Below are 43,158 nucleotides of genomic sequence, written 5' to 3'. Positions count from 1 at the left end.
AAAGCGTCGCGGGTTCTGACAGTTAAAGCAGCAGTAAAAGCAGCGATCGCATTTTCTAAATTGTCAGCTTTATCTCCCCTAATCCTGTTAATGTAAGCAGTTCCCAAAGCATTTTGTGTAGCTGCCCATTCAATGGGAAAAGCGTCGCGGGTTCTGACAGTTAAAGCAGCAGTAAAAGCAGCGATCGCATTTTCTAAATTGTCAGCTTTATCTCCCCTAATCCTGTTAATGTACGCAATTCCTAGATTAATTTGTGTGCCTGCCCAATCTAGGGGAAAATCAGCGCGGGTAAGGATTTGGAGCGCAGCCAAACAAGATGCAATTGCCTGTTCTAAATTCTCCGCTTTATTTCCTAGAATTCTGCTAATGTAAGCTTCCCCCAAACAAATCTGTGCCAAAGCCCAATCTTGCGGATAATCAGTGCGGGTGAAGATTTGAAGTGCAGCTAAGAAAGATGCAATTGCCTGTTCTAAATTCTCCGCTTTATTTCCCAGAATTCTGTCTCTAAAAGCATTCCCTAAGAGTGCCTGTATGCCTGCCCAATTTTTAGAAAACACCTCGCGGGTAAAGACAGTCAGCACTATTTTATAACCCGTAATAGCAATTTCTATATTTCTGGCTCTAGAACCTAAAGGAAACCGAGTCAGTAATCTACTAAAATTACTGATATCTGTAGCTAGTAATTGCGCTTCACCTGGCTGCAATTCTGTCAATTTATTTGTTGCCCAAAGCCGCAATACTTCTGCTAAATGTTCATTCAGTTTTCCTACATTTTCTGCTAAAAATGGGTAAACTACTTGTTCATCAGCGTTACTTTCCGAAATAATTTGCAACAATCTTTGCAAGAAAGCTAATTCTACTTCAAATAGAGGAACTTCATCAGGAATCGACAAATTGACTCCAACAATATCAACTTGACGTTCTCGCCTTTGCAGTTTACTAAATTCTTCTGCCGCACCTTCTAAATCCCCAGTAGTGTAATTCAACATTCCACGAGCATAAGTAATCAATGGTGCTTCAAATTCCACCAAGGCTTCTGGAACAGCTTCTATAAATGACGCTAAACGAAACAGTTCTTTCCAATTTTTCTGTTTCAACCTTGACTCAATAGCTTTTGCTAATTCACGACTCAGATGTTTTGACTTAGTAGAAGCAAGTGCTATCCAATATTGAGGCTGGGTTAAATCTTCTACCTGTCCTTCTTCCCTGCCAAACTGCTGGTTTAAATAATGGGTATAAAATGCAGCTAATTTATCTATTTGCTGCTTGCCAAAACGTTCATCTTCTTTAAGTTCTGTTAGCAACAAATTTCGTACAGCAACATCCATTTCGTAAAGCTCATAACCCACCTCACGACACAAACGAGACAGAAGTATGTGAGCAACTGCTGTCCAGGGAGCTTGGGGTACAAAGCGCAGCCAAATTTGGTAAACTAAGTCTGGTGTGAGTGTCTGTGGAAATGCTGCATGACAAGCTAAATCAAAGTGCGCTTGATCAAATTTTTGGGCAAATCCTAAGATTCGCTCCATAGCTATGTCCAAATTTGTTGCTCTAGCTTCACTCATAGTAACTATCATTACATCCACTCGTAGGGATGCTCCCAGTAAACGTAGCGACCGCGTAAAGTATTAATAGCTGCACTAAGTCCCTCACGACTCATTTCAAACATTGGCACAAAACGAGCAATTTTATCAGCAGTGGTATACTGCCAAGTATGGTTGGGCATGGGATTGAGCCAAGCATAATAATTTACTGATTGGTGAAGTTGCTCAACAAACTTTTGCGTATACTCAACTCGTTCTGGATTATAGTTACCTCGCGCAGCACCAGCATCGCTAACAATTAGTACGGATGTTTTTTTATCAATAGATTCCAGAAAATTTGTAATTCGTTGAGCTTCCAGTCTAGTTGGGTCACTATAAAGATATTTTTCAGGATAGTTCTGGAAGTAATAAACACTGGTTTGCTTAATGTTTCCACCCCGTTTAGCTTTGTCTATTAATTGACGGGAGAGATGATGAAAAGGCACCATTGAGCCACCTTGATCAACCAGTAATACCAGTTTAACTTGATTGGTATAGCGTGGCATCATCACTGGTTCAGGTAAAATCCCGTAGCTACAATTTTTTTCTACCGTACCCGCTACATCTAAATCTTTCAATGTACCTTCACGCACGCGGCGACGTAAAAAACGCCAACCTTGCTTCATCTCTCTGCTAGTTACTGGTAGGTATTGTGCTGATAAATCTGTGGGGTAGTAACTTGTTTCAAAGCTACTAGGCTGATTGCTGCGAAGTGCTTGAATTACCTGTTCTGGTTCAATTTCTTGCACTATATCAGCAGTTGAACTTGCTTCAGTAACGGGTTTTTGAGGTTGAGTTAGTTGATTTTCAAGTGGTGGCTGATTAGGTTCTTCGGAAATAGGTGTTGATCTAGAAGAACCAACAGTTTCTTCTGGCTTTGTGAATGAATTTACAGGTTGAGGCGTTTCGGTTTTTTGATCCGTTTCGACCGCAGGTTTTACTGGTTCGGTAGTGGAAGATTGATTTATATGAGTTTGGGGTTGAGCTAGCACTTCATCAAAAAGCCGATTGAGTAAACGGGCTTCTTGCTCAGATTTTGTCCATAGTGTACAGCACAATCGCTCTAATTTTTGGCGATCGCCCATACCAAATCCTGCTTGCAACGCCTGTAGTGCCAACATATAATCTTCAACACCCAAGGGAAAACCGTATGACCGCAATTTATTAAATAAAATTAACAAAGCATTGAGTAAAGGAATTTCAACGGGATTCATTTTTCTCCTCCCGTGACGGAAGCAAGTAGTCCCGATAATCCTTCCAATACTTTAATAAAACTCCAGCAAATGGAAGTTCTCCTTGGAGTTTACTCAAAGCCTCATCTTCGGGATATTCTCGCAAGATTGTAAACCAGTCAATTAACTCACTGGTACTGACTTTTTTACCAGTTTTACCAATATTTTCTTCCATCTTGTTTCGCAGTAGTTGAAAGCGTCTAACAGCTGCTCCTATAACTGCTGGTTGTGAGTTCGGGAAGTGGGCGTTAATAATGTTGATTAGTTCAGATTCTTTAGGAAATTTAATATAGTGGAATAAGCAACGACGTAAGAAAGCATCAGGTAAATCTTTTTCATCATTGCTAGTAATAAATATAATTGGAGGCTGCTTTGGGTTTGCTTTGATTTCCTCTCCTGTTTCCTGAATAGGAAAACACGCCTCATCTAATGCTTGAAGTAAATCATTGGGAAAATCAATATCGGCTTTATCAATTTCATCGATAAGAACTACAGTCCGTTGCGATTTTAAGAGCGAATTTTCAAATTTACGTTGCGATTTTTCCAGGGAGTTTTCAAACGCACGACCTAAAGGGCCAAGCTTGATATAATTTTTAGGGTCATTCACTTTTGAGCGTTTCTGCTCATCATGCTGTGCTAATTGGGCATCCTGAAGACGAGCGATCGCATCGTAAGTGTAAAAACCATCTTTTGCCCTAGTTGTAGATTGGATATACCAAGACTCATAAGGTAATTTTAGTTCATCAGCCACAGCACGAGCCAAGCGAGTTTTACCACAACCTGGTTCTCCTTTGAGCAACAAAGGACGTTTTTGTAAAAAAATTGTCAGATTTACTGCTTCAATCAACTCAGGCGCGGGTATATAAGGCTCACGCCCATCAAATTCGGATTTACCTGTATAAATGCAGGGTATTACTGAATCAACCATTGTGTTAATTTTCCTTTTCAACTAGAACACCTGAATCAACTTATGTGCTAATTCTCTTTCCCAACTGGTATTACAGTACTGACAAATTCTTTCGTAAACAAGCTCAGGAACACCTTCTTGAGAATCTGTCAGTAATATATCAACACATAAACTTTCAGGTACTACCTTGTCTCTAACTGCTACTCGCAGCCAACTAGCTATCTTTGTACGGGGAAATTGTGTGCTGGGGGGTAAGCTTAAGGGAATTTTGGGGTATTGTGGGTGATTAACTTCCTCAGCCAAAGAAACCCCTGATTTACAGACTCCTCCTTTATTATCAATTAAAAACATTACCAAATATGTTTCTTTGTGATTAGCTTTTTCTACAATAGGTTGCCAAAAATCTTGAATTAATTCATCCAAAAAACTCAATCTATCACTTTGATAGACTTCATAAAATATAAAAATTAAATTTTGAGATTGCAACGCTTGAAAAATTTTCTCCTTTATTTGTTCTGGCGATAACCCAGTAGGCTGGTTGCCATGAACAAACCTTCGTGCAACTTCCTCCCAGACATCATAAATGTTCTTCTGATTGCTAAGTTTAACAAGAATTTCTCTGCGTTCACCATTTTTTAGTTCTTGTAATTGCAACAGTCGAGTAACCAAAGGGAATTGCCCAAATTGATGATTACCATGAACTAAAAAAGCTGCTGTTTTGTGAGGAAAATTTTGCCAGTCTAGAGCTGTTATTACTTTATCTTCCTGCTCGTCAAAGTCAATATCGAGAATCGAGTGAAAAAGTTTTTGCTTATCTAGAAAAAATTGTGTATCTAATGCTTGAGCTTGAACTATGATTTTTTCAATTTTGACACATAAATCATTAATGTCGCCCCATCTGGCATTATCTGGATGACAATTATCTCGTAAGGATTGCACAAACCTGGGAAATATCCAACCATACAGTGCATGTTTACTTTTGAGAAGTATAGATAGATTATTCATCACTAGATATAATCGACTTTTTTCTTCTACTAGCTCGTCTACTAAAAAACAGAATTCCTGCTGTGCTTCGCAAAATGCACAAAGACTTTCATAACTTTTAAATTGCGGACAGTTCTTAAAAACTGTTTGGCATTGCGAATACAGATCAGATGGTAGTTTCACCAATCAATCTCCCAACAGTTTATACTGCTCCAGCAATTGCTGGGATATCTCCAAGGCATCCTGATAATCTCTCACTAACTCTTGCAGTTCTCCTTCAGTCTCCACACCCAATATATCCTGCAAATCATCAGGTAATTCATCACCAAGACCAGCCGCTTCTGCTGTGCTACCTGGTTGTAATTTTGTTTCTACCTCTATTTGAGCAGCAGCAATAATTTCTTGTATTTCTGATAATAAAAACTCGTGCCGCTTGAGAGCTAATTCTTTTACACGTTTGAGAACGAAAAGCCATTCACCTATTTTTTGTCGGCGTTCTAGTTCAGTAGTAAGAACAGAGTCAAGTATATGTTCTTTGACTGTTTGCAATAGTAGCCACCAAGGTTCATCACGGAACTCTTCTTGACGTAATCTCTTAATTCCTAATACTTGAATGACGGCATAAGAAAGACGAGAAAGCAAACTTCCGCTACTTTTATCTCTTAAACGTTTATCTGCATCAATTTGCAGAAATTGAGGTGAAGGCCAATCTTCATCACTATGGGAACCGTAGACAAGATAGTAGCCAGTTTTTAAATCCGCTACGTTGAAATCCATGACTAAGGTAAATAGGTTTTGTTGGCTCCCTTCCTGCGCTAGATAACTCAATAATCTGCCAACAATATCAGTAACCTTGACAGCTACAGCCCAATCTGGTCGTAATGACAACTTCGCTACCAAATCGGCTTGTTTGATATGATCTACGAATTTTTGTATAGGTTTTCCCTGCAACACTGTGTATTTGATGTTAATTCGCAATGAATCACTAGAGCCAGCAGGCAGCCATTCAGTTAAATTAGTGCTAAGACCCAAACGACAAGGAGTGTTTCTTTGAATCGTAGATATTTGATGCAGGCTTTGGGTAGAAGAATTGGGTTGAAAAGAACTTGTCACAGAAGAACTAAATGTCACTAAATCAGCCTTACCTAAGAAATTCGCTTGAAAAAATGCCTGAGCATCGTGCAGCTTCACCAGGAAGTAACTGTCGTCTAATTTCAGGTCGAATCGAGGGGAAGGTTGGTCTTGTAGGTAAAAAGGTTGACTAGCACCCGTTGGCATGATTTACTCCTGATTTTAGCTTTGTGCGGCTATGATTTCATCGTACAGTTTAGGACGATTGTGCTGCAAATCACTCAAGATAGCTTTAATTTTGGTGGCTTCCCGCAATTTTTGAGCTTCATTTTCGCCGTTGTGCAGTGCCACTACCTGAAAGTTAGTTACATTCAACACAGGTGCGCCTGATGTTCCCTCTTCGGTAGGGGCACTATGGAGAATACGGTTGCTATCCAAATCAGAGTTGTAAAATCCACCAGAACGCTGCTGCGGTTGTCCTTTGGGATGCTGAATTACATAAAGCTGCGTCCCTAGTGTGAAAGGTATATCTGCATCCAATCTCAGAAATCTTCGGTGTTGTAGGGGAGAATCCTGGCGATCGTGCAACCGTACAACAGCATAATCTAATTCCAGATTGTCGTGTTCCATCTGCACCAAGCCATATTCAATGCCAACGCCTGCTTGGGTAAAGTCAAAAGTGAATAGGCTATTGGCTATTTGCTTTTGCAAATCAGATGCACTAATTCGTGGCTCCCTTTTGGGATCTCTAGCTTCCATAACATGCCAACAAGTTAATGCCAGTTCAGAAGTCACCAGCCACCCCGTACCTGTAGGTATTTTCTTCATGTTCCCATTGACAATTTTGGGGACACTCACACGAGCAACTGCACGAGCGCAATTCAGCAGTTTCTCATCTGCTGCAATGTAAGGCATCGGCTCGCCTTTGGGGTTGGCTTCTGCTTTACGTGAATCATTTATACTATGATTATTGTGTAAAACTACGAGAGTAGGCTTATTATTAGACTTAGGTGCAAGTATAGGCTCAAGTTCTTGTATTAGTTTAGACAAATCTTGGTACAAATAATTTACTGTTTTTATCTGATCATTTAATAAACGTAGCAGTATCAATAACACGTTCTCTCCGGTATCTCTGTGATATTCACCCACTAGATAACCAATTACTTTCTCCGCTTGTTCACCTCGGCTACTAGCCCTTTTCAGCTCATCAGACCAAGGTTTGAGTTCATAGTTACCATCAAAGAAATCAAGGAGTCGGTCATAATCCCTAAACTGAGGGCAATCCGACAGCGCTTCCTTGAGTCGGGGATAGATTTCACGCGGTATCCCAGGCATATCATTTGTTATAGCTACATATTCATGATAATGTGAGTTTTGGGAGAAACTAGTAACACCAGGTTGCTCCCATGAGTTACCGTTAAACCTGGATTGACTCTCAACTGGTGCAGTAGCAATACTCTCTTGGACAGTAACTTTGAGAAGTTGCAAGCGATCGCGTCCTCGTTCTAAAAATCTCAAGTCTGTTTGAATTTGTTGTTCCAATTTGTTCTGGCTGTAGCGTAAAAACTGATGCCATAAAGCTAAGTTAGTCTCCGGTAAAGACTCCAATTTTTCTAGCTTATTCCTGTAATTTTTTTCATTTATAGCTATAGTATTTTCGTGATCTGCCAGTTCCCCCAAGTAGCGAGCATACTCCAAGCCTATGTTCGATAAGTCTACCTGCAACTGCCTTAACTGCCATTGCGGATTTGCAACTTGAGTAATTTGATGAAAGCGTCGTTCGTACTCTGGCAATTTGCCGTAAAGTTTTTTGGTTTGGCGATCGCACCACCGCGATTGATAATAAACATACTGAATTTTATGACGACACCACAGCAGATATAGTAGAATTTCAGCTACTTTATCCATGTGGTTTTGGTTCATATCTTGGCATTTAAACCAAACTAAAATATGCAGTTTTTGAGCAGGATCTGTATGGGCGCTTTCATATTCAAAAATGGGATTTCCTAGCAGATAACCTGTACCAATTAACTCGGTTGAGTTTCTTTCTAAAAGTATTTTTTTAACACAAGCATCAGCTAAATTTTGATAATTTTCTTGTGGTGCTATTGGTTGACCAAAAAGCAATAATGTTTGTCCTAGAGAAGCTTGAATTTGTGGAGCTAGCAGCAGATTTTCGGAATTAAGATTACTTAATTGTGGTATACTGAAAGTCTCTTGAGAATACAGAGTTAAATCAATTGCATAAGAATCATGTAATCGAAAAGGGCAAAGTAAACCTTGAAGCTCTAACCCACCAGTTCGCGGAATTAACCGAAAATTTAAACTTTGTTCTTGATTACGCAGTAGATTGCTATATTCAAGCCCCAGACTATCTTCTGCTTGGGGAAAATATTGATTATCTTGGTAACAAATAAGTTTTTGTTTTAGAGTTTGTAGTTCTGGTATGTGGAGCTTATTACCCAAATCAATTAACTGTTCCCACAACTGTGGTGCTTCTACTACAGTCGGTTCTTCCCCCTGGTTGATACTGTTTCGCAGATGGTAAGCATAAAGAGTAATACTAGGACTACACAGTCCCAAACTTTGGGTAATTTCATTCATAATTTGGGCAAATTCTATCAATAATCTTAGGTGTATATTATCGGTATTTCGTCATTACTGACCAATCGCACAAAATGCCGCCCAGTGAAACGGTTGTTGAAATGGCTTTTGGTCATCTTGCAACTTGTATAGCCTTTTATTAAGATTCTGCCGCATTGTGGGATCAAGTGGCAGTGAATTAGCTGTTATCCAAGCTTTTAATTCAGCTTTTGTGATATCCCGCAACCAAAGTTGAGCTTGGTTGAGAGCAACTGCAACTGACTGCGTGGTTTGCAGATTTTGATAAAACTGAATCATTAAAAAAGCTGTAGATAAGTCATTAACTGTCCAAAGAGAACTAACGACACTAGAAGCACCTGCATAAAGAAAACCACTGGGTAAACCAATGTATTCATCGCTGATATTGCGGAAATCAATCAATCCCGTTTCGCAAGCAGATAGAGTGACTAGGGGAGATTGGTTTAAGTTGAGAGTGAATATTTTCTCCAAAGTTAGGCATTTATCCAAATCCAGCAGTTTTCCATCTGGCAAAGTGAGGTACTGTTCTGAGTTAGTTTCAGTGGATGCCGTGTCAAGATATGCATCTGTGAGGATAAGGCTAGATTGGCGAGGCTGGTTTGGATGAAAATAGCCATGACAGCTAAAGTGGGTGCAGTGGGCAGTAGTAAAGGAAATATCATCAATCGCTTCTCTGGTTGCCATCCCTTCTTTGAGAACATTGGTTGTACTAAAATAACGTTGAATTGTTTCTACTTCAAGATTGGTATAGCCGAGGTCTTTTGTAGGGTTTTGAACAGCAAAGAAGCTTGTGAAGTCAGGAAGTTTTCTCATCTGAGCAAGTTGGAGCATTTGGCAGCTAGGAGCATAATTCACCCCTTGAGGAAATAAATCAAGGAGACTAGATTTCTCTGTAACTGGCAACGCATGAAGGGGAAATAAATGTAAATACTGATGGGGAATTAAAATTAGCCTCTCACAACTATCGGGAATCAGCTTAATAATTTCCTCAAGGTGCAGAATCTTACCTAGTAAATGGAGACGGGTACTTAAGCGGCGCTGCCAATGGGATTTTTTCTCATAATAAGCTCCCATATATGCAGCTACCCAATACATCAATTTTTTTAGGTCTTTTGGCTCGGATTGCCAAACAATAGGCTGTTGGGTTTGACAGGTGAAAATAAAAACAAGAAACTTGTTTCTGGCAACATACAACTGGACAATAGCAGTACGCCGATCCAAACTTACCCTAAATTGGTCAAATTTAAACCCTGAACCAACGGGGAGGTATTGGTTTTGCAGTTTATTGCGTTGCAGCCTTAACTGTGAAAGATGTTGTGTCAGAGCAGTGCTTGCTTGAGCTATAGCATTTTGCAGTTGGTACTGACTGGTAGAGATTTCGTCTTGGAGTTCTTCTAATTGTCTAACGATTTCTCTGGGGAAAATCGCCTGGAGGTTGCGATTGAGGATAAGTTCTACCAAGTTACGAGTTTTGCTGCGCTCGACATATTCTATTGCTTTGGTAGGGTTATCCAACTCCAGGCAAACTTCTACCGCAAATTCATAGACCTTGTTCCATTTTTCAGCTAGTTTTTGTTTATCTTCTTCTTTTGCAGAACCAAAGACTATCTCCCCTCGCAAAGACTCTAAGGTATCAATAGCACCCGTAAAAGCATGGTCAGCATCACTAAACTGTTCAGCATCTTGATAGGCAAGACCTAGATTGAATTGAGTTTCTACATATAATATAGGAAAAGCTTCGCGAGTCCGTACCTCTAAGGCTGCCTTTAAATGTCGAATTGCGATTTCTAAGTTCTCTAGCTTTTCCCCATTAATGCGTTTGCGGTAGGTATCGCCCAGATTGTTCTGGGTTGTAGCCCATTCCTGTGAAAAAAGTCTACGGGTGCGTATTTCCAAGGCATCTGTGAAACAACGAATAGCTGTTTCTAGGTTCTCTGCCTTTTCCCCACAAATACGATTACTATAGGCATTGCCCAAATTGTTGTACAGCATAGCCCATTTCTGGGCTGATGCTTCACAAGTGTATACTTCCAAGGCAGCCTGAAAACAGCGAATAGCTGCTTCCAAATTCTCTGCCTTTTCTCCCTCGATACGTTCGTAGTAAGCAATTCCCAAATTGTTCTGAGTCATTGCCCACTCTTGGGAATTGATTTCGCGGGTACTTTCTTCCAAGGCAGTCTGAAAACAACGAATGGCTGCTTCTAAATTTTCCGATTTCTCCCCCCGAATGCGTCTACTGTAGGCAATTCCCAGATTTTGTTGGGTCATCGCCCAGTCTTGAGGAAAGGCTTGGCGAGTACGTACTTTTAATGCCGCTTCAAAGCAGTGAATTGCTGCTTCTATGTTTTCTGCTTGTTCTCCCCGAATGCGATTTTGATAGACAATACCTAAATTTTGTTGGGTCATACTCCAGTCATAGGGACACAGTTCACAAGTACATACCCTCAAGGCAGCCAAATAATAGCCAATCGCTTGTTCTAAATTCTCTGCTTTTTCTCCTCTGATACGGTTACGATAGGCAATCCCCAGATTGTTTTGTATTGAAGCCCATTCTTGAGGAAAAGCTTCCCTGGTAAATACCGTAGCAGCAACTTGATACCCTGCTATGGCAATTTCTATGTTACTGGCTTGATTCCCTAGGGGAAACTTACGTATGAGAATACTGAAATTGACTATATCTGCGGTCAACTTCTGGGCTTGTTCTGGTACTATACTTGGCAAGCTAGTAGTTGCCCAATTGTGCAAAACACTGGCAAAGTTATCATTAAGTAGGTCTAAGTTATCTTGTAACAGCGAGTACAAAACTTTCAAGTTGTTGTTGCTGTAGTGGATTGCTTGCAATGACTGTAAGAGTAAGTCAAGTTGAGAGTTAGGGTTTTGGAGTTGAGAAACAGTGGTGGTTGATGATAATCCCAATACTTCAGATAGTTGACAGACAACATCTTTTAAAAAATTAGCAGCATTTTCGTTACCTTTTTCTGCTAATTCCTCGCTTACCTGTTGCATAATCTGCAATAACTCAGCATTGAGCAAATGCTGACTGCTATTCAAAATCTCATTGATTTCCTGGCTACTACCACATTGGAGCAGTGCCTCAATTAATTTCCTATAAATTTCTTGATTTTGTTCGTTCATTATTGACCGATCGCACAAAATGCTGCCCAGTAAAAAGGCGATTTAAAGAGTTGAGCATCATCAGACATTTTCTTGAATCGACGATTTAAGCTCATTTTAACTGCTGGAGGTAAATTTAACTGGCTTTGAGCCATCCATGTTTTCAATTCCTTCTTGGTAAGATTTCTGAGCCAGAGTTGAGCTTGATTGAGGGCGATCGCTACACTGGGATACTGCTGGGAATCCTGCAAATTCTTATAGAACTGAATGGTTAAAAAAGCTGTAGATAGGTCGTCCACTGTCCAAAGACTGCTAACCACGCTGGGGCTGCCTGCATAGAGAAAGCCACTGGGCAGACCGATATATTCATCACCAAGGGAATTAAAATCCGTCAGACCCGTTTCACAGGCAGAGAGGGTGGTGAGACGGCATTGGCGCAGGTCTAAGGCAAAGATATCACCCAGAGTCAGGCATTTTTCTAAGTTAATCACCCCTCCATCCCGACTCTCCCAAAAGCGTGTTTGTTCAGCAGGTGTGATTGTCGTTGCATTTTTGCTTCCTGCTAATAGTAGGGCAGATTGGCTAGGGGTTTCAAAGTTGAAGTAACCGTGACAAGAGAAATGAGCCACATTGGTTTGAGCCAGACGTTCCTGGGTTAGAGCTGTAATGCTTGCAAATTGTTTTTCCAATACGTCATCGTGAGGATGAAAATAACGACGGATAGCGTTAACCTCTATATCGGCAAAACTGAGGTCTTCGGTGGGGTTCTTGACACTGAAAAAATGTTTGAGTGAGGGACGGCTCCAGGTTTTACTTAGTTGTAGCAGTTGGATACTGGGAGCATAGCTGAGACCTTGGGGAAAGCGCTCCATCAATAAATCTCCATTTGCTAAAGGCATAGCATGGAGGGGAAAAAGGTGTAGGAAACGATGGGGAATGAGGATGAGGCGATCGCATTTCTCTCCTTGCTGGTTAAAAATCTCGTTAATCTTGGTGAGGACGCGATCGATATTGAGTATCTCAGCTAACTTTTCAAGGTTAGAATCTAAATTTGCTTTCCATTGCTTCTTTTCCTTTTGCAAGTATGCCTGAAAATAATCATTACTCCAATTTCCGAAAGCCTCTAGTGTTTCAAAGGAAGCTTCTTCGACAAGAGGATGTAGGCTATTGGCAGTCAGAATAAAGGTAAGAATTTTATCTTCCGTAACATACCACTCAATGGCGGCAGTGCGATCGTCAAGAAGACTTTGGATCTCGCTAAAGGCAATCTGTTCCACTCTCTGAGTCAGGCTGAAACTGGAGTCTATGGGTTTGATGCGATCGAGTACCTCATCTAATTGCTGCCGCGAGGTTTGTAATTCTTGCTGTAATCGTTTCTTTGACTCTTCTAGGGAGTATCGCTGTGCTTGTTCTTGTTCGCTCGTAGTTTTAGATAGTTGTTCTATTAATACTTGTAACTGTCTTTCCAATGAGGGAATGCTGCGTCGCAATTGATCTAATTGGGAGATTATTTCTTGGGGAACATCACCTTTGGGATAGAGGTCGCGGTTGGCGAGCAGTTCGACTAGGTTGCGAGTTTTGCTGCGTTCGACTGTTTCGATTGCTTTATCCCATTGTTCTGTATTGATATAAGATTGCACCAGTTTTTGATAAACTTCAATTGCCTCTGCTAAGACTTTTTGGCGGCGATCATCGGTGATTGCCCAACTGCGACTGAGTTCAACTGCGGTTATGGATTTTTCGTAGGCATTGATAGCTGGTTGCCAGTTGCTTTGAGTAAAGTGGAGGTTGCCGAGGTTGCGGGAAGTGTTGAGAGAGTTAATCGGATCGGCTTCCGGAGTGTAAACTTGCAAGACCTCCTGTAATGCAGCGATCGCTGTATCCGTGTTTTTTGCCCTATTTCCTAGTATTCTGTTGCTATAAGCATTACCTAAGTTATTCTGAGTCATTGCCCAGTCAGTGGGAAATGCTTCTTTTGTGTAAACTTGCAACGCCTGTTCGTAGGCAGCGATAGCTAATTCCAGATTCTCTGTGGCGTTTTTTTCCTTGACTCTGTTTCTGTCGGCAGCATTTCTGTAGACAACACCCAAGTTATTCTGAATCATTGCCCAGTCGGTAGGAAATGTTTCTTTTGTGCGAACGGATAATGCTTGTTGAAAGGCAGCGATAGCTAATTCCAGATTTTCTACTTTATCCCCTAGTATTCTGTCTCTATAAGCAGCGCCCAAATTATTCTGAGTCATCGCCCAGTTAGTGGGAAATGCTTCTTTTGTGTAAATGGATAATGCCTGTTCAAAAGCAGCGATAGCCAATTCCATGTTTTCTGCTTTATCTCCTAGTATTTTGTCTCTATAAGCAGCGCCCAAGTTATTCTGAGTCATTGCCCAGTCGGTAGGAAATGTTTCTTTTGTGCGAACGGATAATGCTTGTTGAAAGGCAGCGATGGCTAATTCCATATTTTCTGCCTTGTCTCCTAGTATTCTGCTCCAGTAGACACCACCCAACCCATTCTGAGTCATGGCCCAGTCAGTGGGGAATGCTTCTTTTGTGTAAATGGATAATGCATGCTGATAGGCAGCGAGCGACATTTCCAGATTTTCTAAAGTGTTTCCTTGAACTCTGTAAAGGTAAACAGTACCCAAGTTATTCTGAGCCTCGGCCCAGTCGATGGGGAATGCTTCTTTTGTGTAAATGGATAATGCCTGCTGATAGGCAACGAGCGCCAATTCCAGATTTTCTACTTTATCCCCTAGTATTCTGTCTCTGTAAACAGTACCCAAGTTATTCTGAGCCTCGGCCCAGTCGATGGGGAATGCTTCTTTTGTGTAAATGGATAATGCCTGCTGATAGGCAACAAGCGCTTGCTCTAAATTATTGACCCTCTTTCCTAGTATTCTGTAAAGATAAGTATTGCCCAAGTTATTTTGAATAGCTGCCCAACTTTCCCCATTACTCTCACGGTTAAAGACTTTTAGCATCGCTTCGTAACCAATAATGGCAATTTCTATGTTACTTGCTTGATTGCCCAGGGTAAACTGTGCAATAAGATTACTGAAGTTGCCAATAACTGTAGCGATTTTTTCTGCTATTTCTGCTTCCGCTTCTGAGAATTGAATACTTACCCATCTTTCCAAGATATGGATAAAGTTATTATCGAGTTTGTCTAGATTTTTTTGCAGTAATGGATACAGTACTTTGGAATCGCTATTACTGTCGGCAGTTGCCTGCAATACTTTCTCTAAGAATTGCACATAATCTTGGCATGAGGGATTAACTGAATTAGGGATTTCGTCTCTGCCCAGAGCTTCTGTAAGCTGACTGCTGAGGTGGCGTAAAAAGCTAGCGGCATCTTGTTCTCCATCGGCTTCAAGTTCTTCTGCCACTTGTGCCATTACCTGCAATAACCCTGCATCTACTAACTCGCTATTGGCACTCAGGATTTCGGTTTCCTCCCCATCTGAGCAGTTTAACAGTTCCTCAATTAGTTTGATGTATTCTTGAAGTCTTTGTTTTTCATCCATCACTGACCAATCCCACAAAACGCCGCCCAGTAAAAAGGCGATGCAAAAGGTTTAGCACCATCCTCCAATTTATGAAGACGACGACGCAGATTCATCCTAACTGCTGGTTTCAATGGTAACGAATTTTCCTTAATCCATGTTTCCAAGTCCCCCTTCGTCAAATCCCTTAACCACAGTTGAGCTTGATTGAGCGCCAATGCCCCAGCTAAACCTTCTTTGAGATTTTGATAGAACCGAATCATCAAAAATGCCGTGGATAAGTCATTCACCGTCCACAGAGAACTAACCACAATCGCAGCACCTGCATACAGGAAACCACTAGGTAAACCAATATATTCGTCACTGGTATTCCGAAAATCAATCAATCCCGTTTCACAAGCAGATAAGGTAACGAGGCGACATTTATCTAAACTCAGAGTGAAAATCTTATCTAAGGTAAGACACTGATTGAGGTCAAGTACGCCACCATTGGCCAAACTGAGATAGTTTTCCGTATCTGGTTCTGTAGGTGCAGCACTTAACCGGGCATTGGCTAAGATGAGGGCAGATTGGCGAGGTTGGCTGGCGTTAAAGTAGCCGTGACAGCTAAAGTGGGCGCAGTGGACGGTATTGAGGGAAGTCTCATCAATCGCTTCTTTAGTTGCTAGTTGTTGTTTGAGCAGATTATTGGTGTTGAAATAGCTTTTGATAGTTTCCACTTCAATATCGGTATAAGAGAGGTCGCCTGTGGGATTCTGAACGGCAAATAGACGAGTAAATTCGGGGCGTTTTCGAGTTTGAGCCAGCTGGAGAAGTTGACAGCTAGGGGCATAGCTTACTCCTCCAGGAAATCTCTCAAAAAGACTGGAGTTCTCCGCCAGCGGTAAGGCATGAAGTGGCAGTAAATGTAGAAAGCGATGGGGAATTAGGGTTAACTGGTCGCATTCTGAGGGAATTTGCTCAATAATTTCATCAAAGTGCAGAAGTTTCGCCAGCAGATTTAAACGGGTAGTGAGGCGGCGCTGCCAGTGGTCTTTTTTACTGCTATAAGCCTTCAGATAGCTATTGGTCCAAGTCTCTAATTTTTTCAGGTCTACCAAATCGGGGGATAAAACAATCGGTTGTGGAGATTGCTGGGTAATAATGAAAACCAGTAGCTTATCCGTTATAACATAAAACTCAATAATTGCCCTGCGATCGCCCACTTTTGAACGGAATGGCTCAAACTGAAAACTCGAACCGATAGCGAGGTGCTGGTCTTGTAATTTGTTACGCTCTTGTCGAAGTTGTTGGAGATGTTGAGCTAAAGCTGTAGGGTCTTCTGCCGTAGCATTTTGGAGTTCGTATTGACCACTGGCGATTTCATCTCGGAGTCGATCTAGTTGAGCGACTACTTCTGCTGGGAAAATAGTGTGGCGATCGCGGGTGAGAATAAGCTCAACTAAGTTACGGGTTTTGCTGCGCTCGACATATTCTATAGCTTGGTTGCAATAGTCCAGATATAAGCAAACTTCAACTGCACCTTGATAAAGTTTATTCCATTCTTCAGCTAGTTTTTGTTTATCTGCTTCTATTCCAGAACCAGAAACTATCTCTGCACGCAGATAATTTTCTAGGGTATCAATAGCCGCAGCAAAAGCAGTGTAGGCATTGTGGAACTGCTGATAATCTTTGTAGGAAAGACCCAAGTTCCATTGGGTTTCAACATGGTACTGGGAAAAAGCTTCACGGGTGCGTACCTCTAAGGCTGCTGATAGACAAGCGATCGCTTTTTGTAAATTTTCAGTTTTTTTGCCAACAATTCGGTTGCGGTAGGTGTTACCAAGATTATTTTGCGTTCCTGCCCATCTTTCAGAGAAAGCTTCACGGGTGCGTACTTCTAAGGCTGCTTCATAACAACTAATTGCTAATTCCAAATTGTCTGCTCTTTTTCCCCTAATACGAGCGTCATAAGCGGTACCAAGATTGTTTTGGGTTTCTGCCCACTCTTCGGGGAGAGCTTCGCGAGTACGTACCTTCAAAGCATCTAAGTGATGCTTGATCGATATTTCCACATTTTCTGCCCTGTTCCCTCGCACTCGGTAAAGATACACTTCTCCCAAGTTATGTTTAGTCATAGACCAATCCAGAGGGCGAGTTTCACGAGTATATACTGCCAAGGCACAATCATAGTAATAAATTGCAGCTTCTAGATTTTCTTCTCTTTTTCCCCGAATGCGTTGAAGGTAGGTGACACCTAAATTATTTTTTGTTTCTGCCCATTGATCGGGTACAGTTTCACGGGTACGTACCTTCAAAGCGGCTTCATAATATTTAATTGCGTCTTCCAAATTTTCAGATCTCTCTCCGCGAAGGCGGTAAAGGAAAGCAGTACCTAGATTATGCTGAATTGCTGACCAAGTTTCGGAGGCAGTTTCGCAGTTAAGTATCTCCTGTGAAGCTAGTAAATGACGAATTGCTAGTTCTAAATTCTCAACCCTATCTTCACAAAGGCGGTTAAAGTAAGCAATGCCTAGATTAGACTTTGTTTCTGCCCATTTTTCAGGAAATACTTCGCGAGTGCGTATTTCTAGAGCTGATAAGTAGTACCTAATTGCTATTTCTATATTCTCTGCACGTTGTCCTCTGATGCGTTTGTCATAGGCAATGCCTAGATTATCTTGGATTGTTGCCCATTGTTGAGGAAAAGCATTGCGTGTAAAAACAGTAGCAGCAACGTTATAGCCTGTAATAGCAATTTCCACATTAATAGCTGAGTTCCCCAGAGAGAAATCAGAAACCAGGATACTGAAGTTCACAAGATCTGCGGCGATGAGCTGGGCTTGCTCTATCTCTATTTCCGGCAAACCCATTCCCCAGTTATGCAATAACTCAACTAAATTATCATTCAGCAAGTTTAAATTCGCATTCAAAAGCGAGTAGACAATTTCTGGGTTGTCCTTACTATCTGCTGTTAAATTTAATATTTCTTCTAAAAAGCTAGAATACTCTCCAAGGTTAGTTGTCAGCAGTAAATCAAGTTGGTTACTTGACCCCTCTACAGGATTTTCGGACATTAACAATGCTTGAGAGAGTTCATGAGCCATGCGATCTAGGAAATCAGCATTATTGTTGTCACCTCTGTGAGATAAAACCTTTACCACCTGTTTTATTATCTCCACCAAGTTTTCATCAATCAACTCTGGGTTAGCTTGTAAAATCTCTATTTCCTCGCCGCTGGCACAACTCAGCAGTTCATTTATTAAATTAAGATAAGCTTCTTTGCGTTGTTCATCCATAATCACTGCCCTATCGCACAAAATGCTGCCCAATAAAAAGGCTCTTGAAACGGCTGTCGATTCTGCCTGAACCGCCGTTGCAGCGACATCTTCAGCGTTGAGTTCAACGGCAACTGTTGTTCCTCCATCCACTGTTGTAACTCATCCCCAGTCGCATCTCGCAACCAACGTTGAGCCTGATTGAGTGCTACCGCGACAGATGACCCCTGTTGCAAATTCTGGTAAAACTTGGCTACCAAGAATGCCGTAGATATATCGCTAATCGTCCAGAGCGAACTGACGACGCTGGGGCTTCCTGCATATAGAAAACTGCTGGGCAAACCGATGTACTCATCGCTGAGGGAAGTTGGATCGGTCAAACCTGTCTCGCAAGCCGAAAGCGCCACCAAACGGCACTGACTCAGATTTAATCCAAAAATTTCCCCCAGCGTCAGACAACGTTCCAACTCAAGAGCCTTTAGATCGACACCTGCCAGCACCAGGGCAGAGCGTAGAGGAGATTCTAGATCGAAAATGCCATGACAGGCAAAGTGGACGCAATGAGCAGCTTGCAAACGCTGGTTGCCGATCGCCTCTTTGCGTGCCTCTGCTTTTACCAAAATCTCCGCGTGGGGATGAAAAGCCTGTCGGATAATTGCCATCTCGATATCGCTGTATGTCAAATCCAGGGTGGGGTTTTGCACCCCAAACAGATGGCTAAAGTTGGTTCGGTTCCAGCTTTGAGTTAACTGCAATAGCTGACAACTAGGAGCATAGCGCACGCCGCCGGAAAATTTATCCAGCAAGCAGAGAGCATCAGAAGGTTGCGTCTCACTTGGCAGTCGCGATCGCCCCTCGCCCACAGGCAAGACATGAAGCGGAAACAGGTGCAAAAATCGGTGGGGGATGAGAATGAGTTGAGAACAGTCCGAGGGGATAACAGAGAGGAGATAATCCAAGTGCAGGATGGTAGCAAGTTGCTGAAGTTGCTCATTTAGAGTGCTTTGCCACTGCTGCTTGTTATCGTAGTATGTCGTAAGATAGGTGCTAATCCACGCCATCAGTGCTTGGTAGTCTTGGGTGGATGACTGCCAGACGAAGGGTGTTTGACTGTGCGGCGCGACAATGAAAGCAAGAAATGTCTCCTCAGCGATATACCACTCAATCAGTGCAGTTTTGGAATTGGGGAGCAAATCTCGCATCTGCTCAAAGGTGACAAGTTCAACTCTTTGAGTCAGGCTGAAGGTGGAGTCGTAGGGTTGGATGTCCTGCCGAATCAATTCGTCCAGTTCTTGTTGGAGTTGGTTCAGGTAGGTGCGAGACTCCTGAAACGCAGCTAGAGCGGGTAACGTCTCCAGATTGGCTATCTCACCGACTCCCGATCGCATTTCAATCCGGCGTTGTTCCGTAACAATTTCTCGCCGCAGCCGATCCAATTCCTCGATGACTGTTTGCGGAACGTTACCTCTAGGGTAAAGGTCGCGTGCAGCTAGAAGTTCAACTAAATTGCGGGCTTTGCTGCGCTCGACATATTCCAAAGCCCGATCGGTCTGGTCGGTATTGATGCACGCTTGCACCATCTTGGCATAAACATCGATCGCCGCCGACAGAATTTCCTGCCTGCGTTTGTCGGTATTCGCCCAACTGCGACTTTGTTCTACAGCCTCAATAGCAGGACTATAACCTGCGATCGCTTCCTGCCATCGGTTCGCCCTAAACGCCAAATTGCCCAAATTACGCCCCGCTGTCAAACACTCAACAGGAAAATCACCAGGTTGATAAACTTCCAGAACTTGCCCAAAGCAGTGAATCGCCTCGTCAACCTTACCCAAATCTCGATAAGCAGCCCCCAGATTATTTTGAGTCATTGCCCAGTCTTTGAGAGATGCTTCTGGAGTGCGAATTCGGAGAGCTTGTTGAAAGCAATGGATGGCTCGCTCTAGGTTTTCGGTTAAATTCCCCTCGGAGTTACAGAGATAAGCGATGCCTAGATTGTTATAGGCAAGTGCCCAACCCAAAGGAAAATCCTCTTCCGTGTAAACAGTTAAAGCTTGCTCGTAGCACCGAATCGCTTTTGGCAAATCTTGCGTGTAGTGTTCGCGAACGCTGTAGAGGTAAGCATTTCCCAGATTATTTTGAACCATCGCCCAATCTTGAGGCGCGGTTTCTCGGGTAAACACCTGTAAGGCGTGCTGGAAGCATTGTATTGCTTGAGCGAGGTTTTCTTCCAGGTTGCCTAAGATGCGGTTGCGATAGGCATTTCCCAAATTATTTTGAGCGGTTGCCCAGTCCAGGGGAAATTCCTCTAAAGTAATGACTTGCAAGGCAGATTGAAAAGCCGCGATCGCCACTTCCAAGTTTTCTGCAGGATCGCCTAGAATACGATTGCGGTAAGCTTCGCCTAAATTGTTTTGAGTGATTGCCCACTCTTTGGGGAATGCCTCTCGAGTGCGGACTTGCAGCGCCCTGCGAAAATAAGCGATCGCCATCTCTAAGTTCTCAGCGTGATCGCCGTGGATACGGTAGAGGTAGGCGTTACCGAGATTGTTTTGAGCAATTCCCCAATCGTGGGGAAATTCCCTGCGGGTAAAGACATTACTCGCAATTTCGTGTCCAGTAATGATAATCTCTAGGTGGCTGGCTTTGTCACCTAGCGGAAACTGCCTGAGCAAAATACAAAAGCTGACGATTATTTCAGCAATGCCCCTAGCAACTTCTGGCTCTGCTTGAGGCAAAGTTGACAGTGCCCAAGCTTGCATAATGTGGGCTAAAAACTCATCCAACTTATCCAGGTTAGCCTGCAAAACGGAGTAGACAATTTGGAGGTTGTCCTTGCTCTGGGCAACAGTTTTAAGAATCAAATGGAGTAAGTCGAGGTAGGCTTTGGAATTATAGGGGAGTTGGAAGTTCATTACTGACCTACGGCAGAGAAACCTGCCCAGTGAAAAGGTGATTGAAAAGGTTTATCATCATCTAATAAATTGTGTAATCTCCTACGTAAACTCATACTCAGTGTGGCATCCAGTTGAATTTGGTTTTCTGCTATCCATATTTGCAGTTCTTTTTTGCTAATATTCCGCAGCCAGATTTGAGCTTGATTTAATGCGACTGCTACTGATAAAACAGTACGCAAGTTTTGATAAAACTTAATCATCAAGAAAGCTGTTGATACATCCTGGACTGTCCATAAACTGCTGACAACACTAGGACTACCTGCGTAGATAAAGCTACTCGGAATACCTATGTATTCATCACTTAGGATTTTATAGTTCGTTAAACCAGTTTCGCAAGCAGAAAGGGTGACAAGACAACATTGGGAGAGGTCAAGGTCAAAAATTTCGCCAAGCGTGATACGTTCTTTATTTGCTAATAATAATGCTGATTCTAAAGGAGATTCAAAATTAAATTCTGCATGACAAGAAAAGTGAACGCAGTTTGTCAAGCTAAGTTGCGAATTTTGTATAACTTCTCTCGTGCCATCATCTTGATTTTTGACTTCTATAAGTGCTGCTTTTGTGGCAGCATCTTCAATCAAAGTGTCAGCCTGTGCAAAGCAATTTTGAATGCTTTTCACCTCAACAGTAGAGTGACCCAAATTTTTTGTAGGGTTTTGAATTGCTAAGAGGCGATTAAAATCTGAACATAACTGTTTTCCAGTGAGTTGTAGTAACTGGCATGAAGGAGCATAACGCATACCTCGGCTGAAGTGGTCTAGAAGATGAGTATTTGGGGATAGAGGTAAAGCATGAAGGGGAATTAAGTGTAAGAAACGATGAGGAATTAAAATTAGCTGGTCACAGTTGTTTGGTAGGTAATTAATAATCTCATGAATATGCAGAATGCTTGTGAGGTTTTGCAGGTTATCTGTAAGTTTTTCAATCCACTGTTTGCGGTTTTGTTGGTAGTCTTGCAAATACTCATTTTGCCAATCCATCAAAGCTTGCATTTCTTCAGCAGAGGATGACCAAACTAGAGGAAGTTCTGATGAGTGGGTGATAATGAAAGTGTGGAAGTTATCATTGCAGATATACCACTCAACTATAGCAGTGCGGTCATCTATAAGAGTTTTAATTTCGCTGTAGGGAATAGGTTTAACTTGCTGAGTTGCCCTGAAGCTGGGGTCTATGGGGTCGATTTCGTTTTTAATTAGATGATCCAGTTGTTGAAATAATTCATTCAGGCGGGTGCGGTCTTTTAGCCAACTATCTGAATTTCCTATTAATTGACCCATGCTGCTTGAGCGATTTTGCTCAATAATATCTAAGCGACGCTGTTCTGCCACAATTTCTTGCCGCGATCGCTTCAGTTCATTGATAATAGTTTCTGAAATATTGCCTTTAGGGTATATGTCACGTGTGGAGAGCGTGTCAACCAAATTTCGGGCTTTGCTGCGTTCAACGTATTCAAGTGCTTGATCTGGGTGATTGGTTTTGATGTAAGCTTTTACTATGTTGGCGTAAACATCAATTGCTCCTGACAGAATCTCTTGACGCCTAGTATCAGTGATAGCCCAAGTGCGACTTTGTTCGACAGCTTCAATAGCAACGTGATAGCCTTCAATAGCATCTGCCCACTGCTGAGATGCTCTAGCAGTATTACCAAAGTTTTGTCCAGTGCCAAAGCACTCTAAGGGAAAAGCACTAGGTGTGTAAATTTCTAGGGCTGACCGGAAAGAGCTAATTGCTGCCGGAATTTGTTCTAGTTCCAAGTAAACTGCGCCCAGATTATTTTGAATCGTTGCCCAGTATTGGGGAAAAGCTGTTTGGGTATAAACTTGTAAAGCTGCCTGAAAATGCGCGATCGCTGCTTCTAAATTTACCCGTTGCTCACCCTGAATTCTATCCCGATAAGCCACGCCCAGGTTGTTTTGGGTTCTAGCCCAATCTTCAGGAAAGTCTTGTTGGGTGTAAACCTGTAGCGCCGCTTGAAAAGCTGCAATCGCTAACTCTAAGTTTTGTGCCCGTTCGCCCTCAATTCTATTCCAATAGGCAGCAGCTAAATTATTTTGGGTGGTAGCCCATTCGTAGGGAAATGCTTCTTGAGTGCGGACTTGCAAGGCTGCTAGGTAGCAGCGAATCGCTTGCTCTAAATTCTGAGTGCGATCGCTGCGTATGCGATCGCTGTAAGCATTACCCAAGTTGCTTTGGGTTCTAGCCCATTCACTAGGAAACTGGCTTTGAGTATAGACTTGCAAAGCTTCTTCGTGAGCTGCAATTGCCCGTTCTAAATTTTCTTCGCGATCACCCCGCACCCTTTTAGTATATGCGGCTGCCAGATTATTGCGGTTCGTTGCCCAATCCTTTGGGTAAACATCACGAGTAAAAACTGTGGCGGAAACTTCAGCACCAGCAATAGCAATCTCCAAATTACTAGCTCTGTCACCTTGGGGAAACTCACGCATCAGGTCGCTGAAATTTCCAATTACTGCTGCAATGCTTTGGGCTTGTTCTGGTTCCACTTGGGCTAGGGTGTCAATTATAACTTGACGTAACAGAACAGCAAAATCATCGTTCAGCTTCTCCAGATTCTCTGTAAGTAACGGGTACACCACTTGCGGGTTACTATTGCTTTGTGCAGTTGCCTGATATAACCGATCTAGAAAAATCAGGTATTCTTCATGTTTGGTTTTTGCTAACGACTCGCCCTGAGTCACTGCCCGATCAGTAACATTTCTGGACGAAGTAATTATTTCAGACAGTTGGCAAGCAACATCGATTAAAAAATCAGCAGCATTCTGATAGCCTTGCTCTGCCATTACAGATGCCACATGTTCCATTGTTTGCACCAGACCAGCATCAACTAATAGCTGGTTAGCATTCAAAATCGAATTTACTTGGTTGCTGGAAGAGTTGAGCAAGGAGTTAATTAAAGTTAAATAGGCTTTTTTTTTGGCGTTCTTCATCCATTACTGACCTATAGCGCAAAACCCTGCCCAGTGAAAAGGTTCCCGAAAAGACTGGGCATCATCCGGTAAATTATGAAAACGACGACGTAGATTTATATTAACAGTCGCACTCAGTGGTAACTGTGATTTCCGGTATCTTTATGATAATTGTTTCCAGTAGCTTACGGTTATGTCTCCACCACTCTTTCTTGGTTCTGCCCATCAATATTTAGATGCGTTGCCCCGGCTTCAGCAAATTTAGCTGGAAATTCCTGAGAAGAGTTGGAATGTTTTAGAGTATTGACCATTAGATACCCATGCGTAGCAAGTAATTGGTGCTGTAGCATCCAAGCGATGTCCCAGAAAAAGAGCGAGATGAGCAGGCCCAGCAAAAAATAAATGGATTTCTTTACCGCCTATGCACACTAAGTTATTGACAATTAATTTTTTAATGCCTCCAACGGCATTGTTGGCATGTTGTGGAGAAATAATAGGATGCTCTCCTCTAATGTGAAGCAGTGGCTCACCTGTGAGTCCATACTTCTCCAGATTGACTTCGACTTCAGGAATAATATCTCGAAGAATACCTATGCTAACAACCAAGCGGGTTCCTGTTCCGCCTATCATCTGATGAGCCAAAGGATAAACGGGGGTTTCTTGAGTGGGATGAGCATCTGTTGCCCATACCTCTTCACGGTATTCCATTTCAATTGCGTAGCCCCTAACAGCTGAGAAGACAGATCCTATTGCAAGACATGCTGCCAGACGACGATTGCCAGCAAGCCTGATTCGCTTAGTATTTCTATACTTTTCAATCCAGCTTCGAGTATCCTGTAGTTCAATGAGTAAGCGATTCCACTGTTGGGATGGGGCAATCGCACGAGTTTCACCACCAGAAAAAGGGGCCCAATCGAAACACAATCCATGATGCTCTGGGTTATTTTCAGAGGCAATGGCTGTGTAAATCAGGATGGGACTAAGGGCTGGTAGTTGACTGGGAGGAATTTTTTCCCGTAATTTTGTCTCTAACTCTTTGCGGGTAATATTTTGATTCTTGCGCTGTCGTATAAATGTACCTAAGTGATTATAAATATTATCAAAAGTTCTAAAAGATAAATCTTCATATTCACTCAGATTGTCAGCCAAAGACTGCTTAAAAAGAGCTTCGCCATGAGATTTTGCAGTGTTCCAATCTGCCTCTACTATCACCTTTTCAAAAATGAAAAAGGCGTCTTGTTCTGTACCGCCAATTTTTTTGACTAGGCGGGTATACTCTTTAAAAGAATTTTCTTTGACTGTAGAGTTTTCTTCATAAAAATCTTGAGGATTACGAACGCGGCGCAATCCATTTACCAAAGGCTCTAAGTCTCTGGAAACTCCTGCTGCTACAAGTATAAACTGCTGATAGGTGTTTGGACTACCAGCATCTACTTCTCGGAACCGTTGAATTTCATTTAAAAACTTAGATGGTTGGAGTGTATGGTCTTTAACTTCAAGAAATTCTATCGCAAACCCACGACCGGGTACAAAAAACTTTGCCTCTACATCTCCAATCCCTTCTCGGATCATAGCTGTGAAGCCATCTTGTGCTAGCCAAGCAGGGATGCGAGCAAGCATGACTTGTTCCTGAAAGGAAAAGCCACCTTCAGCAATATCACCACCACGAGACTGTGGTTCTAGGAGTGAGGGAGTCAAATGTTCGCTCTCTGTCATGCGGTTTGCTGCTCAGTCAGTTTTTCCAAAATAGAATTCCCTTCAACGGGATTGGAACTCCAACTTTGGAGTTTTGAATCTGAGGCGTGTGATGATGGTCCGAGCCATTTTCCAGTATCTAGCCACAGTTCATAGTAATATAACCATAATGCAGTCCACGGGATGATAGTCTTTGCAAGCAGCATATCTTTCTGCCACGGTTTTTCTTTGGGGTAGTAGAGGCATAAAGTTCCGTCTTTCCAAACATGGGGAGGTCGTGATGCCAGAGTGGGAGATATGACATTAACGGTTGGGTAAGAGCTGAGTTTGTAGCGGATTGCTACTCGATATTTTGGGGAAAACTGACGGGGTTGAAGCGTGCCTCGCCATACAGCTACCCCACACTCTCGCCTGTAAGCGAACCCAGGAAATCGGTGCAATATGTGCAGGTTTTGCAGCCCCAGGTTGATAGTGGGTTTCAGTTGAGAATATTCAGCCTAGGTCAATCCCATGAAACTTGGTTGCAATGGTTGAAGTGTATAAACCAGAAGCAGGTTGGCTGGGCAGAATTAAACCAGTAGAGCTGACGTAAGATTTGCCAGGTAAACCCGCTTTAGCCAATTGAGACGCAGCGGTTTCTACCTCTGATGGAAAATATTCTTCTCCAAAGATTTTTTGCCAGTATTTAATCGCCTTCTCTCGATCATCAGTCTCTAAAGCTTTGGCTGCCCAATTCCGTCCCTCATTAATCCGTCTCATGAAGGTTTCAAAGTGGGTGCGACTCCAGTTCCAAGAGATGTTATGACCAAGGATCGGATCGGGGAGGTTTGGGGTTGCAACATTGCTAGTATATAGCAGGTGATCGTATTGGCAGTAAATAGCATTCAAAAGCTCGTAAAATAGGACTGCCAATGGCTGTGTCATATCTAAAGTGTTCTGTTGGATGTGATAAACCAGCAGAGCACCAAGCCAATAACTCTTGGGTTTGCGGCTTTTCATTTGGCAGTCACGGAAGTGCTTCAGAAGCTTGCCAAGTGGTTTAACTTTGCGATCGTGTTTTTCCTGTAGCTCATTGAGTAAGTTGAGATACCCGATGGGGTGCGATGCAATCCACTTGTTGAATCCTCGATCTGGAACGTAAAGCACACTCTCGAATCCATCTGGTGCAATGCAAGGAACAAAGTCTAGGTGGAAGTCTTTGCCTTTGAAGTAGACATGGACGGATCGGCGTGCCCGCTCTACCTCTATTTCCGCTTCTGCATATCCCTCAAAGCCCAAAGCTTTTGGCAAGCCATCAAGCAACTTTTTCATGTCTTGAATTAATCGTTTAGCCTCTGGTTCATTTGCCTTTGGATCGCCAGGGACACGTATTAGGGTATCTACATCTTTAACATCACCTACTGCCATTTTTTGGGCGTATGAGCCTGCAAGTCGAGAGTGAGGGTAGACAGTGGGAAAATCTTTACTTTTGGCGATGTACTCACGCACTAAGGGTGGCAAATCGCGTGCTGCATCAAGGCGTTCTTGAGGAGGTTGAATGTTCTTGAGCAGTTCTTCAAAGTGTGTAATCAACGGAAACATCTATATTTTTTACCTTTACTGAATTGGGTTATTCATAGCGCAGTGCTATGGTAATTTCTTTTCATATGCCACCACCATCAATATCTGAATCAAAATCTATCTTCCAGAAAAAACTCACTGGTATTACCTATAGTTCGTAACCAAATTCATCTGAATTTAGCGGATATTGACTTACAATAGGTTATTATGTAGCACTTTATTACATTGTATTTTAATCATATTTGATTAAAAAGAACAATTGTACTTGTAGTAAAAACCGAACTAAAGTTAGTAGTAATTTTACGGTTTATCGTTCAGTCTGGTGATTAACTCAAAGTAAGGGGAGCGATCGCTCTCCTCTCAATTCATGTACACTTCGTCATAGAGTTGTTGCTCCGCAAATAATTCATGCAATGGGAATATTGCTTACCCAGGAGTAAGTAAGAAGTGGATTTTTCTGCTAAACGAGACTATAAGGTTTATTTCTGTCCTGAATCAGCGCACCATTCAACAACTCCCTGACGCACCCAAAAGTGGCAGTGGCATTCATTAAGCTGCCTAACAGAAGGATTAAGTGTTGGTCGTCCCAACGAATCAATGGCGATCGCCCAGCAAGGATGCCGCTTTTGATTCAAAGACAGCAAAATATTTTCACCACATCCTCCAGGGCAACGAAAACAAGCCCATTTCTGATATTCAGCATCACCAACGACTAAAATCTCCCCTGGTTTTATATTCTCAGGTGCAGGATGTGTTGGAACTATCCGTGCTGATAAGTCTGGCTGACGAATAAAACGCAGCCAGATTAATAACTGTCTAACTACACCGCGAAGAAACATCCCTTACTCCACCAGATTAAGGAAAGGCGTAACATCCCCTCTGCCCCACCACTGGGCACCGGCTGTCCCGCAAACTGGGCAATTGGGATTAGGGATTGCTGCTGGTTTACGGTCAGTCGTCAGATGGAATTTACGAACCCTGTGAGCTGCTGCACCATCCTCACCACGGAAACCCTGAAGGCGGTGGACAAGTTCCTGCATCGCCATAATTGCTACCTCCGTTGTAAATAAAACAACGGCAGGGCTGGGGTTTCCTTCTCCAATAACGTAGGCTTCTGCCTTGCGGCGTTCGTACTCATCAGGATTACTGCGTTTCAACGCTTCATCCCTTGCAGCAACAGGATTTATAACTTCACGACACAATAGACAAGTGTGTCCTGGTGCAGGTGCAAGCACCGTGACGCGACCATCCAAAGCCTGAAAATTGGGCGTTTCCCCTTGAGAAACCTCAATTGCTAAACCCATATCAAACACAGGTGTTGCATAGTAGTAGGCAAACCTATTCAGCATTAGGCGACCCGTGTGGTCATCAGTGCAACAAAAAATTACGTCGCACGCTTTCAGGGGATCGCGGCAGTCTGCTTCTCCAATCCAAGCTTGATATGTTCTCACTTGAACACCAAGTCCAAGCTCCACAAGTGACTTGGCAACAACTTCAACTTTGGAACTCATAGCATCAGCATCTGGCTGACGCGCACCATGTAGCCGATTTAAATTTGTGTCCTCAACAATGTCTTTATCGAAAAGTGCAATGTTGCGAAAACCCATCTTTGGCAGCAACATGGCGATTGCACTTCCTGTACCGCCGCAACCAATGACCCCAACACGCAACATCGATAAGTCTTGATTGAGGGCTTCCCCAAAAGCTAAAGCCTGTCGCTGGAATGCTGGAAGAGAAACCCCCAGCCCCCGGTTTGGATAATACAAACGGATTTTCTGCCCAATCACACGAATCATCCGCAAGGAGATAACTTCCTCCGAACTAACCCACAGGCGACCAATCAAATTTCCATCCGGCATTAGGATAACACTCAAAATCTGTGTATCTGAGCCGTTGCGGTTTTGTGCTAGTTGAATCAAGTCTGGTTCGTTAGTATCATCCTGAATAGAGAATTCTCTCAAGCCTTCTCGATGACTGTGGAAAATGGCTAGTGTCAGGTTTTTTGCTTGTGCCGCTTGCAATGCCCGAACAAAAGAATCCGTTTTCCAGGTAATGTGTTTGGCAGAGAAAGAAACAATTTCATCCTCTGGCACTGGTATTACTTCATAAGAAATGAATTTTTGGTGCGGCTGCCCATCCCAGGGATCGGCATTGATAACGGCCTGTCCACACAAGACATAGGCCGCTCGCTCTTTACCATCTATGGTTAATAGCAATTCGTGCAGGTAATTTGAGTGTTGCTCTTGCAATGTCAAGCTTACAGTATTCAAGCAGCCACCTCCAGAGCATTTTCAATCCGTTTGAGCATTGTCCATATGCCATCTGTACCAGGTCGCCACTCATTGTTATGTCTCGACCATCGCTGCCATTTCTGACCATTAAATTGGTGTGGTTGATCGGCTGCCTTTGGGTATTTTGCACCCTGTACCAGCTTTACCCACGGCAGCAGGTAAAACATATCGGGGGGTGCATCTGGGTATCCGCTCGGCAATAGAATTAGGATATCTGCCTGTTTAGTATCAAAACGGCCAAGTGGTAACTGAAATTCGCGTAAAATAACGCCCTTTTGACTGGCATCTACCACTTCTTCAAAAGGTAAACCCCTGTTTTCCAGGTATTGGCGATCGTTTGAGGGTAAAAAGCTCATTACTTAACCCTCCGTTGTAGTCTTTTTACCAGTGAAGAATCGCTCGACTCCTGGTGCTTGTAAATCGACAGATTCGTTATCGGCAATTGGGCGGTCTTCTGCACCACGTAGTTCAAGCCAAACTCCATAGGATGCAAGGTCAACGCCAGCAAGTTCCTTCAGCTTTAACCCTGTGATAATTGGCGCTCCCCATTCAAATCGCCGACCGTCGATGACAAAACGGAAGGAGCGATCGCTGCGCCAAGTAATGAATCGCTCGATACCAGGCTTTCTGAGTTCAACGGTTTCATCAAGGCGGATTTCTTCTAACTGACCGTTGTTTAGCACTTGGAAGATGAGGTACTCATCCACAGGTCTCTTGCTTGCTTCATCAAGCAGCTGCCCTCCCGTAATCACGGGGTCGTCTACTTTATAACTTCGGTCATCAATCCGCACTAAGTAGTGTTTTGCAAGCGGTGGTTGTACAGCCCCGTGCTGCTTGACCCACGCTTCCAGTTCAATCTGCTCAACCACGATATTGTTCGTCATATTGTTGTTGCATAAGTGACTTTTGATTTCACTTGTAAAATTTTATCCATTATATTGCACACATGATTTAAAATTGCAAGAGTGAAATTGGAGATGAAATGGCAAAAGGACAGTTTGATGTTGAAGCTTTTTATGCAGCATTGGACAGCCAACGGCTGTCTAAGCGTATGACATGGAAACAAGTTGCCGAAAAATCTGGTGTTAGTGCGTCCACCTTGACTCGGATCGCGCAAGGTAGACGACCAGATGTAGACAGTATGGCGGCTTTGTTAACATGGTCTGGGCTGAACGCAGACTCCTTCATCAAGCGCGAACAGGATACTCTAACCGAATCCGAACCACTCGCTAAAATTACGGCGTATTTGCGTGCAGATCCCCATTTAACGCCAGAAGCTGCATCTGCAATGGAAGCTGTCATCAAAGCTGCTTACGAGAAACTTCGCAAGGATCAATGAGATGACATTACGCTGTGGTTTTAGTCAGGAGGCAAATGCTTATGCCAGGTAAGGCGAAGTTCCGTCGTGGCTTTAAGAAGGAGGCAAGTGCTTATGCCAGGGAGTTTCGAGCAGAGCTTGGTCTAAAACCACACGCTCCCTTATGCCCTTGGCAGCTTGCTGAACATTTAGCAATTCCTATTGTTCCACTGTCGGAATTTCAAAATGAAATTTCTGAAGAGGTTCGCTATTTTACAGAAAAAGACATAAAAAGTTTTTCTGCGATAACAGTGTTTTATGGTACACAAAGAATAATTGTTCACAATGACGCTCACAGCCGTCTACGTCAGGCTTCTAATGTTTCTCACGAAATAAGTCATGGTATCCTTCAACACCAGCCAGATGAAGTTTTTAACGAATGCGGATGCCGGAATTTTAACCAAGAATATGAAGATGAAGCAAACTGGTTAGGTCCGGCACTTTTAATTTCAGAAGAAGCTGCCCTCCATATCGTTCAAACTGGAATGACAATAGATGAGGCTGTTGAATATTACCGCGCTAGCAAGGAAGTTATCAATATGCGTATTAATGTTACTGGAGCGCGAAAACGAATTTTATCTCGTTAGAGGGCTAATTGAATCAGTTTAACTGCAAAAATTAATAAAATCCTGGCAATCATCAATCAAAAATTTTATATGAAATCAAAAATTAATAATACTGTCATCTATATTCATAAACTTGGTCAAGTAAGTCTTTTTCGTTTTTAGCCTGCCATATTTGACAGGCTATAGTAGATTCAGATTATAGCTGATTTTAACTAGCAACAGACGCTATTTCTGGTGAGAATAATTTGTGATTTTCGATGGCATATTTATAACTAAATAGTCCATTGTTTGACAAGAAAAAATTTTCTTCACTACCCGATATCTTGAGTACTGTGATAACACATGGTGGTTGAATATTGTTATTACGAATGAATTTACTTGCAGTTGTACAGGTTTTTTATTGATGGTTATGTTGATAGCAACTAAAGCTTGTAACCTTTGATAACAAAACTTTTCCACGTAATCTACGTCTTAAATGGTATCTACCTAGTTTTTGTCGAATTCGTTTTGGCATTTTGCACTCTCCTTAATAATTGTGCGTGGTTTTTATATCGCTTAAGTTGAATTTCAAGCTGACGGGCTTCTTGTTTACTTGAGGTCTTCCATACGTAAACAATTTTGAATTCGATGCCGCGTTTTATCGCAGCACGAGTAAATGCTGCTCCAGATCCTTGTAGATGCTGCTGAAATCTTTTCTTGAGATTCGCGCATGAACCTAAGTAGTAACGAGCTTGATGTTTCTCATTTCCAAGCGGACGAGATAGCTCAATCATGTAGCAGCAAGGAATTGAAGGTATTTTTCCTGACAATCCCATTTATGCTTCTTTGAGATTATTTTTAAGACTGAAGCGTTAGCTGATTGTGGTAGTTTACTTCGTTACACAGTCGAGCTTTTCTTGCTCTTGTACCCAACTAATTACATTTTATTTACTAACGCTCACAGGCTTATCCTCACCTGCAATAAATACTTGAAAGCAGCCAGTTTATAACTCATAGTAGTCAATCATTAAACCTGATTCTCTGGCTGTTTTTAGAGATAATATTTCCTGGGGCAACAATCTTGAAATTCTTAACTGCTCTTCTGGAGAAAGCTGCTTCCAAGCTTCATTTTTAACAGCCAGATGCCTGTATATAGCAATTCTAATTTGATAGTAACTGGTAGCTGATTTGAGTTTTTCTGCCAGCATTAACACTTCTTCTCCAACTGGCTGCCGTTCTGTAGCGTTACTAGTGCTGGTTTGTTCATTTTGTTTTAGTCTGGAGTTAACTTCTATAGTTTTTTCGCTCTCTGTTGGGGATGTTTCTACTTGTGGAAGCATACTCGACTCAACCACAACCACTTCAGATTCAGCAGTCTCTTCTTGGGACTGCTCTTTTTCTTGGGATTTGATTTTGGTGTGATAGTCAGCGATCGCATCACAAAGAATTTTTGGGGGGGTAGCCCATATCCGTCAATCAATTCCTGTGTGAGTACGCCTGTTTGATGGTCTTCTTGCCCAGAGTGACGCACACAATTCGCGGTTAAAATAATCAATCATTTATTATCCGCCAGACCTAAAGGCAAGTAACCAAATTTTGCTTTCTTCCAGACGTGGAGGGGGTCGCTCTTTGCTGATTTTGCTTAACCCGCTTAAAGACAACATTTCATTGACAAAAACGAATAGATTCTTAAAATTGCAAGAAATTGGTAAAAATAGGCAGTTTTGCCAATTTTGGCACTTAATTTGATAAGTGGTATTGCATTCTAGATGTTCCCTAACTTGCATTCCCACAGCGTATGCAAGCAATGGAGGCACCGAATTTCCGATTTCTTTTTGGGCGTGGAGTATTGCCTCGCTGAAATTAAACCAATCGGGGTAGCTGTGCAAGCGAGCAGCTTCTCTTACAGATATAACCCGTGGCTGTTCTGGATGAAGGGGACGTAATGCAGTGCGGTTGCCACTCCCCGCTCTTAACGTCACGCAGAATCCATCCCATTGCAGCTTCTTTGATTTGGATTTAGCTTCCCTTGCACCTGGGGGAGTGTTGATGAATTGCTGAATTACTTCTGGTGCGTGTGTTGTCGCTGCGAATCCCGTCCAAATGTTGGTTACTATACCAAGATTTGGGAATATTTTTTCAAGATACTTAGCATATTCTCCCTTCACCCAATCTAGATGCCATTCTTGAGTGTTTTGCTTGGGGAGTAGGGGGACTGGCAACAAGTCCGCGATCGCATCTCTAACTGTATGTTGAGGTTGATGCTCCGGCGGTATAATTTCTCCAAACTTAGATGCAACAAAAAACACCCTTTTTCTAGCTTGCGGAACCCCGTAATCTGAAGCGTTCAGGTTCCACTTTGAGAGAAAATAATGTTCTTCTAGCACTGCTTGGAGGTTCGCAGTAATGCAGCCAAACTTCTGATTTTCAATCCCCGGCACATTCTCCATGATTGCTGCAAGAGGATTGAGTTCCAACACCAGCCGAACAAACTCCCCTACCAATGAGTTTCTCTCATCTTCAACATTTTGCAGTCCGGCAACACTAAATCCTTGGCATGGTGGCCCACCAAAAACTGTATGAATTTCCCCGTCCCAATTTATGTACTTCGCCTGAATACAGGCGCGTATTTCTTCCCCTGTCACCTCCCGAATGTCTTTGCATAAGACTGTGGCGTGCGGGAAATTATGTTGATATGTTGCTAGGGCGATGGGATTATTATCAATGGCGATCGCTATTTCAAATCCTGCTGCTTTAAATCCCAAATCAAATCCACCCACCCCGGAGAATAGGCTAACAGCTATTTTTTTGTTTGCTGCTGTTGAGTTCATTGAGATTCTAATTAATGTTAATTAATGTTAACTTCTTGCACTTGGCTATGAACTACCCAGACCTACTACGCCCTCGGTCTGGGTTTCTGAAACCAGACCAGTAGATTTGGATTTTTGACGCTTCTTTGCCCCTAGTTGCCGCATACTTCCCGCTTTTTTACGGGTGTTTGCGGTAGAGCTTGGCGACTCAGCGTCTACGAAGCTAGTTCCTAACTCCGTCAGATTACCTTTTGCCCAATAAAGCATAACTTCGGCAGCAGCAATATCACGGTCTTGGGTATACCCACAAACAGTACAGTTATGCACTCTAATATCAAGAGTTTTCTTGTGCTGATGACCACATCTAGGGCAAGTTTGACTAGGCTTTACTTTCTTGGTTGGGACTTCCACAAACACACCACCAATTTGCTCTACTTTGTATTTGATGGTACTGCGTAACATTCCAAAACCAACGTCTAGTATTGATTTGTTCAAACCCGCTTTTTGTTTTTTGCGCTTACCTTTTTTAGCCTTACTGGTCATGTTCTTGACTTCTAGTTTTTCGGTGGCAACGAGGCTATTACTGCTGACTATTTCTGCTGTCACCTGATGAACCCAATTTTGGCGTTGGTTAGCAACTTTACGAGTTATTTTACTAACTTCAGCCTGGGCTTTCTTCCATCTTCTAGAAGCTTTTATTTTCTTTTTTCTATTTGGTGCTTGTTTTCGTCTTTTATTCTTAGATGCTTTTTTGATTAGCTGTTCAGCATTTCTCAAAAAATTTGGAGCTTCAATCTGTTGGTGATTCTCCCCATCAGTAATTGATAGTGCTGAATTACAACCTAAATCTATACCAATAGCACCAGTTGGTAAAATATTTGGTTTAAGAACCTGTTCTAAAACATCTACAGTAATAGATGCGTACCATTTATTTTTTCTAAAAACAATGGTGCAAGTGGTTGGAGTTCCCCAATATTTAGCCTTGCCTCTCATCTGAACCCGCCCAATTTTAGACAGATTCAAATACCCATTTTCACCGTCAGATTCTACAGAATAACCAGATTTTGCTGGATATGTCCAACCAGAGTAGTGACGTATTGACTTATATTTAGGGCGTTTACCTAAACCTTTGAACCAACGTTCAAAAGCGTAATCAACACGCTTCAACGTGGCTTGCAGAGCTTGAGAATTGATTTTTTTATACTCTGTCCAAACTTCCTTGAATGCAGGTAAACAGTTCTGTTGCTCAAAATAGCTAACAGAATGATTGAATTTTTGATATTGAGTAAATCGGTTATTTATAGCAGCATTGTACAAGTCTTTGTGGAGCTTTCGGTGATACCGCAAGGACTGCTCTATTTGCTTATTTGGGTATAACCTGAAAGTCATCCGTCTTGTAGCCACTGATTTATTTGCCTCCTTTTAGATTTATTATATGACATTAAAGTTGATATCTAGGCTTGTCAAGTGGTTAGTAGAAAAGCTTCTCATTCTGTTTTTTCTGTTCACCTACATTTTGTATTTGTAACCAAGTACAGACGCAAAACAATAACCACGCAAATATTGGAACGGCTGCAAGAAATATTTGCTAATTTCTGCATAAGAACCAAATGTAGACTAATTGAGTTTTCTGGTGAAATAGACCATGTTCATTTGCTAATTGATTTTCACCAAGATAATAACTTATCTGTTCTTGTAGGTAGTCTAAAATCAGAATCTAGCCGAATTATTCAGAAAGAATTTTCAGAGCATTTATCTACTTTTTATGGGAAAACTGTCTTTTGGTCTAGTTCATATTATGTTGCTTCTACTGGTGGCGCACCAATTGAAAAAATCAAGCAATACATACAAGCTCAAGAAGTACCAAACGAATAATTGGAAATTGCTCAAATCCTCTCTGTACTGTTTGAACTAAGTACCTTACGGGAAGCAAGCTACAAAAATGTTTGAGAAGTTTTCGTAATTTCCCGCTATTAATCCCTACCAAGATCCGCTGAAGGTAGAGACTTTCGCGTTACGTTAAACACATATCAATTAGAATCGGAGTTCTGCCTAACTTTCAAGTCTGCCAACCATCTGTCTAACCGACTATTACTAACTGTTTCTTCTATTAGTGGGTAATCTGTAGTGAAGACTTTATATACTCCTCCTGACTCCATCTCATAAAAATTGACAATCAACCCTTCACGCTTGGCATTACTAAGCTTTTTGATTGCCTCTGGAAGCATCTGCCATACAGATTTCCTTTCCGAATCCGAGAGGATCTTCCAAGCTTCTTCTTTAGCTTGTTGATATTGCCATAGCCCCCGGCGCACTGAGGAATAATCTGAAGCTTTCCGCAATATGTCTGCGAGGACTTCTGCATCATTTACTGGGACTTCATTTGTACCGAACATCCCAGCCAATGTACTTTCTACTGCCTGAATCTCATCTTCTTCAAAGTCAATGTTTGACTCTTCAGGTTCTTCCAGGTATTCTTCGCAGTCATATTCTTCTGTATCCCTTTGCCACAAGGTTTCAAGTTCTCGCTGCATTACCTCAAGGTTTGTTGGGTTGACGACACTTTCATCGTTGGCAGGAATCAATTCTTCTATGGTGTCAGTGAGTTGTTCACAAGGGATTAGTTCTTCAAAGGAGCCGATTTCATTCTTGGCTATCTCAGCTTGATGCTTTTCATATAAGTCAGCGATCGCCTTTCTGACAATTCGCTGTGGTGACAGTCCCAATTCCTCTATTAACTTCTCAGTAAACACCCCTGTTTGGTGGTCATCCTCCATAATTTTGCCGAAGGTGTAATATCTATTTCCATCTGGTGTTGCTCGCCAGTTGCCATCTTTTTTTTCTTGATTCATGGCTCTGAGAAATAATCTTCTTTTCTCAATCAGTTCTAACACTAATCCACAAGTCAATCCACCAATAGGAATATCTTTAAATTCATCAATTAGGATTTTGTAGTTATGGGAACATAACCGAAGTAATACCGATATTGGTAAAACCGCCAAGTGTTCTGGGCAACTGATAAATGCTTGAAAATTCTCGGCAATTCGGAGCGATCGCCTTTCCTCAGAACTGCCTTTGTCCCAGCCGTACTCTTCTAACAGTGCGCGATATTCTTTTTTGGTGTAAGTCTGCTTGTACTCGTAGAGTAGGAAAGCCGTATGGAGGTACTCTAGGGTACTTTGCTCTATGTGGGTGGTAGGATTGGAGTCTACCTGATGCTGCTCGATGTATGAATTATTTGCAAAAGTTGTTGTAGTCATGATATTGCATACGCGGTCTTAATCTCTAAGACCAAGTTTCCTAATTCGACTAGTTAAATAAGTCAGGCGGCTTTTTCCCAATTTTTTGATGACGATTTGGAGATAGCAGCCAAGGCATAGCCCAAGGTGTGCTTGTGAATTTTGGGCATTTTGTGAAACGACATATCTTGACCCCAATCTTGGACTGACTTGGTGCCAATATGTAATACTTGCGTGAGAGTTTTGACACAAGTTGCGCGAAAATTGGCGTGAGAGACAGTTTGTAATACTTGTTGTTCGCTTAACCCTTGGAGGAGTATTTTTTCGAGAAACGTTTGAGCATTTACTTCCGGTGCGTTGTATTCTCCTCTCAAGATGCTCTTTAGCTGTTTTGGCACGATTTCGGCGGCATGAATGTAAGCAAGTGAAACTTTGCAGTAGTTGGGCATCCCGTCAAAGTTGAGGTCGCTTCCCCACTTGCGAACTGTTGGTCTTTGTACACCTAAGACTGCACATAGTACAGTGATACATTTTTTGCGGTATTGTGAGTCCGTTTCTTCTTCCAGCAGTTCTCTGGGAGTGAGTTCAGCGATATCAAAACAGTGGCGTAGAAATTGCCTTGGTTCTAGTCCTTGTTTTGGTAGTACTTCTAGTATTTTGTAGTTCTTTTGCATCTTTATTAGCTCTTGGATGATTTTTACCGAGTTAGCTCGATTTATCTCAAGCCCTTCTTTTGTGCTTTTTAGGTAAAGTTTACCGATTTGCCGAGTTAGTGATGCATTAAATTAATATTATTTAACATTTAGTGATGCGCTAAATGACATTAGTGCATCACTAAAATTACAAGGTTTATTGATGGTGAAGTGTTTATTTGTTCTAGCGATATAGGTTTTGATATAAAACTTAAGGTTTGTAACTAAAACCCCTGTTGTTTCTATAAACTGAAGAGAAATCTCGATAAACCAAGTTCAAAAAACGTGTGTCAAATCAGCGCGAACGCTTTTCTGGAGGGGATACTGACCGAGTATCTTTTACCCTTGCGCCCGGTGTGCGGCAAAAGGTAGATGATTTACTGCCGATATTGGGTGGCACTTTGGCGAAAGCTTTAAGGCGTTTAGTTGATTTGGGTTTAGATTTAGTTGACCTAGCTCAAAAAAGTGGTAAGCCGGTTCCTCAACCGGGTAGTTTGGAGCAGATGTTTTCTGGTTATACCTCTTTGGGCATAGAACTGATATTTGCGTGCGAATCCTTGGGTTTATCAGTACCAGAAGTAGGCCAGGTAGGGGTTTGGTTTGTAGATAATCTCTCCCTTGGCTTGGGTGATATTGAGGGTATTAAGAAAGACAATGATTTTCAGGCATCACGTATATTTCGCTTAAGTCGAGAAATTCAAAAGTTTTTTCAGCAGCAGCTTAATGTCTTATCGGAAGACGAGTATGCTGCATTTCTGAAAAATTTGCATAGGGAAGCTGTTATTGGACAAGAGTTTGTAGCTGCTTGTCAGACGCTGGGTTGGCAACTGCCAGAGACAGGAAAGCTACAGGAGTGGTTGCAGGATTTGGTGGAGCGATCGCACAGCGTCTCCGCAGTAGAATCACAATTATCAAACGAGTTATTAGAAGAATGCGATCGACTGGGGATAGAGCCGCCAAAACCTGGTGAGGTTGTAGCGTGGCTACAAAATACCCGCCCTGCGGTGTTTGAGCAGTCAATGCACGAACATAGATTACCTTTTACGGATGATGGTTTGCCTTTAGGGGGGTCGCAACCTTTTTTGGAGCATTTACTTACACTAAATGCACCGCCAACTGAAGATGAGGAGTATGACATTGCTCATAGGTTTGGTGTAGACCCAGCCCATCTTAAGGATTTGATATCCCGCATGAGGTTTGACAAAAACGGAAAGACCAATAATTGTCATTAATAAGCTTGGGGCATAAATGCATGGATGCCATTGAAGATTCTTCTGCGTTATGGGCTTTACTATGCAAGCCTGGATGGGAAATTAAACCCAATCCAGTAAAGCATCTACTCAAAATTAAAGCTCCTGACTATCAGGAAGCATTAATGCTTTATACCAACTATCGAAAATTTCTCGCAATGTGGGCGGCATCCCTCAATTGTACCTGTGCTTTGATTGGAATTCAGGGAATGCGAGGGTCTGCATTCAAAATTCTTGCAGCAACGCCAGCATCGCAGCAGAAGTTATATGAAGACTTGATTTTTGCAAGCTTACGAAAGTCAGTTAGTTGTGACTGCGAAAGACTAGTTGATCGGGAATTTGAGAATGATATCAGCAAGTATTCAGGGTTTTACATTGCCGAAACTTGTTTGCACCCTGAGCTTAGACCAATTGTTGATGAAATATTCTCAAACCCAGACAAGAAACTTGCTTTAACGCGAATGTCTGACAATTTGCAATTGATCGTGTCCGCATCAGCAGCACGGGCAATGAGTTCTGACTCACAAGATGTTGTGCGTCGCCGAACGACTGATTTTTGGCACGCTAGAGACTACGAATGTTTTTTGCGAATGTTCAAGGAAGATGGGGGAACGGGGTTTGAAATTACTTACCAAGCAACAACCAATCTCCCAAAAATTAATCCTTTGGCACCGTGGGCGCGGTTTACTACAAGCTATCGGTTTTTTGAAATTGATGTTGGCGATCGCACAGAAGTGTACCGTTTGGGCGAAGGTAAAGATATCACCCTAATCAGTCGTCCCAAGGTTGTTTCATAATATAGCGAGGTTTTATGGCAGTAAGATTCCTAGAAAACAAGGGCAGTGGCAATATCTTAGAAATTAGTCGAGCTAGGCTTTTAGAACTTACCCCCAATGTTTATCCCCTCACCTGGGAAGCGATTTTTTCAGGTAATGGTGATAGTGCAGCTATCTTGGGTGCAGGTTTTGCCGAGCGTGAAGTTTTTTTTGGTTTTGAGGGAGTTGACTTAACGCGCTACCAACTTCCGACAATCGACTGTTACGACCTTGCTACTGAGCCGCCAGAAAAGTTTTTAGCTTTACGCAGCCAATACCCAAACCTACAGTTAAATTATTTTTGCGATCGCAATCTAGCAGAACTAGAACTGACAAAACTTTACACTCCAAATAGCCTGCGGCTAGTTTCGGTTCATGGAGTATTAGATTACTTACAACCAGATGCAGTTACAACAACATTACTCGATATTGTGAAAGTACAGCCAGAGACAATATCGATAAGGCTATTTTTAATGGGCAACCCGTGGTCGCAGAATTTTGCGAGTATAGAGCAACTGGCGATGGAATTAGATTCAATAGAAATTACTACAAGTGGCTTAGTTGAGCCAATTGATTTTGATATATTTTGTCGTACAGGTGTTGTGCAATTAAATATTTTAGACCAGGATAAAATTGAACATAATTTGTTACCAAGTTACGGTGCATCTCATGTCATGCCTGATAAACTAGTTGGTTATTTCAATACTCAAGGATATCAGCTTGCTGCAACTGATGTGTACTCACTTTCAAGTCAAGATTTACAAGGGTATGAATCGGGAAATCACAATAGTAATAAAGAGATATCTTTAGAAAATTCACATGGGATGTTGTTATTTTTTAAACGATAAAATACTCATTTGAATGGAGCTAATCAACGAATCTGCGTTAGCCAAGCTCCTCCCAAAGGGAGGTTCGCATAAATTCCCGCCTTACGATTCAGATTTTCAAATCAGCATTCCATCACCAGAAGCTATATCTTTTACATAGCAGAGGATTTAAATATATCTGCAAAATTTTTGTAAATAATTCTACTTGCAGTTAACAAAATTAGGACTTACGCACTGTACAAATTGTCCATAGCATGAGTTACGGTTTTTGGTCGTTTCAGGCGCTTCGCATAACCCCGATTTATTCCCATATTTGCGTAGGCGTAGCCCGTCGTAGACATCGCTGAGTGCTAAACACGGCTGAAATACCCAAATTGCGTGTAGTACTTATGTACGATGCGTAAGTCCTAAAAATAAGAATAATTCATATGGACTATCTTGCGTATTATTACGCAGGGCATTCGAGACGCTTCAAGTTAATGTGTATTGAATAATTTAGTGGATATTACTTATTAATAAATTGAAAGTTTTTAGATATTTAACACTATTTTGACTTTAATATCAAGACTCTCAACAAATAATGTTGTCAAACTCGGTGAAGAAGCTTATGTCTAAATAGTCTCAAGCAAAACAGTAAAAATTTAAACTTTTATAATTCTAATGCTAGCTAATAAAGTTACTAAAGATACACTGGACAATATTTTGGCACTTCAAATAATAGTCGCTTGGGCTGGAGAAGGAGTTTGTGACCCTAAGCGTCTCGACTGGTGGCGTACAGACTTAATTGATGAAAATGGTGGTGGTGACTTATTTGGGCGGCTCTTTCCCAAGACGCATCAGTGGGCATCCTTGCAAGCGGTACGACAGGCTGCAATCCAGCAAGATCGGCGTAAGCGTTTAGATATGGCGAAGCCTGATGCTGTAAGAACGCTGTTTTTTTGGGGATTTACCGTTGATGAACAGTTGACAGAACGACTAGCTTTCCACAAGCAGAGCGGGGTCAAACCGGTAGATGTTTTACCTTTATCTCTGGATATCTATCAGCCTTTTTCTGCGGCTGACTTCGAGGAAGCCATCAGTATTCCGCACCAAAAGGTGGATTTTAAAGTGGTTCCTAGTGGACGGGAAATTTTTGGTGAAATGCTCAAGGCATTAGACGAATGTGCTAAGAAGCTAGCGTTTGCACTTTTGCCAATTGTAGAGAGCTACCCCATGCCGTTTTACCGTTTGGAGGAGCGCTAAATTCGATGGCTACTAAAGTAATTCAGCGGCAACTCCTCCATCCAGTAGCAGCCCAATCTATGTTGTTTCATGGCAAAGAAGTCAGTCAATTCCATACCAGATTGCTACGTACATCTTTAGCGCTAGAAGAAAGCCGCGCCTACTGGGAACACTTCAGGATAGATATACCTAGAGAACAACGGGCAGTTGTTGCTTTTGAAGAACGTTGGTTTGGTAGTAAAAGCATGGCACGTGTTCGCAGCCTGCTATTAGAATTCAGCCATCGCTTTGAAGCCTATCCAATGTCCTTAGCAGTTCTTAAACATTGGCGACCTAACGATCCCACAACTCGCCAAAATATCTGCCACTGGCATATGCAATTGAGCGATCCCATCTACCGGAATTTTACTGGTGTTTTTTTAGAACAGCGCCGTCTACAACCTAATTCTGGCATTGATCGGGACATAGTGGCACGTTGGGTAACTCAGCAGCTAGAAAGTGAGTGGTCTGCTGCAACAACCTTTCGTATGGCGACTGGCTTGATAGCCGCCTCTGCTGCTGCGGGACTTTGCTCGGAAAATTCAGGGATGCGTAGCCTCAAATATCCCAAGGTGACTGATGAAGCTCTAGCCTACTGGTTGTATTTTTTACGTGATTTATACTTTGAAGGTTCGCTCCTTAGTAATCCTTATTTCAACTCTGTTG

32 protein-coding genes and 2 pseudogenes (1 of these 34 cut by a window edge) are annotated in these 43,158 nt (G+C 42.2%); 8 read left to right on the top strand and 26 right to left on the bottom strand.

Annotation, left to right across the window (positions count from 1 at the left end; all coding sequences use genetic code 11):
- From V7K62_RS11235 to V7K62_RS11150, 18 genes and pseudogenes are all read right to left on the bottom strand, one after another.
- A pseudogene (locus V7K62_RS11235) lies at positions 1-1,565 on the bottom strand (hypothetical protein); the annotation flags it as partial.
- Positions 1,566-1,576: 11 nt separating this feature from the next.
- Positions 1,577-2,797 (bottom strand): hypothetical protein, encoded by a 1,221-nt coding sequence (locus V7K62_RS11230; protein ID WP_334863995.1) that lies wholly within the window; start codon positions 2,795-2,797, stop codon positions 1,577-1,579.
- The gene (locus tag V7K62_RS11225; RefSeq protein WP_334863994.1) at positions 2,784-3,743 is read right to left on the bottom strand and encodes an AAA family ATPase; all 960 of its coding nucleotides are present in this window, start codon (positions 3,741-3,743) and stop codon (positions 2,784-2,786) included. Before V7K62_RS11225 ends, V7K62_RS11230 begins: the two co-directional genes overlap by 14 nt.
- A 21-nt stretch (positions 3,744-3,764) precedes the next feature.
- Entirely contained in the window at positions 3,765-4,889 is a 1,125-nt protein-coding gene (locus V7K62_RS11220; RefSeq protein WP_334863993.1) for a hypothetical protein, read from the bottom strand.
- Positions 4,890-4,892: 3 nt separating this feature from the next.
- Positions 4,893-5,984, bottom strand: a complete 1,092-nt coding sequence (locus V7K62_RS11215; RefSeq protein WP_334863992.1) for a hypothetical protein — start codon at positions 5,982-5,984, stop codon at positions 4,893-4,895.
- A 15-nt stretch (positions 5,985-5,999) separates the two neighbouring features.
- Positions 6,000-8,381 (bottom strand): trypsin-like serine peptidase, encoded by a 2,382-nt coding sequence (locus tag V7K62_RS11210; RefSeq protein WP_334863991.1) that lies wholly within the window; start codon positions 8,379-8,381, stop codon positions 6,000-6,002.
- Between the two features lie 54 nt (positions 8,382-8,435).
- On the bottom strand, positions 8,436-11,534 hold the full coding sequence (locus tag V7K62_RS11205; protein WP_334863990.1) for a CHAT domain-containing protein: 3,099 nt from the start codon (positions 11,532-11,534) through the stop codon (positions 8,436-8,438).
- On the bottom strand, positions 11,534-15,034 hold the full coding sequence (locus V7K62_RS11200) for a CHAT domain-containing protein (protein ID WP_334863989.1): 3,501 nt from the start codon (positions 15,032-15,034) through the stop codon (positions 11,534-11,536). Before V7K62_RS11200 ends, V7K62_RS11205 begins: the two co-directional genes overlap by 1 nt.
- Positions 15,034-17,130 carry a CHAT domain-containing protein gene (locus tag V7K62_RS31515; RefSeq protein ID WP_442937256.1) on the bottom strand — a complete coding sequence of 699 codons (2,097 nt, stop codon included), beginning with the start codon at positions 17,128-17,130 and terminating at the stop codon, positions 15,034-15,036. The genes V7K62_RS11200 and V7K62_RS31515 overlap by 1 nt, the downstream gene beginning before the upstream one ends.
- Before the next feature lie 1,163 nt (positions 17,131-18,293).
- Positions 18,294-21,182, bottom strand: coding sequence for a CHAT domain-containing protein (locus V7K62_RS11190; RefSeq protein WP_334863988.1), 2,889 nt, complete (start codon positions 21,180-21,182; stop codon positions 18,294-18,296).
- Positions 21,182-24,172 carry a CHAT domain-containing protein gene (locus V7K62_RS11185; protein ID WP_334863987.1) on the bottom strand — a complete coding sequence of 997 codons (2,991 nt, stop codon included), beginning with the start codon at positions 24,170-24,172 and terminating at the stop codon, positions 21,182-21,184. Before V7K62_RS11185 ends, V7K62_RS11190 begins: the two co-directional genes overlap by 1 nt.
- A gap of 240 nt (positions 24,173-24,412) precedes the next feature.
- Positions 24,413-25,867, bottom strand: coding sequence for a CD-NTase-associated endodeoxyribonuclease Cap4 (gene cap4 / locus V7K62_RS11180; protein ID WP_334863986.1), 1,455 nt, complete (start codon positions 25,865-25,867; stop codon positions 24,413-24,415).
- Positions 25,864-26,286, bottom strand: a complete 423-nt coding sequence (locus tag V7K62_RS11175; RefSeq protein ID WP_334863985.1) for a hypothetical protein — start codon at positions 26,284-26,286, stop codon at positions 25,864-25,866. Before V7K62_RS11175 ends, cap4 begins: the two co-directional genes overlap by 4 nt.
- Before the next feature lie 52 nt (positions 26,287-26,338).
- Positions 26,339-27,427 (bottom strand): nucleotidyltransferase domain-containing protein, encoded by a 1,089-nt coding sequence (locus V7K62_RS11170; RefSeq protein ID WP_334863984.1) that lies wholly within the window; start codon positions 27,425-27,427, stop codon positions 26,339-26,341.
- A 458-nt stretch (positions 27,428-27,885) separates the two neighbouring features.
- Complete coding sequence (locus V7K62_RS11165) at positions 27,886-28,245, bottom strand: DUF6527 family protein (protein ID WP_015186453.1); 360 nt, start codon at positions 28,243-28,245, stop codon at positions 27,886-27,888.
- A 3-nt stretch (positions 28,246-28,248) separates the two neighbouring features.
- A complete protein-coding gene (locus V7K62_RS11160; protein ID WP_334863983.1) occupies positions 28,249-29,676 on the bottom strand; it encodes a ThiF family adenylyltransferase in 1,428 nt (475 codons plus the stop codon).
- Entirely contained in the window at positions 29,673-30,053 is a 381-nt protein-coding gene (locus V7K62_RS11155; protein WP_334863982.1) for an E2/UBC family protein, read from the bottom strand. Before V7K62_RS11155 ends, V7K62_RS11160 begins: the two co-directional genes overlap by 4 nt.
- Before the next feature lie 3 nt (positions 30,054-30,056).
- A complete protein-coding gene (locus V7K62_RS11150; protein ID WP_334765617.1) occupies positions 30,057-30,581 on the bottom strand; it encodes a multiubiquitin domain-containing protein in 525 nt (174 codons plus the stop codon).
- Positions 30,582-30,679: 98 nt separating this feature from the next.
- Here V7K62_RS11150 and V7K62_RS11145 point away from each other — a divergent pair, with 98 nt between their 5' ends.
- Together V7K62_RS11145 and V7K62_RS11140 are read left to right on the top strand one after the other, a co-directional pair.
- Positions 30,680-31,036, top strand: coding sequence for a helix-turn-helix domain-containing protein (locus tag V7K62_RS11145; protein ID WP_015186451.1), 357 nt, complete (start codon positions 30,680-30,682; stop codon positions 31,034-31,036).
- Positions 31,037-31,077: 41 nt separating this feature from the next.
- The gene (locus V7K62_RS11140; RefSeq protein ID WP_334863981.1) at positions 31,078-31,641 is read left to right on the top strand and encodes an ImmA/IrrE family metallo-endopeptidase; all 564 of its coding nucleotides are present in this window, start codon (positions 31,078-31,080) and stop codon (positions 31,639-31,641) included.
- Between the two features lie 187 nt (positions 31,642-31,828).
- Here V7K62_RS11140 and V7K62_RS31510 read toward each other — a convergent pair.
- From V7K62_RS31510 to V7K62_RS11115, 6 genes and pseudogenes are all read right to left on the bottom strand, one after another.
- Positions 31,829-32,005: pseudogene (locus tag V7K62_RS31510) on the bottom strand (DUF3155 domain-containing protein); the annotation flags it as partial.
- A gap of 97 nt (positions 32,006-32,102) precedes the next feature.
- Entirely contained in the window at positions 32,103-32,393 is a 291-nt protein-coding gene (locus V7K62_RS11135) for a GIY-YIG nuclease family protein (RefSeq protein ID WP_017314034.1), read from the bottom strand.
- A 210-nt stretch (positions 32,394-32,603) separates the two neighbouring features.
- Positions 32,604-32,939, bottom strand: a complete 336-nt coding sequence (locus V7K62_RS11130; RefSeq protein WP_334863980.1) for a hypothetical protein — start codon at positions 32,937-32,939, stop codon at positions 32,604-32,606.
- Complete coding sequence (locus V7K62_RS11125; RefSeq protein ID WP_334863979.1) at positions 32,924-33,154, bottom strand: hypothetical protein; 231 nt, start codon at positions 33,152-33,154, stop codon at positions 32,924-32,926. Before V7K62_RS11125 ends, V7K62_RS11130 begins: the two co-directional genes overlap by 16 nt.
- Positions 33,155-33,161: 7 nt before the next feature.
- On the bottom strand, positions 33,162-34,430 hold the full coding sequence (locus tag V7K62_RS11120; protein WP_334863978.1) for a DNA cytosine methyltransferase: 1,269 nt from the start codon (positions 34,428-34,430) through the stop codon (positions 33,162-33,164).
- A gap of 45 nt (positions 34,431-34,475) precedes the next feature.
- Complete coding sequence (locus tag V7K62_RS11115; protein WP_442937255.1) at positions 34,476-35,813, bottom strand: RNA-guided endonuclease InsQ/TnpB family protein; 1,338 nt, start codon at positions 35,811-35,813, stop codon at positions 34,476-34,478.
- Positions 35,814-35,876: 63 nt separating this feature from the next.
- Between V7K62_RS11115 and tnpA the strand changes: the two genes are divergently transcribed.
- Positions 35,877-36,284 (top strand): IS200/IS605 family transposase, encoded by a 408-nt coding sequence (tnpA, locus tag V7K62_RS11110; protein WP_334863977.1) that lies wholly within the window; start codon positions 35,877-35,879, stop codon positions 36,282-36,284.
- A gap of 155 nt (positions 36,285-36,439) precedes the next feature.
- Here the strand turns inward: tnpA and V7K62_RS11105 are convergent, their stop codons facing one another.
- Both V7K62_RS11105 and V7K62_RS11100 read right to left on the bottom strand, forming a co-directional pair.
- A complete protein-coding gene (locus V7K62_RS11105) occupies positions 36,440-37,669 on the bottom strand; it encodes a hypothetical protein (RefSeq protein ID WP_334863976.1) in 1,230 nt (409 codons plus the stop codon).
- Positions 37,670-37,731: 62 nt separating this feature from the next.
- Positions 37,732-38,322, bottom strand: a complete 591-nt coding sequence (locus V7K62_RS11100) for a hypothetical protein (RefSeq protein WP_334863975.1) — start codon at positions 38,320-38,322, stop codon at positions 37,732-37,734.
- Positions 38,323-38,627: 305 nt separating this feature from the next.
- Here V7K62_RS11100 and V7K62_RS11095 point away from each other — a divergent pair, with 305 nt between their 5' ends.
- From V7K62_RS11095 to V7K62_RS11075, 5 genes are all read left to right on the top strand, one after another.
- Positions 38,628-39,572, top strand: a complete 945-nt coding sequence (locus V7K62_RS11095) for a hypothetical protein (protein ID WP_334863974.1) — start codon at positions 38,628-38,630, stop codon at positions 39,570-39,572.
- Positions 39,573-39,592: 20 nt separating this feature from the next.
- A complete protein-coding gene (locus V7K62_RS11090; protein WP_334863973.1) occupies positions 39,593-40,387 on the top strand; it encodes a hypothetical protein in 795 nt (264 codons plus the stop codon).
- A gap of 14 nt (positions 40,388-40,401) precedes the next feature.
- On the top strand, positions 40,402-41,253 hold the full coding sequence (locus tag V7K62_RS11085; protein ID WP_334863972.1) for a hypothetical protein: 852 nt from the start codon (positions 40,402-40,404) through the stop codon (positions 41,251-41,253).
- A 639-nt stretch (positions 41,254-41,892) separates the two neighbouring features.
- Entirely contained in the window at positions 41,893-42,474 is a 582-nt protein-coding gene (brxE, locus tag V7K62_RS11080; RefSeq protein WP_334863971.1) for a BREX-6 system BrxE protein, read from the top strand.
- A 5-nt stretch (positions 42,475-42,479) separates the two neighbouring features.
- Positions 42,480-43,158, top strand: the 5' portion of a protein-coding gene (locus tag V7K62_RS11075; RefSeq protein WP_334863970.1) for a hypothetical protein. 176 nt of this gene lie beyond the right edge of the window; the window shows 679 of its 855 coding nt (coding positions 1-679); it begins with the start codon at positions 42,480-42,482; its stop codon lies beyond the right edge, outside the window.

It is taken from the genome of Nostoc sp., assembly GCF_036917935.1.
Classification (GTDB): Bacteria; Cyanobacteriota; Cyanobacteriia; order Cyanobacteriales; family Nostocaceae; genus Nostoc.
This window is presented reverse-complemented; position numbering and strand designations above follow the sequence as displayed.

Excerpts from the sequence above, each read along its gene's own strand:
- V7K62_RS11120 (WP_334863978.1), bottom strand. The coding sequence starts at position 34,430 with ATGAACTCAACAGCAGCAAACAAAAAAATAGCTGTTAGCCTATTCTCC.
- V7K62_RS11230 (WP_334863995.1), bottom strand. The coding sequence starts at position 2,797 with ATGAATCCCGTTGAAATTCCTTTACTCAATGCTTTGTTAATTTTATTT.
- V7K62_RS11100 (WP_334863975.1), bottom strand. The coding sequence starts at position 38,322 with ATGCAAAAGAACTACAAAATACTAGAAGTACTACCAAAACAAGGACTA.
- V7K62_RS11135 (WP_017314034.1), bottom strand. The coding sequence starts at position 32,393 with ATGATTGAGCTATCTCGTCCGCTTGGAAATGAGAAACATCAAGCTCGT.
- V7K62_RS11225 (WP_334863994.1), bottom strand. The coding sequence starts at position 3,743 with ATGGTTGATTCAGTAATACCCTGCATTTATACAGGTAAATCCGAATTT.
- V7K62_RS11105 (WP_334863976.1), bottom strand. The coding sequence starts at position 37,669 with ATGACTACAACAACTTTTGCAAATAATTCATACATCGAGCAGCATCAG.
- V7K62_RS11140 (WP_334863981.1), top strand. The coding sequence starts at position 31,078 with ATGCCAGGTAAGGCGAAGTTCCGTCGTGGCTTTAAGAAGGAGGCAAGT.
- V7K62_RS11200 (WP_334863989.1), bottom strand. The coding sequence starts at position 15,034 with ATGGATGAAAAACAAAGACTTCAAGAATACATCAAACTAATTGAGGAA.
- V7K62_RS11085 (WP_334863972.1), top strand. The coding sequence starts at position 40,402 with ATGGCAGTAAGATTCCTAGAAAACAAGGGCAGTGGCAATATCTTAGAA.
- V7K62_RS11185 (WP_334863987.1), bottom strand. The coding sequence starts at position 24,172 with ATGAAGAACGCCAAAAAAAAAGCCTATTTAACTTTAATTAACTCCTTG.
- V7K62_RS11155 (WP_334863982.1), bottom strand. The coding sequence starts at position 30,053 with ATGAGCTTTTTACCCTCAAACGATCGCCAATACCTGGAAAACAGGGGT.
- V7K62_RS11090 (WP_334863973.1), top strand. The coding sequence starts at position 39,593 with ATGGATGCCATTGAAGATTCTTCTGCGTTATGGGCTTTACTATGCAAG.
- V7K62_RS11150 (WP_334765617.1), bottom strand. The coding sequence starts at position 30,581 with ATGACGAACAATATCGTGGTTGAGCAGATTGAACTGGAAGCGTGGGTC.
- V7K62_RS11210 (WP_334863991.1), bottom strand. The coding sequence starts at position 8,381 with ATGAATGAAATTACCCAAAGTTTGGGACTGTGTAGTCCTAGTATTACT.
- V7K62_RS11165 (WP_015186453.1), bottom strand. The coding sequence starts at position 28,245 with ATGTTTCTTCGCGGTGTAGTTAGACAGTTATTAATCTGGCTGCGTTTT.
- V7K62_RS11170 (WP_334863984.1), bottom strand. The coding sequence starts at position 27,427 with ATGTTTCCGTTGATTACACACTTTGAAGAACTGCTCAAGAACATTCAA.
- V7K62_RS11215 (WP_334863992.1), bottom strand. The coding sequence starts at position 5,984 with ATGCCAACGGGTGCTAGTCAACCTTTTTACCTACAAGACCAACCTTCC.
- brxE (WP_334863971.1), top strand. The coding sequence starts at position 41,893 with ATGCTAGCTAATAAAGTTACTAAAGATACACTGGACAATATTTTGGCA.
- V7K62_RS11145 (WP_015186451.1), top strand. The coding sequence starts at position 30,680 with ATGGCAAAAGGACAGTTTGATGTTGAAGCTTTTTATGCAGCATTGGAC.
- V7K62_RS11190 (WP_334863988.1), bottom strand. The coding sequence starts at position 21,182 with ATGAACTTCCAACTCCCCTATAATTCCAAAGCCTACCTCGACTTACTC.
- cap4 (WP_334863986.1), bottom strand. The coding sequence starts at position 25,867 with ATGACAGAGAGCGAACATTTGACTCCCTCACTCCTAGAACCACAGTCT.
- V7K62_RS11130 (WP_334863980.1), bottom strand. The coding sequence starts at position 32,939 with ATGCTTCCACAAGTAGAAACATCCCCAACAGAGAGCGAAAAAACTATA.
- V7K62_RS31515 (WP_442937256.1), bottom strand. The coding sequence starts at position 17,130 with ATGACTAAACATAACTTGGGAGAAGTGTATCTTTACCGAGTGCGAGGG.
- V7K62_RS11205 (WP_334863990.1), bottom strand. The coding sequence starts at position 11,534 with ATGAACGAACAAAATCAAGAAATTTATAGGAAATTAATTGAGGCACTG.